The following is a 56,123-nucleotide window of genomic DNA, read 5'->3' as shown; positions in this document are numbered from 1 at the left end:
TCGGCGTCGGCCGGGGCGGCCCCTGGGTCGATCTGGAGGTGTTCGGTTCCGGGCTCGAAGCGTACGACCACGGCTTCCCGGAATCGCTCGATCTGCTGATGCGCTGGCTGCGGGAGCCGCGGGTCGGCGCCCGGGGCGAGCGCTATACGTTCCGCGAAGTAGCGGTCGTACCACGACCGTCCGAGGCGCTGACCGACCCGGACGACCTGGGAGCCGGTCCCCCGGGCCCGCCGGTGGTGGTGGCCTGCACCTCCCCGTCGTCGGTGCGGACGGCCGCCGAGCGCGGGCTGCCGATGCTGCTGGGCATGCACTGCGGCGACGAGGAGAAAGCGGAGATGGTCGCGCTGTGGCGGGCGGCCGCCCGGGAGGCGGGCCGGGACGGCGACGAAGTGGCCGCGGCCGGGCATGTGTCGGCCGGTGTGGTGCAGATCGCCGACGCCCGCGAGGCCGCTGCGGAGACCCTGACGAAGGCGATGCCCGGCTGGCTGCGGCAGGGCCTGGGCGCACATGTGACGGTCGACGGCCGCTATCGCGCGATGCGGGATCCGCTGGCCTATACGGAGCTGCTGTGCGGGCTGCATCCGGTCGGCCCGCCGCAGCTGTGCGCGGACCGCCTGGCGGCGACCTCGGAGCGTACGGGCATCACACGGTTCGCGCTGCTCGTCGAAGGCTCCGGCGATCTCGCGGCGACGGAGGAGAACGTCCGCCGGCTGGGCACGGAAGTCCTGCCGCAGCTGGAGTGACCGGGCCCGGTACGGCGGACGGTGGGCGGGTGCCGCGTGCGGGTGCCGGTGCCTGCGGTGCGGTGGTGCCAGGGCGCTGTACCGGAGACGGCTTCCGGTGAGTGGTGCTGCCGCTGGCGCACCGGCGCGGTGTGTGTGATCACCGTGTGCGCAGCGGCAGCAACTTCGTTCAGCAGTCGCGGAGTTCGGGCGACTGGTTCAGCAGCTGACCCCGGATGGAGGTGAAGCGGGCCAGTCGGTCGTCCACCACCGGGTCGAGCGGGAAAACCGCGACGCGGTGGCAGTTCTGAAAGGCGAGCCGCACACCGAAGTGCCGCTCCAGCGAACCACGGATGGCGTCACTCGCCAGCGCGCGCAGCAGCTGGCCACGCGCCTGCTCGTCCGGCGGCGGCGTCTGGTTGTCGGCGAACTCTCCGCCGTCCACCTTCAGCTGGGCCACCAGAGAGCTGATCATCCCCCATGCGTAAGGCAGGGAGGTCCGGACGCAGTCGACAAATGCGGCTTCGTCGACCTCGCCTCGCTCGGCCTGTTCGAGGAGGGCCGGTGAGACGTCGAGCGACATGAGGATCTCCTCTCGCGGCCCCGCCGGGACGGATGGGGCCTAGGGACGGGACTGGGGGCTTTGCGACGGAGCGTATTCGCCTCACAACCCCCCGCTGCAACGGTATGCCGCACAAGAGGCCCGCACCAGGAGATTGCACATACAACCGGCCATTGGCGAACGCCGGGGGTGCGGGGATTTCCCCCGTAAAGGCCCAGCGATCCGGGGCGAATCGCGCGCCGGGCCTCCGGTCGAGTAGCGTTTCGCCCCATGCGTCTCGTCATCGCCCGCTGCTCCGTGGACTACGCGGGCCGGCTCACCGCCCATCTCCCCTCGGCCCCTCGCCTCATCCTGGTGAAGGCGGACGGCTCCGTCTCCATTCACGCGGACGACCGGGCCTACAAACCCCTCAACTGGATGTCGCCGCCCTGCACCCTCAAGGAGGGCGACGGGGACGTGTGGACGGTGGAGAACAAGGGGGGCGAGAAGCTCATCATCACCCTCGAGGAGGTCATGCACGACTCCTCGCACGAGCTGGGCGTCGACCCGGGGCTCATCAAGGACGGCGTGGAGGCGCACCTCCAGGAGCTGCTCGCGGACCGGATCGAAACCTTGGGCGAGGGATACTCCCTGATTCGGCGTGAATACCCCACTGCCATCGGCCCGGTGGATATCTTGTGCCGGGACGCCGACAACCAGACGGTCGCCGTCGAGATCAAGCGGCGCGGCGAGATCGACGGTGTCGAGCAGCTCACCCGCTATCTCGAACTCCTCAACCGTGACCCGCACTTGGCGCCGGTCAAGGGGATCTTCGCGGCTCAGGAGATCAAGCCGCAGGCACGGGTACTGGCCACCGACCGCGGTATCGGCTGCGTCGTCCTGGACTACAACGCACTGCGCGGCATCGAGGACGACAAACTCCGCCTGTTCTGACCCCGTGCGGCCCCCTGGGGGCTGCCCAGCGCGACGGCCCCGGTACGGGTACCGGGGCCGTCGCGCTGCTCTCTGCGGGGCCGTCAGCCGGCCGGGGCGCTCTGCGTACCGGAGGACGAGGCAGCCGGACCGTCCGACGAGGTGCCGCCGGTGGCCGCTGATCCGCCGGACGGGGTGGTGCCGGAGCCGCCGGAGGAGCCTCCGGAGGGGTTGGCGGCCGACTGCGACGGGCTCTGTGTCGACGGCTTGCCCGTGCCGGGGGTCGTGCTGGGCGTCGGGGTGCCGGGGTGTGTCGACGGGGAACCCGTGGACGGCTCTCCGGACGGCGGACGCGTCGGGGTCGGCCGGCCGGTGGGCGTGGTGGGCCGCCCGGTCGGCCCGGTCGGCCCGGTGGTCGGGTCCGTGGAGCCGGTGCTGGGATCGGTGGGCGAGCCGCTGGTGGCGGGGGCGCTGGCCGACGGGGTCGGGCGCTGCGTGTGGCCGGGGGTGGCGGGCCGGGTGGTACCGGGGCCGGCCGGCGGCAGGCTGGAGCCCGTGGCGGGCTGTTCGGCCGGCAGGTCGGTGCTGTCGCCGCCTTCGGTGGTCTGTTCCGTGCTGACCTTGTCGTCATGGGGCTGCTCGCCACCCGTCGCCCCGAGGGTGACGACGGTGCCGAGGACGGCCGCCAGCAGCGCGCCGGCACCCGCGGCCACGACATTGCGGCGTGCCCCGCCGAACACCCGCAGCGCGCCCTTGCCGGTCTTGGTGCCGCTGCCGGCCGCCGCCGGGACGACCGTGGTGTCGGCGGTCGCCGAGGCGCCCCGGGCGACGATCGTCGCCGCGGTCTCCTCGGCGCGCGCCGCCCGCAGCTTGGCGGTCGAGACGCCCTCGCGGAGGGTGCCCGCCGCTCCCTTCGGCGCGTCCGGCTTCGGCACCGGGGCCGCGGCGGCCGCCTGCGGGAGGGCGGTGGTGGGCGCCGCGGCCGCGTCGGCCCGTGAACGGTCGGTGACCAGTGTCAGGGCACGCCGTCCGGCCACCGCGCCGTTGCGGTCGGAGAGCACGCCGCGCAGCCCGATGGATGCCTCCAGCTCGGCGCGGGCCCGGTCGAGGCTGCCGGTGCACAGCGCCAGCACGCCCAGTTCGTGGTGGAAGTAGGCCTCTTCGGCGACCTCGCCGGACAGCCGCGCGGCCTCCTGGCCGTGCCGCAGGCTGCGCTCCCAGGCGCTCCACTGCAGCGCGGCGGCGAATGCCGGGGCGGCCGTACGGGCGAGCAGCACGGCCGCACTGGCGTGCCCGCTCTCCCGGCTGCCGGTCAGCACGCCCATGGCGGCCAGCGCCACATCGGACTCGGTGGCGACCCGCTCGGGGGTGACCGAGGGGTGACCGGCCCACCAGGCGTAGTGCTGGGCGGCGGTGTGCGCCCGTGCGGCGGCGCCCTCCGTGTAGCCGGCCGCCTCCAGCTGGTCCTGGACGGTGGCGGCGAGCCGGTAATGGCCGGCGACCGGGGTGATCAGGCCGCAGGCCAGCAGCTCGCCGAGGGCGGCGTCGGCGTGGGTGTCCTGGGTGAGGGCCGGCAGATGTGCCTGGTGCGGCAGCTCGCCGCCGAGCGCGACGGCGAAGCGCAGCGTCTCCTGGGCGGCCGCGCCCAGCCGGGCCGCGAGCAGCGGGGCGGGGGCCGCGGCCTCCCCGAGGGACGGCAGCGGCACCTCAAGGTGCTCACCGGGCTCGGCAGCGGTGCCGGCGGCCCCGGCTGCGTCGGCCCCGGCGGCGTCGGCCCCGGCGGCGTCGGCCCCGGCGGCGTCGGCTCCCTCCTCGGGGAAGAGCCCGTAGCCGTCGTCGAGGGCGCCCGGCTCGACCCGCATCCGGTCGCGCTGCCGCAGCAGGGCGGCGGCCTGGACGAACCGCAGCGGCAGCCCCTCGGACTCGAACCAGAGGTCGGCGGCCCAGGCCTCTTCGTCGTCGGTGAGCGGCCGGTCCACGGCGCGCTGCAGCAGCCGGACGCAGGCATCACGGCCGAGGCCGCCGAGGAAGACCTCTTCGAGGTGGGAGCCGGCGCTGGGGGCCGCGACGTCGGGGGTGGCGGCGATCAGGAAGGCGCATTCGGGGGTGGCGTCGAGCAGCTCGTCGAGCGCGGCGCCGCCGAACTCCAGGTCGTCCAGGACGACGATGCCGCCGATCTCGGCGACCCTGCGCAGCAGTTCGGGCCGGTCGGGGCGGTGCTGCGGGGCCCGGTAGACGGCGGCGAACAGCGCGTACAGCAGGTCGGTGGCGGTGCGGTGGTAGCCGGAGAGCCGGATGACGCCGTCGGGGGCGAGGTCGGCGCAGGCGGTGGCGACGGCGTCCAGCAGCCGGGTGCGGCCGGAGCCGGAGGGGCCGGTGACGCGTACGGAGCGGCCGCGGGAGAGCAGCCGGACCAGGCGTTCGGTGTCCTCGGTGCGCTCTTCGAGCGCAGCCTGGTGTCCGGCGAATCCGGAGGGGCCCGGGGGCAGCGGGGGCGCGGCGGCACGCGCGGCCGCGGCACGTTCCTGCGGGTCGAGCCGGCCGGGGGCCTCGGGGCGTTCTCCGGGCGGGCAGGGTTCTATTTCGCTGCCGTCGACGGGGTTGACGGTGACGAGGTAAGGGCCCGAGACGAGCCGGACGACGCGAGCGAGCCCGCCGGAGCCGCCCCGCGCGCCGCCGAACGCGGGGGCCGGCTGCTCGGCAGGGCCGCTCTGCTCGCCGTACTCCTCGGGTCCCCCGTGGGTAATCGGGTCCATGCTGCAAGCTCCCAGATCTGGCGTGCCGACTGCGCTTCCGGCCGTCCGCACTCCCCCGGCTCCGGCAGGTCGTCCTCAGCCGTCGCGTCTGGTCCGGTGCCCGCTGCGGTTGATGACATACGGGCGGGATCCGAACCTTAGACCTGGCGAGCGGCCGGTGCACCGCCGGGGGCCGGTCCTGACCGGAACTTCCCGGATTGGTCGGTATCGCGTGGTTTACGACATTTCTTCCGCTTGGTTCTTCAACTTTCGGCGCGCTTTGCGGTGCAGTAGTGACCGCCCTGGGGACACTCCGGCCCCGTGTGCGGGACCTCGGGCGGCTCACCACGGCTGCCTCACACCCGGGGAAGCGTTTCCGCTTCGATGCCGCCCTCGATGGCGAGGATGCGGTGCAGGCGGGTGGCGACCAGCAGGCGCTGCATCTGGGGCGGCACGCCGCGCAGCACCAGCCTGCGGTTGACGCGGCCGGCGCGGCGGTGCGCGCCCATGATCACGCCGAGGCCGGTGGCGTCCCAGGAATCCAACTCGCTCAGGTCCAGCACGAGATCGCCCCGACCGGAGTCGACGGCGGCGTGCAGGGCCGTACGGGCGTCCGCCGCGCTGCGGACGTCGAGGCGGCCCCCGACAACCAGCTCGGCGTGGTCGCCCCTGATGTGCATATGCGCTCCCCGATGTCATGGGTGGTGACGCCTGGACGTCTACAGATCTGACTGCCTCTCATGCGGCGAAGTTGCCGCCTGTAAGCGAACCGATACCGAATTCACCCGACGGGGTGACCCCATCGGCCGATGGGGCTGACGCGGCATCAGTGCTTGTAGAAGCCCTGCCCACTCTTGCGGCCGATATCGCCCGCATCGACCATTCGCCGCATGATCTCCGGCGGTGCGAACTTTTCGTCCTGGGACTCGGTGTAGATGTTGTCGGTGGCGTGCAGCAGGATGTCGACGCCCGTCAGATCGGCGGTGGCCAGCGGTCCCATCGCATGGCCGAAGCCCAACTTGCAGGCAATGTCGATGTCCTCGGCGCTGGCCACACCGGATTCGCAGAGCTTGGCGGCCTCGACGACCAGCGCGGAGATCAGGCGGGTGGTGACGAAGCCGGCCACATCGCGGTTGACGACCACACAGGTCTTGCCGACCGACTCGGCGAACTGCCGGGCGGTGGCGAGGGCTTCGTCGCTGGTCTTGTAGCCGCGGACCAGTTCGCACAGCTGCATCATCGGCACCGGCGAGAAGAAGTGCGTACCGACGACCCGCTCGGGACGGGAGGTGGCCGCGGCGATCTTGGTGATCGGGATGGCCGAGGTGTTGGAGGCCAGCACCGTCTCGTCCTTGACGATTTTGTCCAGCGTCGCGAAGATCTCCCGCTTGACCTCGATCCGCTCGAAGACGGCCTCGACGACGATATCGGCGTCGGCGGCGGCCGCCATGTCGGTCGTGGTGGTGATGCGGGCGAGCGACTGCTCGGCATCGGCAGCCGGCAGCTTGCCCTTGGCGACGAACTTCTCGAACGAGGCCTCGATATCACTCTTGCCCCGGGCCAGCGCCTCGTCCGTCACATCGCGGAGAACCACGTCCCAGCCCGCCTGGGCGGAGACCTGCGCGATACCGGACCCCATGAGTCCGGCCCCGATGACGGCGAGCTTCTTTGCCACTGCTGTCCCCTCACACCCTGTGCACTTGACGGTCCTCAGTGACGTTAGCGGTCGTGAGCGATCGTTTGGTGGGTAAGAGATACGCGTCACGCCTCGGATGACGGACATCACACCGACGGGGTCGCCGGGCGGGTCGCGATCCGGACAGTCCGCCGTCAGTCGGTCGCCCGTACGGCGTAGTTGAGGACTTTTCCGCCCAGCAGCTCTTCCATCTCGTCGAGGAGGACGAGGGCCTCACGGGAGGCCTCGGCGGGCTTGCGGCCGGCGAGCATCTCCTGCGCGATCCAGCCCATCAGGCTCTGGTGCACCCAGCCGATCTGGCCCGCCATCAGGCCCGGCACCGGGTCGCCGGCCGGCGCGCCGGTCTCCTCCCGGAGCGTTTCCTCCAGGTTGAGGTGGATCTCCTGCTGCAGGTACCAGAGGCGGGCCTTGAGGGTGGGCGCGCCGTGCACCACGCGCATGAACCGGTCGTACCCCTCTATCAGCGGTGAGCCGGCCGGCGCTGCTGCTGGGCCGGGTGCTGCGGGACGCCGCGCTGTTCGTCTTCCAGGCGGTGCTGCTGGTACTGGCCGCGCTGGCCATGGGGCTGCGCGCACCGCTGCCGGGCATCCTCATCGGCTTTGCGTTCGTCGCCGTGCTGACCGTGGCGCTGGCCTCGCTGTCGTACGCGCTGGCGCTGAAGGTGCGGACCCCGCAGGAGTTCGGGCCGGTCATCAACTCCCTGACCATGCCCTCGATGCTGCTGTCCGGGCTGATGCTGCCGATGACACTGGGGCCCGCGTGGCTCGATGTGCTGTCGCACTTCATGCCGCTCCGCTATCTCGTGGACGCGGTGCGGGCGGCCTTCGTCGGGTCCTACGCCTCCCCCGCCATGCTGCACGGCGTGCTGGCGGCGCTCGCGCTCGTCGCGGTGTCCATGACCCTGTGCACCCGGGCCTTCCGCAGGTCCGCGGCGTAGGCTCGCCCCATGGTGAATCTGACGCGCATCTACACCCGCACCGGCGACAAGGGCACCACCGCCCTCGGCGACATGAGCCGCACCGCCAAGACCGATTCACGGATCGCGGCGTACGCGGACGCCAATGAGGCCAATGCGGCGATCGGCGTGGCCCTGGCGCTCGGCTCGCTCCCCGAGGACGTCGCCGCGGTGCTGCTGCGGGTGCAGAACGACCTGTTCGATGTCGGCGCCGACCTGTCGACACCGGTGGTGGAAAAGCCCGCCCCGGAACAGGAAAAGTGGGGCCCGCCGCTGCGCGTCGAGCAGAGCTATATCGACAAGCTGGAGGCCGACTGCGACCGCTTCCTGGCGGAGCTGGAGAAGCTGCGCAGCTTCATCCTGCCCGGAGGTACGGCCGGCGCCGCCCTGCTGCACCAGGCGTGCACGGTCGTCCGCCGCGCGGAGCGCTCGTCCTGGGCCGCGTTCGAGGAGCACGGCGCCACGGGAGAGGACGGCAGCATGAACCCGCTGACCGCCACCTACCTCAACCGCCTCTCCGACCTCCTGTTCATCCTGGCCCGTACGGCCAACAAGGAGGTCGGAGACGTGCTGTGGGTGCCGGGCGGAAAGCGCTGACCGGCGTCCGCCGGTCTAGCGCAGGGTCTTCTGCTGCGGCCGGGCCGCCGCCTCGGGGGCGGCGTTCCGGCCCGGGTCCTTCTTCTGCCAGAGGAGGTAGCTCAGCGCGATCACACCGTGGATGCTGACGATCTTCAGCGAGGTGCCCTGCCACTCGTGCAGCGACGCGGTGTTGCCGCCGTCACCGACGTACCAGATCGCGATCTGCAACAGCCCGCACGCGACCACGGCCATCACCACCGTGCGCAGCCACAGCTTCCCTTCGTGCTTGGCGCGGGCGAGGCCGTAGCCCGGCTTGACCGGTGGCGGACCGCCCGCGAAGCGGTGCGAGAAGTGCCCGTCGACCCACTTGATCGTGTAGTGGCCGTAGGCGACCGTGAAGCCGATGTAGACGGCGGCCAGGCCGTGTTTCCAGTCCGCCGGCGCGCCGTTCTTCAGGTCGATCGCCGTGACGAACAGCAAGACCAGCTCCAGCAGCGGCTCCATCAGGAGCACCGCCGCCCCGGTACGCGGCATCCGGGCCAGGTAGCGCAGCGCCAGACCGGCGGCCAGCAGCACCCAGAAACCGACCTCGCAGGCGATGATCAGCACGACGATCACGGCTGTCTCCTTTCAGGGCTCTCCACCGAACACCTCAAGCCTTCCAGCGGCCGCCGCCCGCCACGTCGTCGCGCACGATGATCCGGGACTGCATCTTTCGATGTAGCGCGCGTCGTGCGGGGATGACCCGGACGTGGAGGCAGCGGGCCCCGGCGCCGTGTTTGATGGAGGGGTGACCGCCAGACCCCTCGCCGCCCTCGGCCGGCCGCACCGCCTCGATGTGCTCATCGCGGGCGGCGGGCTGCTCGGCGGACTGCTGCTCTGGGCGATGAATCTGCACGGCGGTCCCGCGCGCCTGGGGCTGCCCGCGTCCCTCACCCTGGTCTCGCTCACGGCGATGTCGGCGGCGGAGCTGATGCGCCGTACGGCCCCGATGCCGGCACTGGCCGTCGCGGTGCCGGCGCTGGCACTGGACCTCTGCGCCGGCACCCTGGTCGCCACCGTCCTGATGTTCACGGACGTGGTCTATGCGGCGGTGCTGTACGGCCCGGCGAGCGCGGCCCGCCGGATCCCGCTGCACTCCGTCCTGGTAACGGTGCTGGCCGCCATCGCACTGACCGCGGTCTGGCAGAACCCGCAGGTCGTGATGGTCATCATCGGGATCGCGCTGGTCACCATCGCCCCCGCCTGGACCGGCATCATCCTGCGCAATCATCGCGACGCCGCGCAGGCCGCACAGCTGCGGGCCGAACAGATCGCGCTGCTGGCCGAGATCGACCGGACCCAGGCGGTGGCCGGCGAGCGGGCACGGATGGCGCGCGAGCTGCACGACATGGTCGCCAACCATCTGTCCGCCATCGCGATCCACTCCACCGCGGCCCAGTCCATCGACGACCCGGCCGCGACCCGCGAGGCGCTCGGGGTGATCCGTGAGAACAGCGTGCAAGGTCTGGCCGAAATGCGCCGTCTCATCGGCCTGTTGCGGGACCCGAAGACCGCCGAAGGGGACGAGGAGCCCGCCGCGACCCCCACGCTCGACGGACTGGACGCGCTGATCGACCAGGCCCGTACGAGCGGCAGGAGCAGCGGACTGACCTTCGTCCTGGACGACTCCCGGAGCCCGGACGGGCCGGCGGCCGCTCCGAAGCCGGCGGCACCGGTCGAACTCGCCGCCTACCGCATCGTCCAGGAATCGCTGACCAACGCACTCAAGCACGCCGCGCCCGGCGAGGTGCGGGTACGCCTCGCCCATGACCACGGCGGCGCGCTCACCGTCGCCGTCCACAGCCCGTTCGCCGACCGCCCCGGCCCCCGTGCCCCTGGCTCCGGCACCGGTCTGGTCGGGATGCGCGAGCGGATCGCCCTGCTGGGCGGAGCATTCGAGGCCGGCCCGGAAAGCGGGCCGGCCGGCACAGTCTGGCTGGTGCGGGCAGCGTTGCCCGCCGCCGAGGAGGAAGAGCAACGATGACAGGCGCCGACGCGCAGCCGATCCGGGTACTCGTCGCCGAGGACCAGTCCGCCGTACGGGCCGGGCTGGTCCTCATCCTGCGCTCCGCCCCCGACATCGAGGTCGTCGGGGAGGCGCAGGACGGCGAGGAGGCGGTGCGGCTCGCCCGCGAGCTGCGCCCCGACCTGGTCCTCATGGACATCCAGATGCCCCGCCTCGACGGGGTCTCCGCCACCCGGCAGGTGGTCTTGGAGAAGTTGGCGGACGTGCTGGTGCTGACCACCTTCGACCTGGACGAATATGTCTTCGGAGCACTACGGGCGGGGGCGGCGGGCTTCCTCCTCAAGGACAGCGACGCGGCCGCGCTGCTGACCGCGGTGCGTACCGTGGCCTCCGGCGAGGGACTGATCGCTCCGGCCGTGACCCGCCGGCTGATCGCGGAGTTCGCGAGCCCGCGTACGGCCGTGCGACGGCCCGCGCGGCAGGGCGAGGCGCCGGATCCGGCGGTCCTGGACGCGCTGACGCCGCGCGAGCGGGAGGTGCTGGGGTGTCTGGGGTGCGGGCTGTCGAACGCCGATATCGCGCTGCGACTGGCCATGGCGGAGGCCACCGTGAAGACGCATGTCAGCCGGCTGCTGGCGAAGCTGGATCTGCGCAGCAGGGTCCAAGCGGCCGTGCTGGCACAGGAGTTGGGGGTGGACGGGCCGTAGAGCGGCAGGCCGGGGCGGCATTCCGCTCCCCCGGGCTCCCTCCGGGGGCCGTCGAGCGGGCCTTACTCAGGCGACATTGACGCGTTGACCGGGCGGCGCCGCCTCCAGCCAGGCGAGGAAGCCGGTGAGCGCATCCTCGCTCATCGCCAGTTCCAGGCGGGTGCCGCGGTGCCGGCAGGTCAGCACGAGGGAGTCGGAGAGCAGCGCCAGCTCTTCCTCGCCCTGAGGGGTACGGCGTTCCAGGACCTCGATGGCGGAGCGCTCCAGGACACGGCGGGGCCGGGGCGCGTACGAGAACACCCGGAACCATTCGACCCGGTCGCCGTTGTAGCGCGACACTCCGTAGATCCAGCCCTTGCCGCCGGCCTCGTTCTCCGGCACTTGCCAGCGCAGGCTGCAGTCGAAGGTGCCACCGGACCGCTGGATGAGCCGCCGCCTCAGTCCGAAGACGAACAGCCCCACCAGCACCAGTACCACGACCGCGCCGCTCACAAGCAGAGCGAGGACCATCTCGACCGACCTCCTCGCCTCGATGGGGGTGCCCCCGCGCCGTACAGGCGTGGGAGAGTCAAACGCACCTGCATTGCCTCAGCCGCGGGCCGCTCCGGACAACTCCGGGCAGCCCGCGGCTGAGGATCGATCTCGTCGGTGACGGGGCTCAGGAAACGCCCGTCACCGCACGCAGCCGGACATCGGCGCGACGCTCGGCGGCCGCGTCAGCGTCCGACTTCGCTCGCTCCAGGGCCCGCTCCGCGCGCTGGACATCGATCTCGTCCGACAGTTCCGCGATCTCCGCGAGCAGAGACAGCTTGTTGTCGGCGAATGAGATGAAGCCGCCGTGCACCGCGGCGACGACGGTGCCGTCCCCGCTCTCGCCGGTCGTACGAATCGTCACCGGGCCCGACTGCAGCACGCCGAGCAGCGGCTGATGTCCGGGCATGACGCCGATGTCGCCCGACGAGGTGCGCGCGACGACCAGGCTGGCCTCGCCGGACCAGACCTGACGGTCCGCGGCGACCAACTCGACGTGCAGCTCAGCCACGATGGCTCCTCGGGTCTCCACCTGCCTGGCTCGGCAGATGTTGGGTCAAATACTAGTGGTCGTACGGGCCGGGGGCGGCCAGGGCCGCCCCCGGGACCGGTGCCGGGGTCAGGAGACGCCCAGCTCCTTGGCATTGGCCTTCAGGTCCTCGATGCCACCGCACATGAAGAACGCCTGCTCGGGGAAGTGGTCGTAGTCACCGTCGGCGATCGCGTTGAACGCCGCGATGGTCTCGTCCAGCGGGACGTCCGACCCGTCGACACCGGTGAACTGCTTCGCCACGTGGGTGTTCTGCGACAGGAACCGCTCGATACGACGGGCGCGGTGGACGGTGAGCTTGTCCTCCTCGCCGAGCTCGTCGATACCCAGAATCGCGATGATGTCCTGGAGGTCCTTGTACTTCTGCAGGATCGTCTTGACGCGCGAGGCGCAGTCGTAGTGCTCCTGCGTGATGTAGCGGGGGTCCAGGATCCGGGACGTCGAGTCCAGCGGGTCGACCGCCGGGTAGATGCCCTTCTCCGAGATCGGGCGCGACAGCACGGTGGTCGCGTCCAGGTGGGCGAAGGTGGTGGCCGGCGCCGGGTCGGTCAGGTCGTCCGCGGGGACGTAGATCGCCTGCATCGAGGTGATCGAGTGACCACGGGTCGAGGTGATGCGCTCCTGGAGGAGACCCATCTCGTCGGCCAGGTTCGGCTGGTAGCCCACCGCGGAGGGCATTCGGCCGAGCAGGGTCGACACCTCGGAACCCGCCTGGGTGTACCGGAAGATGTTGTCGATGAAGAAGAGCACGTCCTGCTTCTGCACATCGCGGAAGTACTCCGCCATGGTCAGACCGGCCAGGGCGACGCGCAGACGGGTGCCCGGGGGCTCGTCCATCTGACCGAAGACCAGCGCGGTCTTGTCGATGACGCCGGAGTCCGTCATTTCCTCGATGAGGTCGTTGCCCTCACGGGTGCGCTCGCCGACACCGGCGAACACCGACACACCGTCGTGGTTGTTGGCCACGCGGTAGATCATTTCCTGGATCAGAACGGTCTTGCCGACACCGGCGCCACCGAACAGACCGATCTTGCCGCCCTTGACGTACGGGGTCAGCAGGTCGATGACCTTGACGCCGGTCTCGAACATCTCGGTCTTGGACTCGAGCTGGTCGAAGGACGGCGCCTTGCGGTGGATGGCCCAGCGCTCGGTGATCTCGGACGCGGCCTCCGGCTTGTTCAGGATCTCGCCGAGGGTGTTGAACACCTTGCCCTTGGTGACGTCACCGACGGGGACGGTGATCCCGGTGCCGGTGTCGGTCACCGCGGCCTGGCGGACCAGACCGTCGGTGGGCTGCATGGAGATCGCACGGACGACGCCGTCGCCCAGGTGCTGCGCGACCTCGAGGGTCAGCGTCTTGAGCTTGCCCTGCTCGGCCGGGTCGGCGACCTCGACGGTCAGCGCGTTGTAGATCTCCGGCATCGCGTCGACGGGGAACTCCACGTCGACGACCGGGCCGATGACCCGGGCGACGCGGCCCGTTGCCGTGGCCGTTTCAACAGTGGTGGTCATAGTGGTCAGTCACTCCCCGCGGTCGCGTCGGCCAGAGCACTGGCGCCACCGACGATCTCGCTGATTTCCTGGGTGATTTCGGCCTGTCGGGCCGCGTTGGCAAGCCGCGAGAGCGACTTGATGAGCTCTTCCGCGTTGTCGGTCGCCGACTTCATCGCACGACGCGTGGCGGCGTGCTTGGAGGCGGCGGCCTGCAGAAGCGCGTTGTAGATCCGCGACTCGACATACCGCGGAAGCAGGGCGTCGAGGACGTCCTCGGCCGACGGCTCGAAGTCGAACAGCGGGAGGATCTCGCCCTTGGACGACTCCTCCGACTCCGCCGCCGCCTTGTCGAGGCTGAGCGGCAGCAGCCGGTCGTCGAGCGCCGTCTGCGTCATCATCGAGATGAACTCGGTGTAGACGATGTGGAGTTCGTCCACTCCGCCCTCGGCGGTGTCCCGCTGGACGGCCGCGATGAGCGGTGCGGCGATCGCCTTGGCGTCCGCGTACGTCGGGTTGTCGGTGAAACCGGTCCACGACTCCACGACCTTGCGCTCGCGGAAGCTGTAGTACGACACACCCTTGCGCCCGACGATGTAGGCGTCGGCCTCCTTGCCCTCGGCCTTGAGCCGCTCGGTGAGCTGCTCCGCGGCCTTGATGACATTGGAGGAGTAGCCGCCGGCCAGACCGCGGTCGCTCGTGATGAGCAGCAGTGCGGCCCGGGTGGGCCGCTCCACCTCGGTCGTCAGCGGATGCTGGGTGTTCGAGCCCGTGGCAACCGCTGTCACCGCGCGGGTCAGTTCACTCGCGTACGGCGTCGATGCCGCCACCTGGCGCTGCGCCTTGACGACGCGCGAGGCGGCGATCATCTCCATCGCCTTGGTGATCTTCTTGGTCGCGGTGACGGAGCGGATGCGACGCTTGTAGACCCGGAGCTTGGCTCCCATGGATCAGGTCCCTTCCGTCGTCACTTGCCGGTGCCGGCCGGGGTGTCCTCGCCGAGCAGCTTGCCGTCCGAGGTCTCGAACTGCCGCTTGAAGCCGTCGACGGCCTCGGCGATCGCGCCGATGGTGTCCTCGGACATCTTGGCGCCCTCGCGGATGCTGGTCAGCAGCTCCTTCTTCTCGAGGTGCAGGTGGTCGAGAAGCTCCCGCTCGAAGCGGCGGATGTCCAACACCGGTACATCGTCCATCTTGCCGTTGGTGCCGGCCCAGATGGAGACGACCTGGTCCTCGGTGGAGTACGGGGAGTACTGGGGCTGCTTGAGCAGCTCGGTCATCCGCTTACCGCGCTCCAGCTGCGCCTTGGAGGCCGCGTCCAGGTCGGAACCGAAGGCGGCGAACGCCTCCAGCTCGCGGTACTGGGCGAGGTCCACACGCAGTCGGCCGGAAACCTGGCGCATCGCCTTGTGCTGGGCGGAACCACCGACACGGGAGACGGAGATACCGACGTTCAGCGCGGGACGCTGATTGGCGTTGAAGAGGTCCGACTCCAAGAAGCACTGGCCGTCGGTGATGGAGATGACGTTGGTCGGAATGAACGCCGACACGTCGTTCGCCTTGGTCTCGACGATCGGCAGACCGGTCATCGAACCGGCGCCCATCTCGTCGGAGAGCTTGGCGCAGCGCTCCAGCAGACGCGAGTGCAGGTAGAAGACGTCGCCCGGGTAGGCCTCACGGCCCGGCGGACGGCGCAGCAGCAGGGACACGGCGCGGTAGGCGTCGGCCTGCTTCGAGAGGTCGTCAAAGATGATCAGGACGTGCTTGCCCTGGTACATCCAGTGCTGGCCGATGGCCGAGCCGGTGTAGGGCGCCAGGTACTTGAAGCCCGCCGGGTCGGACGCCGGGGCGGCGACGATGGTGGTGTACTCCAGGGCACCGGCCTCCTCCAGCGCGCCGCGCACGGACGCGATGGTGGAGCCCTTCTGGCCGATGGCGACGTAGATGCAGCGGACCTGCTTCTTCGGGTCGCCGGTGCGCCAGTTGTCGCGCTGGTTGATGATCGTGTCGACGGCCAGGGCGGTCTTGCCGGTCTGGCGGTCACCGATGATCAGCTGACGCTGGCCACGGCCGATCGGCACCATCGAGTCGACGGCCTTGTAGCCGGTCTCCATCGGCTCGTGCACCGACTTACGGACCATGACGCCCGGAGCCTGCAGCTCCAGGGCGCGGCGGCCCTCGGACTCGATCTCGCCGAGGCCGTCGATCGGGTTGCCCAGCGGGTCGACGACGCGGCCGAGGTAGCCCTCGCCCACGGCGACCGAGAGCACCTCACCGGTGCGCTGCACCGGCTGGCCCTCCTCGATACCGCTGAACTCGCCGAGGATGACCGCACCGATCTCGCGCTCTTCCAGGTTCAGCGCAAGACCGAGGGTGCCGTCCTCGAACTTCAGCAGTTCGTTCGCCATCGCCGAGGGAAGGCCCTCGACATGCGCGATGCCGTCTCCGGCATCGCTGACCGTGCCGACCTCCTCGCGCGAGGCCGCGTCCGGCTTGTACGCCTGGACGAAGTTCTCCAGCGCGTCCCGGATCTCCTCCGGCCGGATCGTGAGCTCCGCCATCTGGGTTCCCTGCTCTCCTTGTTGGGCCCGAAGTTACTTGCGGGTGTCTGGGGGGCTGTCCCCCAGGGGGTTTCCGCTTACGGCCCAACTCGGGCCGCCGTCATGCTTGTGCTGGTCCCCGGGGCTTCTTCCGGACCGCAGCCGGACCTCTCGGTCCGGCGGGTCCGGCTTCCGGCCGCCGGTTGTGCAGCTCTTGAGTTGGTGGCTGGGTCAGCCGGCCATCCGCCGGGCCGCCTCTTCGAGGCGCTCCGCGACGGTCCCGTTGATGACCTCGTCGCCGATCCGGACCTGGACTCCGCCGAGGACCTCGGGGTCCACGTCGAGGTTCAGATGGACCTGCCGTCCGTACAGCTGCGCCAGGGAAGCGCCCAGGCGCTGCCGCTGTCCCTCGCTGAGGGGCACCGCGGAGGTGACCACCGCGACCATCCGGTCCCGGCGGCTCGCCGCCAGCTTGGAGAGGGCATCGAGCCCCGCTTCCAGGCTACGGCCCCGCGGCTGTGCGACAAGGCGGACCATGACGCGCTCGGTGACCGGGTTGGCCCGGCCGCCCAGCAGTGTGTGCAGCAGCTGCTTCTTGGCCTCGACCGGCGCGGTCCGGTCCGTCAGCGCACGGCGCAGCTCGCCGCTGGAGCTGACGATCCGGCCGAACCGGAACAGCTCGTCCTCGACATCGTCGAGCTGGCCGGCCCGCTGGGCGACGACGAGGTCGCCGCTGTAGGCCAGCTCCTCGGTCGCGTCCGTCAGATCGCGCGAGCGCGACCAGCGGGAGCGGACCATGTCGCGCACCAGGCCGGCGGTGGGACCACCGACCCGGCTGCCCAGCAGGCGTCCGGCCAGTTCGGCCCGCGCCTCACCGGACTGCGCCGGGTCGGTGAGAACCCGACGCAGCGACACCTCGCGGTCGAGCAGAGCGGTGACGGCAGCCAGCTCCTCGGCGAGCTTCGCCGCGTCGACGGAGGTGTCATCCGTCAGCGCGTTGAACCGCTCGCGTGCGGAGGCGAGTGCCTCGCGGCTCGCTCCGTTCATCGGCCGGCCTCAGCCTTCGTCACGTTGCCCTCGACCTCGTCGAGGAACCGGTCGATGGTCCGGCTCTGCCGGGCGTGGTCCTCCAGGGACTCGCCGACGATCTTGCCGGACAGCTCGACGGCGAGCTTGCCCACGTCCCGGCGCAGCGCCTGCGCGGCCTGCTGCCGGTCCGCCTCGATCTGGGCGTGACCGGCAGCGATGATCTCCTCGCGCTGCCGCTGGCCCTCGGCGCGCATCTCAGCAATGAGAGTCGCGCCCTGCTCCTGCGCCTCCTGGCGCAGTCGCGCGGCCTCGTGGCGGGCGTCAGCCAGCTGTGCCCGGTAGTCCGCGAGCACCTGCTGAGCCTCGGCCTGAGTCGCCTCGGCTTCCTCCATCCGGCCCTCGATCTGCGTCCGACGCTCTTCCAGAACCTTGTTGATGTTCGGGAGGAGCTTCTTGGCGAGGAAGCCGAAGACGATGAAGAAAGCGATCAGGCCGATGACCAGCTCTGGAATCGGCGGGATCAGAGGGTTCTCGGGAACCTCCGCCGCCATGTTGAAGCCCAGGGCGTTCACATCAATGCCTTCCGTCTGTCGGTGATTGCAGCAGTCCGTCAGGCCTTGAAGAGGAAGCCCATGACGATGCCGATCAGGGCGAGCGCCTCACAGAAGGCGAAACCCATGATCTGGTTGGTGCGGATCAGGCCGGCAGCCTCGGGCTGACGGGCGAGGGCCTGGGTGCCGTTACCGAAGATGATGCCGACGCCGACGCCGGGGCCGATCGCGGCGAGGCCGTAACCGATCGAGCCGAGGTTGCCGGTGACGCCGGCGGCGAGGTTGACAGTCTCGAGAGCAGCGGACATGCCGTTACTTCCTTCTCTTTCACGGACCGATGGGGGTTGGCCACCGGGCGTCTATAGGGGCTGGGGAGACAGGGGCTCAGTGGTGCTCGGCGAGCGCGCCCTGGAGGTAGTTCGCGGTCAGGAGCACGAAGACGTACGCCTGCACGGCCTGGATGAACAGCTCGAAAGCGGTCAGCAGGATGGTCATGATGAACGAGGCGCCGGCGTAGACCACGCCGAATCCGTTCAGCAGGTACCAGGTGGCGATCGTGAACATCAGCAGCAGGAGGTGGCCGGCGAACATGTTCGCGAAGAGCCGCACCGCGTGGGTGAAGGGCCGGATGATCAGGTTCGAGAGCAGCTCGATGACGATCAGCATCGGCAGGACCGCGCCGAGCGACTTGTCGTAGCCGCTGAAGTTCTTCAGCGCGCCGACGAAGCCGTGCCGCTTGAAGGTCAGGGTGACCCACGTGACGTAGACGATCGCCGCGAGACCCGCGGGGAACGCGATGATCGAGGTCACCGGGAACTGGGCGATCGGAACGATCGACCACAGATTCATGATCCAGACGAAGAAGAACAGCGAGACGATGAAGGGGACGTACTTCTCGCCCTCCTTCTTGCCGAGCGCGTCGTAGACGATCCCGCGGCGCACGAAGTCATAACCCGCTTCGCCGATCATCTGCAGCTTGCCCGGCACCACCTTGGCTTTGCCGAACGCCGCCCAGAAGAACGCCACGACCACGACGGTGCTGAGCAGCGCCAGCAGCATGACCTTGTTGAACTCGAAGCCGTTGATCGTGAACAGCGGCTTGAAGACGAACGAATGAAGCCCGGGAGCTGGGAAGCCGCACCCGGAGAAGATGTGGCAGTCGGTCTCGAAGGCGAGCATCGTTTCAGCACTCACCGCGAGCTCCTTCAGCGTGGCGCATGGGTACGGCAACCTCGTTGTGTCGGCGCGGCGTTGAGCCACGGAGCGGCACTGGACTGGTCTTACGGATTAGGGGGCGGCTGGCGGGCGCTGGGCCCGGCCTCATCACAGGCATCGGCCGCGAGAACTGCCCGTTCCATCGAGTGGATCTGGGGAGCTCAGCCGCCTGCGCCAACTGTGCCGCAGTTGGCACCGGACGATAGCAGGCCCGCAAGAGGGCTTTTATCTCGGCCCTACGTGTCACGTCGGCGACCCCGCCGTCTCCGCCTTCTTCGTCTCGGCGGAGTCGGGATCCACGTACAGAATCTTCGCCTTCATGTGACCGCGGGTCTGCGCCGCGATCCACACGAGAGTGGCGCCGAGCAATGTGAACGCAAATGCCTTGGTGTCGAAGAGGGTTGTGTCCTTGAACGCGATCAGGAAGACCAGCACGAACAGAATCTGCACCGTGTAAAGCAGCAGGCCCATCATCTGGAAAAGCTGCGGCAGACTCCTCGCGGTCTTCTGCAGGACAACCAGCCCGGCCCCCATGACGAGCAGCACCAGCACGGTGCCGACGACAGCGCCGATCGCTCCCGTCGCACCGACGGCCACAGCGCTCACGGCAACGGCGATGACACCGGTGGCGAGCGTGGGCACAGCGGTGTGAAGGAGTAGTCGGGCGTCATTCGACTGCATGGCGGCGCTCCGGCAAAAGGTGGGGGTTGTCGTCAGGGACGAGCGTAGACCCGGCCAGAGGCGGAACCTGAGGCTGAAAGAACGTCGCACTACGTTCTCTCGGCTCTATCGCCGGGTTTCGTGAACGGTATCACAAACTATTTGATGAGGTCTTTACCTGGTTCGTGTGGACCCTGTCACACCTGAGCGTGAACCCGCGCGTTGGTGCACTGACGGCCAGCCTTTTGTCTGGTATGGGGTCAACCGACCCGATTTTTATCGCGCGTTCGGGCGATCACCTGGCGGGATCAGCGGTGACTGCCCGCCCTCCGGTGCTCCACGAAGCGTGAGCGGTCGCCGATCGCGGTGGCCCCGTTGATGCCCGCCGGGACCGGCTCGCGCTCCTCCTCCGGCTCGACGGCGTCCTCGCCGTCGGCCACCGCGGCGGTCGCCGTCGCGTGGGCGGCCCGCCGGTAGCGCGGCGGCACCATCCACTCCGCCCAGCGCGGCGTACGCGGCGTGAAGCGCGGCAGCAGGAGCAGCACCAGGCCCACCGCGCTCAGCAGCACGATGCCCAGCACGATCCACATGCTGGCGTTGTTCACCGAGTAGGCGACCGCGCCGAAGGCGATCAGCGCGGACCAGAAGTACATGATCAGCACGGCCCGGCTGTGCGAGTGGCCGATTTCCAGCAGTCGGTGGTGCAGGTGACCGCGGTCGGCGGCGAACGGCGACTGGCCCTGCCAGGTGCGCCGCACGATCGCCAGGACCAGGTCGGCGACCGGCACCGCGATGACCGTCAGGGGCAGCAGCAGGGGGATGTAGACCGGCACCATCGCGTGGGTCGCCTCGCGCAGACCGCCCGCCTTCACATTGAGCAGGTCCGGGTCGACCTGGCCGGTCACCGAGACCGCGCCCGCGGCCATCACCAGGCCGATCAGCATCGATCCCGAGTCACCCATGAAGATCCGCGCCGGGTGCATGTTGTGCGGCAGGAAGCCCAGGCACATGCCCATCAGCACGACCGAGAACAGCGTTGCGGGCGCGGCCGCCTCGATGCCATAGCCGAACCACATCCGGTACGCGTACATGAAGAACGCCGCGGCCGCGATGCACACCATGCCGGAGGCGAGACCGTCCAGGCCGTCGACGAAGTTGACCGCATTGATGGTGATGACGACGAGCGCGACGGTCAGCAGGGTGCCCTGCATCGGGGTCAGCGAGACCGTGCCGACGCCGGGGATCGGGATCCACAGGATCGTCAGGCCCTGCAGGACCATCACACCCGCGGCGATCATCTGGCCGCCGAGCTTGACCAGCGCGTCCACGCCCCACTTGTCGTCCAGGACGCCGAGGATCCAGATCAGGGCGGCGCCGGAGAGCAGCGCCCGGGGCTCGTTGGAGTTCTCGAAGACGCTCTTGAGGTTGGTCAGGTGCGAGGCGACCAGCAGGCCGGCGCACAGCCCGCCGAACATCGCGATACCGCCGAGCCGCGGTGTCGGCTCGCGGTGCACATCACGCGCGCGGATCTCCGGCATCGCACCGGCCGCGATCGCAAACTTCCGCACCGGCCCGGTCAGCAGGTAGGTCACCGCGGCCGTGACGCACAGCGTCAGCAGGTATTCACGCACGGGCTGCCCCATTGGTATAGCTGGCCATCACAGCCCCACACCCTATGCGTGTCAGCCCCCTGACCGTGAATACAGGGAGAGACGCCTCGCGTCGGCGGATGGTTCCCGCCGTCACCCGTGATCGGGATAAGGCGGAAAGCCATGGACCAAAGCGACGGTGCGGGAGCGGGCCGTGGTGTCCTCCTCCAGCGCCGCCACGACCAGCCCGGCAACCGCCTTCATCTCGGCCTCGCCCATCCCCTGCGTCGTCACCGCGGCGGTGCCCAGCCGCAGGCCGGTCCGGCGGGCCGCGGGGTCGTCGGCGCACGGCAGGGCGCAGGTGTCCAGGACGATCCCGGCGGCCGCCAGCCGACCCCGGGCGGTGCGGGCGTCGAGGCCGAGCGGGGCGGTATCAGCGCTGATCAGATGGGTGTCGGTGCCGCCGGTGGTGATCGTCAGACCGTGTCCGGCCAGCGCCCCGGCGAGCGCGCGGGCATTGGCGGTGACCTGGTGCGCGTACGCGCCGAAGGCGGGCGTGGCGGCCTCCGCGAAGGCGACGGCCTTGGCGGCGACGGCGTTCATCTGGGCACCGCCCTGGGTGAACGGGAACACCGCCCGGTCGATGCGCTCGGCCAGCTTCGCGCCGCACAGGATCAGCCCGCCGCGCGGCCCGCGCAGCACCTTGTGTGTCGTACCGCACACCACATGGGCGTACGGGACGGGGCTGGGCGCCGCGCCCCCGGCGATGAGCCCGAGCGGATGCGCGACATCCGCGATCAGATAGGCGCCGGTCTCGTCGGCGATGTCGCGGAAGGCGGCGTAGTCCATGTGCCGGGGGTAGGAGATCGAGCCGCAGACGATGGCCTTGGGCCGGCGGTCCCGGGCCAGCTCGCGGATCGCGTCGTAGTCCAGCAGCCCGGTCTCCTCGTCGACGCCGTAGCCGGCGAAGTCGAACCAGCGGCCGGAGAAGTTGGCGGGCGATCCGTGGGTGAGGTGCCCGCCGTGCGGGAGGGACATGGCCAGGACGGTGTCACCGGGGCGCAGCAGGGCGGCGTAGGCGGCCAGAACGGCCGAAGACCCGGAGTGGGCCTGGACGTTGGCGTGTTCGGCGCCGAAAAGGGCCTTGGCGCGCTCCACCGCGATCCGCTCGGCGAGGTCGACGATCTCGCAGCCGCCGTGGTGCCGGGCGCCGGGATAGCCCTCGGCGTATTTGTTGCCCAGCGGGGAGCCGAGGGCGGCGAGGACGGCCGGTGAGGTGAAGTTCTCCGCGGCGATCAGCTGCAGACCGTCACTCTGCCGGGCGCTCTCGCCGAGCACCACACCGGCGATCTCGGGGTCCTGGCGCAGCAGGGCGGCGAAGTCCGGGGAGCCGGCCGGCCGGGTGACGGCGTCACGGGCGGCGGCCCGTGCGCGGTCCTCGACGGTCTCGGCCGGCCCGGCGTCCGGCGTGGGCTCGGCGGCCCGGGAAGGGCCGGCCGGGGTCTCGTGACGGGGTGACGCGGTGGTCGCAGGCATCGCTTGCTCCGGGCCTCGTACGGGGACGTAGTCCCAATGTAGGCGCGGCGGGGCGATCGGGCGCGGTGTGCGGGCCGACGGGGTCCAGGCCCGCGCACAGGGGCCCTCACAGGCCTGTCTCCCCGGTTGCCGGGAGACAGGCCTCAGGCGCGCGCCGGGAGCCCGGTGAGGGCGGTGACGACCGGGTCGAGCGCCTGGTTGATCTCGTCGCCGATGGAGCGGAAGAAGGTGATGGGGGCCCCGTAGGGGTCGTAGACCTCGTCGGACTCCGGGTTGGGCGCCAGCAGCCAGCCGCGCAGCGCCGCGGCGGCGCCGACCAGCGCACGGGCGCGCTCGATCAGCCCGCCGTCCGGCCGGGCCGGGTCGGGCTCGGGCAGCGTGGCGGGGTCTATGGCCCGCACCAGCCGGTTGAACTCCTTGAGCGTGAACGTGCGCAGTCCCGCGGAATGCCCCATCGAGATGACCTGGGCACGGTGGTCACGGGTGGCGGTGAGCACCAGGTCGGCGCGGATGACGTGCTCGTCGAGCAGCTCCCGGCCGATGAAGCCGGCCGGGTCGGCGCCGTAGTCGGTGAGCACCGTCGCGGCGTGCGTCTCCATCGGGGCGCCTTCGTGACCCCAGGTACCGGCGCTCTCCACGAGCAGTCCGCCGCTGCGGGCCTCGCCCAGCCGCAGCTCCAGGGCATGGCGGTGCAGCCGCTCGGTGATCGGCGAGCGGCAGACGTTGCCGGTGCTGACGTGGAGAATCCGAAAAGGGGGTGAAGGGGGGACAGGGGGGTGGGTGCCGGCGCCTGGTCCCGCTATGCCACGCCCCAGGGGCGCCATCAATTGGCCACCTCGAGCTCGGGTACCACCTTGCGCAGTTCCTCCGCGGTGATCGCGCCCGCGCGCAGCAGCACCGGGATCTTGCCGGTGACGTCGACGATCGACGAGGGCACGGCGGCGGGCGTGGGGCCGCCGTCGAGGTAGACGGAGACCGAGTCGCCCAGCATTTCCTGTGCGGCGTCGCAGTCCTGCGGGGACGGGTGGCCGGTGAGGTTGGCACTGGAGACGGCCATCGGGCCGAAGTCGGTGAGCAGCTCGATCGCGACGGGGTGCAGCGGCATCCGTACCGCGACCGTGCCACGGGTCTCGCCCAGGTCCCAGGTCAGCGACGGCTGGTGCTTGGCGACGAGGGTGAGCGCACCGGGCCAGAAGGCGTCGACCAGCTCCCAGGCCTGCTCGGAGAAGTCGGTGACCAGGCCGTGCAGGGTGTTGGGGGACCCGACGAGGACCGGGGAGGGCATACCGCGGCCGCGGCCCTTGGCCTCCAGCAGATCGCCGACGGCCTCGGCGCTGAAGGCGTCCGCGCCGATGCCGTAGACGGTGTCGGTCGGCAGCACGACCAGCTCACCGCGGCGGACGGCCGAGGCGGCCTCGCGCAGACCGGTGGTGCGGTCGGTCGCGTCGCTGCAGTCGTATCGCCGTGCCATTACGGGACCTCCTCGTGCGAAACGAATACTTCGGATGCATCGGCTGCATCAGGCGCCGAAGCGGAACGCCTCATGGCGTCGCCCGGCGCGCGGTGGCGAATCGGGGCCTGTTGTTGAGGTCCGGGTGGTCGGCCGCATCGGCCCAGCCCCGCTCCTCGGTGAAGATCCACGGCACCTGCCCGCCCTGGGTGTCGGCATGCTCGATGACGACCACACCTCCGGGGCGCAGCAGGCGGTGTGCGGTCCGCTCGATGCCACGGATGGTGTCCAGGCCGTCCTGGCCCGAGAACAGCGCGAGTTCGGGGTCGTGGTCGCGGGCCTCGGGTGCGACGTACTCCCACTCGGTCAGCGGGATGTACGGCGGGTTGGAGACGACCAGGTCGACCTGCCCGTCCAGTTCGGGAAGCGCGGTCAGCGCGTCGCCGTGATGGAGAACGACGCGGGACCCCTCGACGTTCTTGCGGGCGTAGTCCAGAGCTTCTTCGGACAGCTCCACGGCGTGCACCCGCGAGCGGGGCACCTCCTGCGCGAGGGCGAGGGCGATCGCCCCGGAGCCGGTGCACAGATCGACGATCAGCGGCTCGACGACGTCCATGGCCCGTACGGCGTCTATCGCCCAGCCGACGACCGACTCGGTCTCCGGGCGGGGCACGAACACCCCTGGCCCGACGGCGAGTTCGAGGTAGCGGAAGAATGCCCGGCCGGTGATGTGCTGGAGCGGCTCACGGGCCTCGCGGCGGGCGACGGCCTCCCAGTAGCGGGCGTCGAAGTCCGCGTTCTTGACGTGGTGCAGCTCACCCCGTTTGACGCCGTGCACGAACGCGGCGAGTTCCTCGGCGTCGAAGCGCGGCGAGGGCACACCGGCGTCGGCCAGCCGCTGGGTGGCCTGGGCCACCTCGGCGAGCAGAAGGTTCACGGGGCCTTCCTCCTAGTGCGCTGCGTCTTCATGGTGCGGGTTCGCCGTCGATCGGCCGGGGGTCCGGGGGTGCCCCCGGCGGTGCGGTCCCCGGCCGGTACGTACCGGGTCGTGCGGGATTACTGGGCGGCGGCGAGCTTGGCGGCCGAGTCGGCGTCGACACACGCCTGGATGACCGGGTCGAGCTCGCCGTCGAGCACCTGGTCCAAGTTGTACGCCTTGAAGCCGACCCGGTGGTCCGAGATGCGGTTTTCCGGGAAGTTGTACGTACGGATGCGCTCGGAGCGGTCAACCGTGCGGACCTGGCTGCGCCGGGCGTCCGACGCCTCCCGCTCGGCCTCTTCCTGCGCCGCGGCCAGCAGCCGGGAGCGCAGGATGCGCATCGCCTGCTCCTTGTTCTGGAGCTGGCTCTTCTCGTTCTGGCAGGAGACGACGATGCCGGTGGGCAGGTGGGTGATGCGCACCGCGGAGTCGGTGGTGTTGACCGACTGGCCGCCGGGGCCCGACGAGCGGTAGACGTCGATCCGCAGGTCGTTGGGGCCGATCTCGACCTCGACCTCCTCGGCCTCGGGCGTGACCAGCACACCGGCCGCGGAGGTGTGGATACGGCCCTGCGATTCGGTGGCGGGCACGCGCTGGACGCGGTGCACCCCGCCCTCGTACTTCAGCCGCGCCCAGACACCCTGTCCCGGCTCGGTGGCGCCGTTGCCGCCCTTGGTCTTCACCGCGACCTGGACGTCCTTGTAGCCGCCGAGGTCGGACTCGTTGGCCTCCAGGATCTCGGTCTTCCAGCCGGCCCGCTCGGCGTAGCGCAGATACATCCGCAGCAGGTCGCCGGCGAACAGCGCGGACTCCTCGCCGCCCTCGCCGGCCTTGACCTCGAGGATGACGTCCTTGTCGTCGCTGGGGTCGCGCGGGACGAGCAGCAGCCGCAGCTTTTCGGTCAGCTCGTCGCGCCGGGCGTCGAGTTCCTTGACCTCGTCGGCGAAGTCCGGGTCGTCCGCGACGAATTCGCGCGCGGTCTCCATGTCGTCGCCGGTCTGCTTCCAGTCGCGGTACGTCGCGATGATCGGGGTCAGCTCCGCGTAGCGCTTGTTGAGCCGCATGGCCTCGCGCTGGTCGGCGTGGACCGCGGGGTCGGCCAGCCGCTTCTCGAGACCGGCGTGCTCGCCGATCAGTTCCTCGACCGCCTCGAACATCGTGGGGTTCCTCTACTGGCTGCTGTGGTGACCCGGATACCGGGGCGCTGGCACATCTGCGGCTGCGCCGCGGGGCCCGGGGCTCGCCGTACGGGAGCCGGGGGCCAGGACGACAAAACGCCGGTCCGGTCACCCCTGGGCAGGGGCGACCGGAGACCGGCGCCTTGCGGGTCGCTACTTCTTGGCGGCTGCAGCGCCCTTGCCGAAGCGGGCCTCGAAGCGGGCCACGCGGCCGCCCGTGTCCATGATCTTCTGCTTGCCGGTGTAGAACGGGTGGCACTCGGAGCAGATGTCGGCGCGGACGCTGCCGCCGGCGACCGTGCTGCGGGTGGTGAAGGACGCGCCACAGGTGCAGCTGACCTGGGTCTCGACGTACTCCGGGTGGATGTCGCGCTTCAAGGGATTCTCCTAGGTTCGGGAGTGCACCGGGTCGTGCTGCGGGTTGCGTCACGTGAACCGGGGCCGACGGTCCAGTCTGCCAGGACTAGCCGTATCTCCCAAAACCGGGGTACAGGCGCAACTATTCCCCGGCCGGGTTCCGGGGCCGCCGGGGCCCCGGAACCACACTTTCCGGCTACTTCACGTATTTGTCCGTGCCGCCCTGGTCACCGGCCGAGCCCTTGGTCGCGGACTGGGGGATGTCCTTGTCCTGCCGCAGCGCCTGCCAGACCTGCTCGCTCTTCTTCATCAGCGGCACCACCCGGTCCGGGTTGGTGGGGTCGTACGTCACCGGCATCGTCACCATCTTGATGTGCTCCGACCCGATGCCGCCCAGGCTCTTGGCCAGCCCGGTCAGTTCGGTGACCGAGTTGAGGTCGGTGTCGGTGGTGATGGCCTTGGTGGCCGTATCGGCGATGTCGTAGAGCTTGGTGGGGTTGGTGAGCACCCCGACGTTCTTGACCTGGTTCATCAGGGCCTTGATGAACGTCTGCTGGAGCTGGATGCGGCCCAGGTCGCTGCCGTCGCCGCCGGGCACGCCGTGCCGGGTCCGGACGAGGCCGAGCGACTGCTCGCCGTTCAGGGTGTGCTTGCCGGGCTGCAGGTGCAGATGGCTGTGGTTGTCGTCGATCGCCTTGCTGGTGGTGACGTCCACCCCGCCCAGCGCGTCGATGAGCTTCTTGAAGCCGGTGAAGTCGACCTCGATGAAGTGGTCCATCCGGACCCCGCTGATCGACTCGACGGTCTTGACCGCGCAGGCCGGCCCGCCGACCTCGAACGCCGTGTTGAACATCGCCCGCTGCGCGCCCGGGACGTCCTTGCCGTCCTTGCTGCAGTCGGGGCGCTTGATCATGGTGTCCCGGGGGACGCTGACCACACTGGCCTTCTTACGGCCCTTGTAGACGTGCACGATCATCGCCGTGTCGGACCGCGCGCCGCCCTCGTCCTTGCCGTACTCCCCGTTCTTGCCGGCGCGGGAGTCGGATCCCATCACGAGGATGTCCATCGAGCCGTCGTCCACGTTCTTCGGCCGGTCGTGTCCGAGGGCGGCGTTGATGTCGACGCCCTTCAGATTGCCGTTGAGCTTGAAGTAGACGTAGCCGAGTCCGGCACCACCGAGCAGTACGACGCTGGTCAGCGTGCATGCGGTAATGGTCAGTGCCCGGCGGCGTCGGGTCGGGCCCCTTCGCCGGCGGCCCGTGGCACGTATGCCGCGGGCACGGCTTTCGGCCGTCTTCGCGGTCCCGTTGCTGTCCGCCATCTGCTCCTCAGTCCTCGTTCGCTCGGCTGCCCCTCGCCGCCGCCGTGCCGTGTGCCGACACGGCCCGTTGCTCCTTGTCAGACGGGAGGTCGACGGGAAGGGTTGCACAGCGGGTCATGAGCGATTTCTTAGAAGTGCGCGGCGGCCCGCCCGGCGGGCTCAGGACCTTCGTCCTTCCCACCTGGGCTTTCGGCCTTTTTCCCGGCATGGCTGGAACCATGCGGGTTGCGCGGATCTGTGCGGAAGGTCTCAAGCGCGGCGTGTGTACGGCCCGCGGGGCGCGGTCCGGGTCACACCGCGCCCTCCCGTCCGCCCGCGCCGTCCGTGGCCACTCAGCACACAGCCCCCCTCACCCACAGGGGGCGAGGGGGGCTGTGCGTACGGCGCGAGGACGCGCCCGGGGGCGTCAGTCGTTGCCGTTGCCGCCCATACCCGGCGTCGTCTTCTGGATCTGCAGCAGGAACTCCGCGTTGGACTTCGTCTGCTTCATCTTGTCCAGCAGCAGCTCGATGGCCTGCTGCTGGTCCAGGGCGTGCAGCACCCGGCGCAGCTTCCAGACGACGGAGAGCTCGTCGCTGCCCATCAGGATCTCTTCCTTACGGGTGCTGGACGCGTCCACGTCCACCGCCGGGAAGATGCGCTTGTCCGAGAGCTTGCGGTCGAGCTTGAGCTCCAGGTTGCCGGTGCCCTTGAACTCCTCGAAGATCACCTCGTCCATCCGCGAGCCGGTCTCGACCAGCGCGGTGGCCAGGATGGTCAGCGAACCGCCGTCCTCGATGTTGCGCGCGGCACCGAAGAAGCGCTTCGGCGGGTAGAGCGCGGTCGAGTCGACACCACCGGACAGGATGCGGCCGGAGGCCGGGGCTGCGAGGTTGTACGCACGTCCCAGACGGGTGATCGAGTCCAGCAGGACGACCACGTCGTGGCCCAGCTCGACGAGGCGCTTGGCACGCTCGATGGCCAGCTCGGCGACGGTGGTGTGGTCCTCGGCCGGGCGGTCGAAGGTCGAGGAGATGACCTCGCCCTTCACCGACCGCTGCATGTCGGTGACCTCTTCCGGACGCTCGTCGACCAGGACGACCATCAGGTGGCACTCGGGGTTGTTGCGGGTGATCGAGTTGGCGACCGCCTGCATGATCATGGTCTTACCGGTCTTCGGCGGGGCCACGATCAGACCACGCTGGCCCTTGCCGATCGGCGTGACCAGGTCGATGATCCGGGTCGTCAGACCGCCCGACTCCCCCTCAAGACGCAGTCGCTCCTGCGGGTAAAGGGGCGTCAGCTTTCCGAACTCCGGCCGTCCGCGGCCCTGTTCGGGCGCCACGCTGTTGACCGTGTCGAGCCGGACCAGCGCGTTGAACTTCTCGCGGCGCTCGCCGTCCTTGGGCTGGCGGACCGCGCCGGTGACGTGGTCGCCCTTGCGCAGACCGTTCTTACGGACCTGGGCGAGGGAGACGTACACGTCGTTCGGGCCGGGCAGGTAGCCGGAGGTCCGGATGAACGCGTAGTTGTCGAGGATGTCGAGGATGCCCGCGACCGGGATCAGGACGTCGTCCTCGGACACCTGCGGCTCGTTGCCGAAGTCCTCACGGCCCCCGCGACGGCCACGGCGGTCGCGGTAGCGGCCGCGACGGCCACGGCGGCCGCCCTCGAAGTCGTCGTCGTCATCGGTACGGCGGTCGCGCTGGCGCTGGCCGCCCTGGCCGCCCTGACCGCCCTGGCCGCCGTCGCCGGCATCGCCCTTGCGGCGGTCGCCGCGGTCGCGGTCGCGCTGGCGCTGGCCGCGCTCACCACGGTCCTGACGGTCCCCGCGGTCGCCCTTCTGCCCGCGGTCCTGACGGTCGCCGCGGTCCTGGCGCTCGCCGCTCTTGCCGGGCCGGCCCTCGCCGGTCTCCTGCGGGGAGGCCGCGGTGTCGGTCTTGGCATCCGCCTTGACCTCGGTCTTCGTCTCGACCCTGGTCTCGGTCTTGACGTCGCCCGAGGCGCCCTCGGGGCTGCCCGCGGCGGCGGTGGCGCGGCGCCGGCGGCGCTCGCCGGCCGGCTGCTCGGCGATGGGGGAACCTCCCTGGTCGAGCGAAGCCGAGACCTCGGGGGACGGCTGGCCGGGGATGTCGATCTGCTGCTGGGCCCCGGACTTGTCCGCGGCCTTGTTGCCCTTGTCGGACTTGGCGGCCTTGCCGGCCGCCTGCTCCGCACTGTCGTCGCCGGTACGGGCCTTGGAGGTCGTACGGCGCTTGGGCTTGGTGTCGGCGGACGCGTCGGCCTTGGCGGCGGAGCCCGAGCCCCCGGCCTGCTTCTCCTTGATGACCTCGATCAGCTGGCCCTTGCGCATCCGCGCGGTGCCCTTGATACCGAGGCCGGAGGCGACCTGCTGCAGCTCTGCCAGGACCATGCCGTCAAGGCCGGTGCCGGAACGGCGGCGCCGCGTGGTAGCAGGCGCGGCGGGAGCGTCCGTGGCGGGCGCGGTGGCACTGCCATCGGTGCGCGCGCCCATCAGATCGGTGGTGTCGCTCACGAAGGGTCCTTCCCTGGAGCGGGCGTCGGCCTGTCTGGCTCGGCGACCGGTTGTGCTGTCCGGCTGGGTCCTTGGTCTCGTGGACCGGGCCGGGGCGGTGGTCCCGCCGGAAATGGCGGAGAGAATCAGTTCATGGCTCCGGCGTGAAGAGATGCAGACTGGCCATGCCGTCACGCCGATTCCGGAGCGTGCTCACTACTGCTCAGGCCATTGCTCCAAGCAGTTTGGGAGGCTCCCGGAAGAAGGTGGTCCCTATGGGGGACACGAAGCACCGCGCCGCTCAGGCGTCGAGTACTGACTTGAGGTTAACACTACCGGGTCCAACAAACATTCCCCCTCTCCAAGACCGGCAATCGTCGATCACCCGCGTGCTCACCCGGCGAGCGGCAGTACGCAGGTGCCTGCCGCGTCGAGGGCCAGCCGGTTGGCCGCCCACCCTTCTCCCGCCAGGGCCGCGACCTTCTCGGCCGCCGCGTCCTCGACCAGCGCGAGCACCGTCGGGCCCGCACCGGACACGACTGCGGGGACGCCGTCCGCGCGCAGCCGGTTCACCAGGGCCACGCTCTCCGGCATCGCGGGAGCGCGGTATTCCTGGTGGAGTCGGTCCTCGGTCGCGGCGAGCAGCAGCTCGGGGCGCCTGGTCAGGGCCTCGACGAGCAGTGCGGCGCGGCCGGCGTTGGCCGCGGCGTCCACATGCGGGACGGTGCGCGGCAGCAGTCCACGGGCGGTCTCGGTCAGCACCGGCTTCCCGGGCACGAAGACCACCGGAACGATGGAACCGGCGGGATCCATCCGGATCGCGCGGGCGGTTCCGGTGTCCATCCAGGCGAGCGTGAAACCGCCCAGCAGACAGGCGGCGACATTGTCGGGGTGGCCCTCGATCTCGGTGGCCAGCTCCAGCAGCGCGGTGTCGTCGAGTTTTTGCTCACCGCCTATCGTCACCGCGCGGGCGGCGACGATGCCGGCGCAGATGGCGGCGGAGGAAGACCCCAGGCCGCGGCCGTGCGGAATGCGGTTGGCGCAGACGATTTCCAGGCCGCGCGGCTGTCCGCCGAGCAGCTCGAAGGCGGTGCGCATCGACCGTACGAGCAGATGGCTCTCGTCGCGTGGCAGGGACTCGGCGCCCTCACCTGCGATGTCGATGTGCAGCCCGGCGTCGGCGACCCGCACCACGACATCGTCGTACAGGCCCAGGGAAAGACCCAGGGCATCGAAGCCGGGACCGAGATTGGCGCTGGTAGCGGGGGTGCGCACCCGGACGGCGGCGGCGCGGAACGCGGGACCGGCCATCGCTCGATGACTCTCCTTGATTGATGCTGCGGTACTGCCCCACAGAGCGCCGCGGCACCGAGGTGCCCGGCCGGCTCGTGGGGTCTGTTCTGACCTGCCCTGAACGCCACTGCGCTATGCCGTGGGGAGGGGAGTTGGTGCCAGCCTATCGAAGGAAGGTTCTGTCGCGACATAGGGCGCACAGGAGGCGCACGATGCGTGTCGCGCGCCTTCCCGTGCCCCGACGCCGTCTTCCCCGGGCTTTGCAGCCTTTGCACAGTTTGCTGTGCGCGGGGTGACGGGACGTTCACCGCCCCGTCACCGGTGCCGTACGGGCGGATCCGCCCGTACCGCTGCGCCCCGCGCGGGGCGCCGGACGTCCTAGGCGAGGCCGAGGCGCTCGGCCGCGGCGTCCGCGTCGATCGGGACCGTGACCGGCTGCGGCGCTCCGGCCACCGCCCAGTCCGGGTCCTTGAGGCCGTTGCCGGTCACCGTGCAGACGATGCGCTGGCCGGGGTCGACCTTGCCCTCCTCGGCCGCCTTGAGCAGACCGGCCACGGACGCGGCCGAGGCGGGCTCCACGAAGACCCCCTCCTGCGCGGCCAACAGGCGGTAGGCAGCCAGGATTTGACGGTCGGTCACGGAGTCGATGAGGCCGCCGGACTCGTCCCGCGCCTGCTCCGCGTACGACCACGAGGCGGGGTTGCCGATGCGGATGGCGGTGGCGATGGTGTGCGGGTCCTTGACGACCTCACCGCGCACGATCGGCGCGCTGCCGGAGGCCTGGAAGCCCCACATGCGCGGGGTGTGCGAGGCGATGCCGTCGGCCGCGTACTCCCGGTAGCCCCGCCAGTACGCCGTGATGTTGCCGGCGTTGCCGACGGGCAGCACATGGATGTCGGGCGCGTCGTCGAGCATGTCGACGATTTCGAAGGCGGCGGTCTTCTGGCCCTCGATGCGCACCGGGTTCACGGAGTTCACAAGTGCGACCGGGTAATTGTCGGAAAGACGCCGGGCCAGCGTCAGACAGTCGTCGAAATTTCCGTCGACCTGGAGAATCTTCGCGCCGTGGACGAGGGCCTGGCCCATCTTGCCGAGGGCGATCTTGCCCTGCGGGACGAGCACGGCGCAGACCATGCCGGCGCGGACCGCGTAGGCGGCGGCCGAGGCGGAGGTGTTGCCGGTGGAGGCGCAGATGACCGCCTTGGCGCCCTCCTCCTTGGCGCGGGTGATCGCCATCGTCATGCCACGGTCCTTGAAGGAGCCGGTGGGGTTGGCACCCTCGACCTTGAGGTGTACCTCGCAGCCGGTGCGCTCGGAGAGCACCTGGGCCGGCACGAGAGGAGTGCCGCCCTCCCGGAGGGTGACGACCTCGGTCGTGTCGCTGACCGGAAGCCGGTCGCGGTATTCCTCGATGATTCCGCGCCACTGGCGGCTCGCCGTGGTCACAGTGGAATTGGCAGACATGGGTTCCTTTACTCCCCTTCGACCCGCATGATGCTGGCGACACCACGGACGGTGTCGAGCTCGCGCAGTGCCCCGACGGTCGACGACAGGGCCGCGTCCGCCGCTCGGTGGGTGACGATGACGAGGGATGCCTCGCCGTCCTTGCCCGACTGACGGACCGTATCGATCGATACGCCGTGTTCCGCGAAGATCGTGGCGACCTGAGCGAGAACGCCGGGCTTGTCGGCCACATCGAGGCTGATGTGGTACCGCGTGACGACCGCGCCCATGGGGCTGACGGGCAGCCGTGTGTAGGCGGACTCCCCCGGACCGGTGGCACCGGCGAGCTTGTTGCGGCAGACCGCAACGAGGTCACCGAGGACCGCGGAGGCGGTCGGCGCGCCGCCCGCGCCCGGACCGTAGAACATCAGCCGGCCGGCCGCCTCGGCCTCGACGAAGACCGCGTTGTACGCCTCGCGGACGGAGGCGAGCGGATGCGTCAGCGGAATCATCGCGGGGTGCACCCGCGCGGTCACGGACGCCCCGTCCGCGGCCCGCTCACAGATCGCCAGCAGCTTGACCGTGCACCCCATCCGCTTGGCGGAGGCGATATCGGCCGCGGTGACCTCGGTGAGGCCCTCGCGGTGCACATCGTCGATGGTCACCCGGGTGTGGAAGGCGATACCGGCCACGATCGCGGCCTTGGCTGCGGCGTCGAAGCCCTCGACATCGGCGGTCGGGTCGGCCTCGGCGTATCCGAGGGCGGTCGCCTCGTCCAGCGCCTCGCTGTAGCCCGCCCCGGTCGAGTCCATCTTGTCGAGGATGAAGTTGGTGGTGCCGTTGACGATGCCGAGCACCCGGTTGACCTTGTCGCCGGCCAGGGACTCGCGCAGCGGCCGTACCAGCGGGATCGCGCCCGCGACGGCGGCCTCGTAATACAGGTCGGCGCCCTTGGCCTCGGCCGCCGCGTGCAGCGCCGCGCCGTCCGCCGCGACCAGCGCCTTGTTGGCGGAGACCACACTCGCGCCGTGCTCGAAAGCGGTGGTGATGAGCGTGCGGGCCGGCTCGATACCGCCGATGACCTCGATCACGACATCAATGTCGCCCCGTTTGACGAGCGCGGTCGCATCGGTGGTGACCAGCTCGGCCGGGACGCCCTCGCGCACCTTGTCGGGGCGGCGGACGGCGATTCCGGCGAGCTCCACGGGCGCACCGATGCGGGCGGCGAGGTCGGCGGCGTGCGTCGTCATGATGCGCGTCACCTCTGAGCCGACAACACCACAGCCCAGGAGCGCCACCTTCAGCGGACGCGTACGCATCATTCGACCTCTGCTTCTCATCGATCAGCGAATTCCAGCTTGCTCATGCACAAGTCTCACGCACCGGACGGCGGTTTCCGTCCGTCGTCCAGATGCCGAGACATTTATTTCATCCGGGGCCGGGGCCCGGTGATCCGGCCCTAGCCGACATCCAGCCGCAGGAGATCTTCCTCCGTCTCCCGGCGGACGATCACCCTGGCTTCGCCGTTCTTCACCGCTACGACCGGCGGCCGCAGCGAGTGGTTGTAGTTGCTCGCCATGGAACGGCAGTACGCACCCGTGGCCGGCACCGCGAGCAGATCGCCCGGCGCGACATCGGCCGGCAGAAAGGCGTCGCGGACGATGATGTCCCCGCTCTCGCAGTGCTTGCCGACCACGCGCGAGAGCATCGGCTCGGCACCGGAGGTGCGCGACACCAGCGCCACGCTGTACTCCGCGTCGTAGAGCGCGGTGCGGATGTTGTCCGACATCCCGCCGTCCACGGACACATATGTCCGCAGGCCTTCCAGCTCCTTGACCGTGCCGACCTCGTACAGCGTGAAGGCCGTGGGGCCCACGATCGCCCGTCCCGGCTCGACCGACAGCCGCGGCACGCTCAGCCCCGCCGCGGCGCACTCCCGGCGCACGATGTCGCCCAGCGCCGTCGCGATCTCGTGCGGCTCGCGCGGATCGTCGTCCGAGGTGTACGCGATGCCGAGCCCGCCGCCGAGGTCGATCTCGGGCAGCTCGATGCCGTGCTCGTCCCGCACCTCGGTCAGCAGCTGCACCACTCGGCGGGCCGACACCTCGAATCCCGCCATATCGAAAATCTGCGAGCCGATATGGCTGTGAATGCCGATGAGTTCCAGTCCGTCGAGCTTCAGCGCACGACGCACGGCCTCCGCGGCCTGCCCGTCCGCCAGCGCAATTCCGAACTTCTGGTCCTCGTGCGCGGTGGCGATGAACTCATGCGTATGCGCCTCGACACCGACCGTGACCCGGATCTGCACGCGCTGCCGCTTGCCCAGCCGCTCCGCGATGTGGGCGACCCGCACGATTTCCTGGAAGGAGTCGAGCACGATCCGCCCGACTCCCACCTCCACAGCGCGGGTGATTTCCTCGGTGCTCTTGTTGTTCCCGTGCAGGGCGATCCGCTCGGCCGGCATTCCCGCCGCCAGCGCCGTGGCCAGCTCGCCCCCGGAACACACGTCGAGATTCAGCCCCTCTTCGTTCAGCCACCGCACGATGGCCCGGGACAAGAACGCCTTCCCGGCGTAGAAGACATCGGCGCCCGGACCGAAGGCGTCCTTCCAGTCCCGGCAGCGGGCCCGGAAATCGTCCTCGTCCAGGAAGTACGCCGGAGTGCCGAACTCCGCGGCGAGCGCGGTGACGTCCAGCCCGCCGACGGTGACCACACCGTCGGCATTGCGCGAGACCGTGCGGGACCAGACCCGCGGGTCGAGGGTGTTCAGATCTGCGGGCGGCCCGGCGTAGTGCCCCTCGGGCAGTACGTCAGCGTGCCGGGGCCCTGCAGGGTGGGCGGAGCGACTCATGACTGTGGAGATCCCCTCAAAATCGTTCAGAGGTGTTCGGGAGCGGAGATGCCGAGCAGACGAAGGCCGTTGGCGAGCACCGTCCCGCCGGCCTCGGCAAGGGCCAGCCGGGCGCGATGCACGGCCAAGGGTTTCTGCTCTCCGACGGGCAACGGCGGACAGACGTCATGCCACCGGAAGAACGCATCCGCCGTCGCCTCCAGATGCCGCACCAGCCGGTCCGGCGCCCGCAGCCGCGCGGCGGCTTCGATGACGGACGGGTAGGTGGCGAGCAGGGAGTGCAGCGCCCGGAGGTCTCCCCCGGCGGCGGAAGGGGCCGCGGCCGGCGCCCGCACTTCCCCGGGCTCCCCCTCGAACCCCAGGTCGCGTGCGTTCCGCACCAGCGCCCGGGTCCGGGCGTACGCGTACTGCACCCGGAACCGCGGATTGCTCTCCCGTTGCACCGGCCGCTCGGGTATCCGCACCGGATCGTGTGAGGCGGGACGCAGCAGAACCCAGCGTGCCTCATCGGCGCCCAGGCGGGCGGTGAGGGTGGCGAGGTCGAAGGGGGCGGGGGCTAGACGGGGGGGACCGCCGGCCGCACTGCCGGTGAGGCCGGCCGCCGCCTCGACCCGGGCCAGCACCTCGGCGACCACGCGGGCACGGGCGTCGGAGCCGGCGGCGGAACCGGTGACCGGGCCGGAGGGGACGGCCCCACCCTCCGCGCTCCGGTCCCCGTAGCGCTCCCCCTGCGCCAGCACCTCCCGTACGAGCGCGACCTGTGCACCGTCGCCCAGCGTGAAATTCAAGAACCCCGGCCCGGCGATCTCGACCCGGGCGATCCCCGCGCTCCCGGCCAGCCGCTTCCGCAGAATCTCGGCAACCTCCCGGGCCGGCCGCCCCGCCGGCTTGGCCAGCTGCAGCGCGACATTGGAGGCGTAGTCCCCACACCCGGGCCGCGGCGGCGGCTGCACCACGATCCGCGCCGGCACGGGCACGGAGAGCTCCTGCTCCTCCACTGCACCACGCACGGAGCGCAGAACGGTGCGGGAGAGCTCAGCGGGGGTCACGGGACAAGCGTATGGGAGACCCGGGGCATCCATGCGACCCGGTTTCGCCCTGTGGACACTCCGCCCGGAGATCCGGGGCGGGGCACGGGGCTCAGGGACGGGGCACGGCACTCAGGTTCGGGGCATTCAACCGGTGCACAGCATCAGGGGCACCGGCTCCCAGCTTGGCCCGGCACGCGGCGCAAGAAAGCCCGCTACTCCCCGCCGGCCTCCACCCTGCCGACCCCACCGGACGTCGCGACCCCGCCCGACGAAGCACCGCGCTCCGCCGCACCCCCGCCCCCGTCGCTCTCCCCGTCCTCTTCCTCAGCCCCACCCTCGGGCGCACGCTGCCGCTGCCGTCCCTCGCGCACCAGCATCCCCACGGTCCGTACCAGCTCCGTCGGCTCGAACGGCTTCGCCAGAAACGCGTCCACCCCTACCGACTCACCGTTGTCCACCTCGCCCTGCGTACACGCACTGACGATGGCGATCGGGATGTCCCACGTCCGCGGATCGGACCGCAACCGCGCCGCGGTGTGCAGACCGTTGAGCCGCGGCATCACGACATCAAGGGTCACGACATCAGGTCTCACGTGGTGCACAACGTCCAGACATTCGGCACCATCAGCCGCGGTCACGACCTCGAAGCCCTCCAGCTCGAGGTTGACCCTGATCAACTGCCGGATCACCTTGTTGTCGTCGACGACAAGGATCCGACCGGACAAGCCAGGCACACCATGAGACTAGGACTCCACCTGCGACTGCGTCCCGGTTTTCCCCACTTCCGCCCCCGTGCGAGGGACCTTTCCCCGACCCTCGGCACCACGCCCCGCACATGCGCTAGAACCCCGGTCACCCCCGACGCGACGCCTCCCCCACCGCCCACGAAACCTGTTCATGAACACCCCATCAGAGCTGGTAGTGTTCTACCCGTCGCCACAAGAACACAGGCGGCAACGCCCCCGTAGCTCAGGGGATAGAGCAACGGCCTCCGGAGCCGTGTGCGCAGGTTCGAATCCTGCCGGGGGCACTTCGCAGCAACCAGCACGTACAAGCCGCTGACCTGCGTGAGTGTCATAGACGAAGAGCCGGACCCAGTCTCACTGGGTCCGGCTCTTCGTCATTTCCTGTCACTGATCCCGAGTGAGTGGCGAGTAAGACCGACCGGCAGGGGCGGGGGCCGGCGGGCGAGCTCTCCTGCCCCTCCTCCTCGCGCTCCTCCGCTTCGGGTCCTCGGTCAATGGCTCATTGGACCCCGGAGACGGTGTACACGTCGGTGCCGCCCCGAACTTCGATAATCGTGACTATTCGACCGCTAGTTGGACTGCTGACCGTTCGGATTGACAGGGACGGGTCCATGAGCACATCCAGCAACTCGCCTCGCTACGTCGGGGCTTCGTTCACCTCGACGTTTCCCAGGCGCATGCTCAGCTGCGGGTGACCTGCACGCGAGCGACCCCGAGCAGGCCGGCGAGGGGGACCTCGGCGGTGGTCTGCTGCGGGCCGGCCACCAGGCCGTCGTCGCGCAGCATGCCGAGAAGCATCTCGGCCAGGGGCATCACCATGTGCCGTCCCCAGCAGCGTTCGGACGCATGGCCGAAGGGGAGGTACCCGGGCTGGTTTTCGGGGTCGAGGCCGTCCCAGCGTTCGGGGCGGAACTCGTCGGGGTCGTCCCAGATCGCGGGGTCGCGATGGCTGAGCAGCGGCAGCACCAGGACATCGTCGGCCGCGGCGATCCGGGGGTCGAGGGCGGGGTACTCGGGGGACGCGTTCCGCAGGATGTTCCAGGACGGCGGCAACAGCCGCATGGCCTCGTACAGGATGTTCTGGTTCGGTGTGTCGTCGTCGAAGGGTGAGCCGAGCCAGAGCGCGTTGGCGACGAGTGTGGAGACGGTGAAGCAGACGGGCGCGGCCGCCCGCCGGTAGAGGCCCATCGCGTAGCGGCGGTCGCTGTAGGTCGTGGCGTTGGCGGTCAGGCTCGCGATGGCCGAAACGGGCGCTCCCGGGCGGAGCCTGCCGGGGAGCGCCGCTCCGGTGGCGATGACGGCCCAGGTCAGTTTGGGGGTCAGCTCCAGCACACGGTCCATGAGGATGCGCAACCGGTACGGGTCTGCGCCGAGAATCAGATCGCGCAGATAGACGTGACCGACGTGCGGCCATTCGCCGGAGAGCTCTGCCGATTTCGGCGCGGGCTTTTTCAGTGCTGCTCGCACATCGCGACCGATGGCCTGCATGACCGTTGATGCCTCGACACGGGGAATGGAACGGCCATGGAGAGGTTTGAATGTTGGACGTTCATTTTCGGTGGCCGGTCGGACACCGAGGATCCGGTCCGCCACATCAGGCCCGGCGACACCGACGGTGCCGGAATCCAGGCGGAAAACGTCCTCGCCGCGATGGTCACGCAGAAGGGCGTGGAGCCGCGGCGCAAAAACAGTGGTCCGGGCGTGCCGACCGGTAGCGGATGCGTGCATCGATGGCCTCCAAGAGTGGGAGGCCCGTGTCCGGCGGGCCGATGGGGCTTCGCCGGGCACGGGCCTGGAAGGCGAAATACTTCCCTATTCAGGCAACCGATTCACCGTTTAGTACCAGAGGTACCAGGCGTACGCCTTCAGGCTCTTCTCAGGCGTCATCTTGTTCTTGAGAGAGAAAAGGAACTTCACGACGGGACCTTCCTTTACTGTGAACTGGCATCTTCGGGCATGAATTCACATTGCCCACGACAGTGATTCCGGCTTCGCGCAGAACAAATTTCCGCTGCCCGACACCGAAATGAGTGAAGCCCAGAGAGAAATTCACTGTCAATAGCTCCGTTTCCCGCCATGGACGAATTATGACGAAATGCCGAAAATGACTGCACCAAGGGGCATGCCCCGCCGGTGCGGAGGGCGGCTGCCGAGGGGCAGCAGCCACCACACTTGACGCTCCTGCGGCGTCACCGAGGCATCCGTCTGTAGACCACGACTCTGACGCCTTCACCGACCCGCTGCCCCAGCACGGCCTACGACACGCTCGGCGATCCGGCCGTCCGCAGCCACACCTGGGCCACCTTCGGGGAGCAGCAGACCACGGACCGATGACGTAGACGCGAAGCCGCCGTTTGGACTCCAGTGGGGCCCAAACGGCGGCTGACTGACTCTGCCCGCGTCAGACGTCACGCCCGGCGGCGAACTCCACGAAGGAGGTCCACGCGGCGGGGGTGGCGGCCAGAGCGGGCCGCGTTATGTCCTTCGAATCACGAATGTGCACGGTGCCGGGGCAGGTAGCGACCTCGACGCACTGGCCGCCGTCACCGGCGCTGTAACTGCTCTTGAACCAAAAGAGCTTTTCAGCGCCCTGCTCAGCCAAATCTCCGCTCATCTCTCTCCCAGCAACTTCTCAATAAGGGCCAGCGCCTCCGTCGGCGTGAGAGCCTGCGCGCGGATGATCCCATATGCGGCTTCCAGCTCCCTGACTTTGGCGCGGTCCGTGTGCACGCGACTGTCGCCTTGCACTTCTGTGTAGGCGATCCTGCGCCCTTCCTTCGTCTCCATCAAGGTGAAGGGGCCAGCCAGTCCTGCGTGCTCCTGGCGCGCCAAAGGCATCACCTGGATCTCCACGTTTCGCTTCTGTCCGAGGAGCAGGATCTGCTCCAACTGGCCTCGCCACACCGCCCAGCCACCGAGGGGCCTGTGCAACACGGCCTCCTCAATCACAAAGCTCAGGTGTGGAGTCGTCCGCCGAGCGAAAATTTCCTGCCTGGCGAGACGCGCCGCCACCCGTTGCTCGATGGTCTCCTCCTCCAGCAGGGGACGCCACATCGCGAACACCGCCCGTGCGTACTCCTCCGTCTGCAAGAGACCGTTGACCACCTGACTGTCGTAGACATGCAGCTCAACCGCCTTCGCCTCCAACCGCGCCGCATCCCGGAAGAACGCCGGGTACTGCGCCCGAGCCACCTCTTCCTTCATCTCGGCCAAGACGCCGTGCGCGCCCAGCACCTCGTCCGCCCTGTCGATGAACTCCGGCGGCGGGATACGCCTGCCCTGCTCGAACGAGGCGATGGTGGCCGACGAATAGCCCGTGCGCGAGCCGAACTCGGCCCGGTCCAGGCCCGCCCACTCCCGTAACCGCTTCATCTGGCGCCCGAACACGCACAGGATGCCTGATCCGGGCTCGTACTCCGCCCGCTGAACATCGTCGTCCATGACCCCGGTACCTCCCCGATCCGGGCCAACGCACCGCTTCCCGCCCCGGTCACGCAGCCGCAACGTACAAGCGCCCCTCAGGTGCGTACAACGCCCCGCAGTCGGCGCGTCACTCCTCGTCAACGGTACGTCCCCGGCGGAACGGTAGGCCCCATGAACAGCACAACTCCCCCTTCCGAGGCAACGCCCCAACACGCCACCACGGCACACGAATTCAGCATGCGGTTCACTTCCACCCCACGCGGCGCACGCCTTGCCCGACGCCTCGTCTCGCACCGGCTCGACGAGTGGGGACACCCCTACACCGCGCCCGCCAACGAGACCGTCACCCTCATCGCGGCCGAACTCACCGCGAACGCCGTCCGCCACGGCCATGTCCCCGGACGGGACTTCCAAGTTCGCCTGACCGCTACCCGGGGCCCCGCAACGACCACAGCCGTCGTACTCCGCGTCGAGGTGTCGGACACCCGTACCGAACGGCAGCCCTCCCTCGGCACTCCGTCCGCCGATGCCGAGTCCGGCCGCGGGCTGCTCCTGGTGGCCGCGCTCGCCACCCGCTGGGCGGTCGCCCCACGCCCCTTCGCCCCCGGCAAGACCATCTGGGCCGAGCTTGACGTCGTCGCCTCGGCCGCGGGAGCCGGTACGCCGTCATCGGCGCCGACCCGGCTGGTGACGTAATCGGCGCCGGGCCGGCTGGTGACGGCCCCGCAGGTCACAGTCCGCGCTGGTCCAAGATGCGGATCAGGTTGCGCTTGCGCTTCTGCCCGGTGCGGAGACCGGCCAGGTACGCGGTGAAGTCGTCCGGTGTGCCCAGCCTTTCGTGGCAGGCGCGGGCCTTGCCCAGCAGGTTCGCGATCTCCGCGTAATTGCCGTCACCGGTGCACCGGCACCGCTCCTCGACCGCCCGCAGGTAGACGGCGAGCGCGTCGGCGGGACGGGAGGCGGCCGAGCTGTCCGCGAGCCGCAGCCACTGTGCGGGGTGGGCCCGGTCCTGTGCGGCAGTCCATGCCGCGTCGAGATCGCCGTCGTCGGTCAGCGCGTCGATCAGGACGGCGCCGCCGCCCCAGCGGGCCTTGCGGCCCTCTTCGGCGTCGATGCGCAGCAGTTCCAGTGCGGGCGGGCGCTCGGTGTCCCACGAGCCGTCCGCGCGGGCGGCGGTGCGCAGTGCGCGGTAGGCGTGCAGGGAGTGGTCGGTTTGGAAGTGGTCGCGGCGGACGGTGACGGCGTCGGCGGTGCGTTCGTCTCGCGCGTAGCGTTCGGCCACGTAGTCGACGAGACCGCGGTGGGGGGATTCGTCCTCGGCCGCGGTGTGCCGCAGGCCGCGTTCCGCCCACTCCAGGGCTTCGCCCGAGCGGCCCGCCGCGTCCAGCTCTCCGGCGACCACCAGGTGGGTGTATCCGTCGGGATGGAGGTCGGCGGCGTGCAGGCCGATCAGTTCGTCGAGGTCGCCGGCGGCACGTGCCAGGGACTCCATGAGGTACTTCTCGGCCCAGCCGGAGGGGTTGCGGTTCAGGGCTTCTTTGCCCAGCGCCCGCAGCGTGGCCACGCCCTGGACGCCCAGGACGTCGCGATAGTCGGCCGGCTGGATCTCCAGGTATTCGGCGCCGTCACCGAGGCAGTGGTCGATCAGCCACTGGGCGGTCTCATCGGGGTCGGGCGGTGCGGCGACGCACGCGTCGAGATGGGCTCGTTCAAGGTCCGCTGCGGCGTCACCGAGGCATCCGTCGGAGTCGTCCGCCGTCTCGTACACGCCGGTCAACCGGTGGATCGCGGCGCGGGCCGCCAAGACCGCGGCGGCGCCCCGGCCTGCCGTCGCCAGGTCCCGGATCGCGTCGGCCGCGCGGGTCACCTGGGACGCGTAGCCAGGGACTTCCGCATAGGTGAGGTATCCGTACTGGCTGAACTCCGCGGGGTCGAGCAGGGCGGTGATGCCGGCTTGGACGGCTGTCGTGTCGCCGTCGGACATCGCGGCGCGCAGCGCCAGCAATTCCTTGAAGTCGGCGTCCTCGGCGAGCCGTTCGCGCAGCACAGCGAGCAGTTCGTCGCGGCCGAGCCCGTTGAGCCATCCGTGCAGGGTGGTGTCGCAGGCCGCCGCTTCCTTGCACAGCGCGGTGAGACGGTCGGGCTCGCGCAGCGCGGTGAGGGCGACCGCGACGCAGTGCTTGCAGAAGTGGCCGTCTTCGCCGTAGGGGCAGTCGCAGGTGGCCCGGAGGCGGGCACCGCCGTCGAGTACGACGCGGTAGCGCTCGATGCCCTGCACGGTGGCGGTGATGCGGCCGGCCGCGGCGCGCAATCCGCTCACGGCGTCCAGGTAGTCGAGGCCCCGCTCGTACGACCGCGGGCCGGCGAGTTCACGGATGTGCGTATCGGTGTAGCTGGCGTGGTACATAAGCCGATTCAAGCGCGGCCGGCCCCAGACTGTCAGGCCGAAGCCGGAGGCGTCCCGTTCGCCTCATGTGACCGCAGACGGGGATTCACCATTGTCCTTGTCGTCAAAGGGAAGGGAACCTGGAGACAGAGCCGTCCGTCGACGACATCGCCGGGTGAGATGCCGTCCCCTGGCGGGGGCGAGGAGCCAGCCGTCGTGCCGCCGGCTCGCGCGCTGCCGCCACCCGTGGTCCGCGGGTTCCGCGCGGCACGGTCCCTGCGGACACGCTCGATGACCCGGCTGACCCTTCGCACGACGCGGGATCCGTGAACCGCATCATCAGCTCCGTCGGGCCCGCGTTCGCCGGCAGATTGAGCGAACCGTGCCAGAGCACCGCACCGTCGAGGATGATTCCGCGCGAACCGCTGTGAGTAGCTCCGGCACCGGATACGGCTGCTCGGTCTGCGTCATACGCGCACTCCCCGGTGTCTCCTCCATCGGTCTCCGCGACCCTATGTGCGATACAAACATCTCTCAGTCGCCCACCGGAAGTGCACCGGTGGCCTGTCCGGGAATGGTGCGCAATGTGTGCACTACATATGTCATGTGCTGAATGTGGCCTGCCCAGGTCCACTTGGCAGGGTTACCCGAGCCGGTACTTCCCGCTCCGTGAGCGCAATCGTGAAGCCATCGCTCCCCGGCACTGAACGCCGGTCCGCGGAAGTCATGCGCTTCGACGAGCTGCCGGCCGAGCGAACGAACGGCAGCGGACCGGCCCTCACCCATGGCCGGTGTCCTGACGAGGAGAAAGGTGCGCTCCGCCGTGTAGCGCAGGACGCACCACGGCGAGGCGCCCTCGCGGTGCGAAGGCTGATCCGCACCACCGGTGTGATGTGCCCCGTAGTCTCCGTACGTCACAGGGAGCGGGTGCCCGGACCGCGCATGCCGGACCATGTGCCAGATGTCCCAGTCGAAACGGTGCGCTTCCGCCGCCGGCGCGTAGGACCACTCGGGCAGGCTGCTCGGGCAGGATCCCGCCATCACCACCACGGTGCGCCATCGGTACAGCGGCCCGAGCAAGTCCAGGGCACTGAGTGCCCACTTGTCCGCCGAGTGGTGTTCATCGGTCACGGCACCCAGGTCGAGCAGCAGATCGACGGCGACAGACGGGCTTCCTAAGTGGTCGAGCAGGCCCTGAACGGCGTCGGTCCGTCGCTCGTCGACGAAACCGTTCAGGAGGACCCTTATCCCCAGACCGTTGCCGCTCGCCCGCGCCAGCTCCGCGCACGCAGTCATCTGCCACTCGGCCCGCTCGACGCCTGTCACCGGTCGCAACGGACTGTCCGCCAACATCTCCCGGACGCCCGCGGTGACGGGACCGGGCTCGTCCTCCACATGAAAGGCGTCCAGCCATGCGGGGGTTGCCTGCTGGGCCTTCTTGACCTTGCCGACCCTGCAACGCAGCCACTCGGCAAGAGCGGCCGGGTCGGGATCGAGCTGCTCCGCAGGCCGGTGTCCCAGTGTGCGCCGAGGGCCCGTTCTGGGTGCGAGGGTCCACAGCGGCATCGTCCTCGCCCGCACCGAGGGCGCCAGGGATTCGTAGGCGCGGAGCGCGTTGTCTTTCGTCGGCAGCACGGGTACGTAGAGCGGCTCGACCATCACGGCTCCCCCATCGACTCCGCCGTATCGCCCTTGTGTGAAGGGTGAACGGGGACGCCTGGTGACGAAAGAGCGCAATTCCGGCCAGTGGTCGCCTTCCGTCCTCACGATGAGGCGCCGGCAGGTCCGAGGTGCCTTGACACGGTTGGCCCAGGTCGGTGATCAACTCTCGGTGATCAGCTCTCGGCGATCAGCTCTCGGCGAACCGGCTGCGAACCGGCTGCGAGGCAGCGATTTTTGCGGCGCGTTCATGCGGCGCACGTGACGTATTCCTGACGAAGATCTCCCAACAAAGACCGGGCACCCGGCCCATCGGCCACATGCCCGGTCAGAGGGGGTAGGAAAAGGCGGCTGCGGTCAGCCGTCCAGTCGCACCGGCAGCGATTCGATTCCGTAGACGATCGAGAGTTTGCGGAATTCCAGATCCTCCGGCTTGGCGGCGAGGCGCATGTTGGGAAAGCGATGAGCCAACGCGGGGTAGGCGGCGCGGAGTTCCATACGGGCGAGTTCCGCGCCTACGCAGCGGTGGATTCCGTAGCCGAAAGCGAGATGGGAGGGGACGTTGCGGGTGGGGTCGAACTGTTCCATTTCCGGGCCCAGTTTGCCGTCCCGGTCCGCACCGCTCAGGGAGCACAGCACCACATCCCCGGCGGCGATCTGGACGCCACCGATTTCCAGGTCCTCGCGGGCGAAGCGCGGGAAAGCGACCTGTACGACGGTCAGGTATCGCAGGAGTTCTTCGACATACCCGTCGACGACGTCGTCACCGTCCTGAAGGGCCGCGAAGTGCTTGGGGTCCTGGAGGAGGACCAGGGCGCCGAGGGCCAGCATGCTGGCGGTGGTTTCGAAGCCGCCGGTGAGGACGCCGTCGGCAAGGCCTGCCAGCTCTTCATCGCTGACCGAGTCGCCGTGTTCCTTCACAATCATGCCGAGCAGGCCGTCGCCCGGATTCTCACGCTGCTTCTTGACGATATCCCGGAAATAGGAAAGGGATTCGGATATGGCGCCGAAGGAAGCGTTTGCGCCACTGAAAAGGTCGAAGCGGGCGGCGCTGAGCCGCTCGAAGTCGGCGCGGTCCTCGTAGGGAACGCCGAGCAGTTCGCAAATGACGAGGGAGGGGATGGGGAGGGCAAAGGACTGGACGATGTCGACCGGCTCGCCATTTTTCCCCGCCTTTTCCATTACATCGAGGCGTTCCTCGACGATCTCATGGATACGGGGGGTGAGCCGGCCGAGGCGGCGCATGGTGAATTCGGGCGTCAGAAGACGGCGGAGACGGGTGTGCACGGGCGGGTCGGCGAATCCGAGTCCACCGGGGTTCTGTTCGGCACCGGCGCCGGCCTTCCCGACGAGGTTGGTGAAGTCCGAGCTGAAGGCATTGGCCTTGCCCAGCACCGCCTTGACCTCGTCGTAGCCGGTGACCAGCCAGACGTTGGCGGCTATCGGTACGGGAAGCTTGCTGATGGGCTCCCGCTCCCGCACGGCCCCCAAATCGCCCACAGGATCGAGCCCCTCGCGCCGCAGTGGCATCAGGACGGACTCGGGCAAGAAAGACATTCGAGACAGGTCGAAGCCCTTCTTCTGTGTTCTCGCCAGATACATACGGCCGGCCCAGGCGATGATCCGGGAACGGAGAGTCGTCATGACGCTAATACTGCCTTTCGTCGAGGGGGACGGTCACCCGCGCTCCGCGGCCCAAGTCGGCCGGGGACGCACGGAACCTCCACTCGGCGTGCACGGGTGTGACGTACGCCATAGCCCCTCGCTTACGGTGGTCATGGCACAGGTCCATGCCATCGACCGATGTCTTCGGTCGTCCGCATCAGCGTGACGAGCTCGGCCTCGGCCTTCTTCTCTTCGGTCTGGACGAGTTTACAAAGTGCCATTGGGCGCGTTCGCGGAACAACCCGGTACGACCCCGAGCGACCCCTGGGACGCCCCTGATTCTCCCCTTAGTCCAGTGGGCCGGCACGCCTTCCCTGCTGTGGAGTCGGTTCCGTTCGCGCCAACGCAGTTTCATCGAGGGCGAGTTGGCAGGGGCCGAGGATGTGCGGGGCGACTGAGGGCGAGGTGGCTCCGGTGCGCCGTCAGGACCTCGGGCCGGACGGCCGGGCGCCGCCCCCTCCCCCCTTCGTCACGGATGGTGATGAGTTGCGGACTCTCCGGGGCCTCTCTAGCGTGAGTAGGGAGCGAGGCAGGCGGCATGGCGCGGCGCCGGAGGACGGCGCGCGGCGGAGGGAAGCCGCACTCGCCGCCGGGGAAGGGTGCGACAGGCACCGCACCGGCGGGGCGCAGGCCCCGGCCCGTCCGTCACGTGGCGCCCGGCAACTCCACTCGATTCACCCCGCAGGGACTCCCCCGGGCCCCCGGGACTCCCCCGGGACTCCCCCCTTCGCAGGAGGAAGCGCATGTTTCCGCAGTCGAAGTCCGGCACGTTCGGTTCGTTCGCCCTTTGGCTTCTGCCCGGTGTGCTCTCCGGCGCTCTGGCCGGCGCTCTGGCCGGGACCGTCGCGGCCGGCCCCGCCCTGGCGGCCGACGACGGCGAGGGCAAGGGCGACAGCTTCGCCGCGTACGAGGGCCGCGTGGTCGCCAAGGAAGGGCTGGTGCTGCGTACGGGGCCCAGCACCCATTACCGCCCGGTCGGCTCGAAGGAGTACGGGACCGTGGTGGGGATCGTCTGCCGGGTCAACGGGCAGCGCATCGAGGGCAACCCGGTCTGGTACAAGCTCGGTGAGGCCTCGTACGCCTGGTCCTCCGCGCGCGACATCGTGAACGACGGGGAGGACCCGCGCTGGTGCTGAGACAGAGCCGGGCTCGCCCTCAGGTCATCGCGAACTTGGCGACGTACTCGTCGAAGGGCTCGATGCCCGCCTCCGCCCGCATGTCGTCCATGCGCTCGGGGTCTTCGCAGGGCCACGGGACGGGGGAGCCGTCCTTGACGCCGGCGATCTGGGTGCCGTAGATCTGCTTGCGGCCCTCGTTCACCCGCGTCCGGTCACGCAGGAAGGCCAGCTCGCGGCGGCTCGCCGAGCCCGCCTCCACCGCCTGCCCCAGGAGCCGGAGGGCGCGCCGCTGCACATCGAGCTGCCGGTCGGCGTGCTGGGCGATCAGCCATGCGGCGCGGGCGGCATCCGCACCGACCAGCTCCGCCGTCGGCCAGCCGCACTCGTCCATGATCTGGTGGAGCCGGTCACCGTGCTGCGCGGTGAGGCGGCGCCAGGCCAGTTGTTCCGCGGGGTTCTCGCTGTTCCCGCCCGGTGCGGCCTGCTGGTCCGCCTGGGACATGCGGACCAGCTCCGCCGCCAATGCCGTCATGCCGCTGTCGTTCGTCACGCTCGCTCCATGGGTGTGGGCCAGTTCCGGTCCACCACGCTAGAGGCCCCTGCCGCCTTGAAGATCGTCCCGGAGAACGGTGACAAGCCGGGCCGTCCGCGGCGATACTGGATCTACGCCGAAAACGTTCAGTCACGGGATGCGCCGCGCCGGACCGGATGCCGGGGGCCTGCGGACGCCCCGAACGTCGTATCCGACATAACGGAAATAGCGCCCGCTGCTTGCTACGTTGCCAGGCATGACGGCAATGGCAAGGGCGACGGCCGCCGCGCGCCCGGCGGACACTCCCCCACCCCTGCCGTCACTGCCCGAACGGCGGGGCGTCGAACTGGCCCTCCTCGTAGGCGCCGTACTCATCAGCGTCTGCGGGTATGTCGTGGTGGGGCTGGCCCGATGGCATGCCCTGCCGGGTGGTGCGGTCCGCTACGGTGCCGGGCTCGGTGGGCTCGCGCTCCTCGCGCATCTGGCCGTGCGCTTTCGCGCCCCGTACGCCGATCCGCTGCTGCTGCCCACCGCCGTGCTGCTCAACGGGCTCGGGCTGGTGCTGATCTTCCGGCTCGACCAGGAGACCCCGGCCGACCATGCCGCCCCCACTCAGCTGATGTGGTCGGCCGTCGGCGTCGCGCTGTTCACGGCGGTGGTGGTGCTGCTGCGCGACCACCGCGTACTGCAGCGGTACGGCTATGTCTGTGCGGCGCTCGCGCTCGTGCTGATGGCGGCGCCGATTCTCTTTCCCGCCGTCAACGGGGCGAAGATCTGGATCCGTTTCGCGGGGTTTTCCCTTCAGCCGGGCGAGTTCGCCAAGGTGCTGCTCACCGTCTTCTTCGCGGGCTATCTCGCCGTCAACCGCGACGCGCTGGCGCACACCGGGCGCCGGATGTGGCGGCTGCGGCTCCCGACCGGCCGGGTGCTGGGACCGATCGTCGCGATCTGGCTGGTCAGCGTCGCCGTGCTGGTGCTCGAACGCGATCTGGGCACCTCCCTGCTCTTCTTCGGGATCTTCGTCGTCCTGTTGTACGTGGCGACCGGGCGGACCGGCTGGATCGCGATCGGACTGATCCTGGCGGGCATCGGGGCGGCTGCCGTCGGCACGCTGGAGCCGCATGTGCACAGCCGGGTCGAGGACTGGCAACAGCCGTTCGCCGGGATCGCGGCGGGCAAGGGGGCCGGTCAGCTCGCCCAGTCGCTGTTCGCGTTCGCCGCCGGGGGGATGTTCGGCACCGGCCTCGGCCAGGGCCACTCGTATCTGATCGGCTTCGCCATGAAGTCCGACTTCATCCTGGCGACGTACGGCGAGGAACTGGGTCTGGCCGGGCTGACCGCGCTGTTTCTGCTGTATGCGCTGCTGGTGGCCTGTGGCTATCGCGCCGCGGTCGCGCTGCGGGACCCGTTCGGCAGTCTGCTGGCCGTGGGACTCGCGGCGCTGCCCGCCATCCAGGTCTTCGTGATCGCGGGCGGGGTGATGGGGCTGATTCCGCTCACGGGGATGGCGATGCCGTTCCTCGCGCAGGGCGGTTCGTCCGTCATCACGAACTGGATCATCGTCGCGCTGCTGCTGCGGATCAGCAACCGGGCGCGGATGCCACGGCCGGAGGGAAGCGGTACGGCGAGGAACCCTGCGGGGAGCCGGGCCGGGCGCCAGGCGGTGAGCGCGGCGGCGGACGTGGCCAGGAGCCCTACGGCGCAAGGTGCCAGGAGTGCTGCCGCACACAGCGGGAGGAGCAGTGCGGCCGATCTTCCCGCCGGCGGCACCGGGCTCGGGGCGGGGAGCTGGGTGACCGGCTTCATGAAGCCGGCCAAGCTACGGCAGCCTGAGGCGCAGAGCGGTTCCCGGTCACCGAGCGGGCCCGGGTCGCCGAACGGGTCCGGGTCACCGAGCGGGCCCGGGTCTCCGAACGGTTCCCGGTCACCGAGCGCGCCCCGGGCGCCGCATCCGCCGCCGCCGGCCTCCCTCGATGACGCCCCCTCCCCGGAGGCCGGCCGTTGATCCGCTGCATCCGCCTCACCGCCGCCTTCTCCTTCCTCCTCCTCGTGGCACTGCTGGTCAACGCCGCCCGGGTGCAGATCTTCGAGGCGGAGGGCTATGGCGCCAGTCCGGCCAACCGCCGGGGCCCGATCGTCCGATACGCACAGCCGCGCGGTGCCGTGCTCGTCGCGGGGCGGCCGGTCACCGGGTCCCGGGACAGCGGCGGGCGGCTGCGCTACGAGCGCACCTACACCGCGGGGCCGCTGTACGCGCCGGTCACCGGCTACTCCTCGCAGACCTACGGGACCTCCCTGCTGGAGAGCGCCGAGGACGGCATCCTCTCCGGCGCCGACGACCGGCTCGCCACCTTCCCCTGGTGGGATCAGCTGACCCGTGCCCACCGGCGGGGCGGCAGCGTGCACACCACCATCAACCCCCGGATGCAGCGTGCCGCGTTCGACGGGCTGGGCGGCAAGAAGGGCGCGGTGGCCGCGATCGAGCCGCGTACGGGACGGATCCTGGCGCTGGTCAGCACGCCCTCGTACGACCCGGGTGAGCTGTCCGGCAACGGCCCTGCGGTCAATGCGGCCTGGCGCCGGCTGAACGGTGCCGAGCAGCAGCCGATGCTGAACCGGGCTCTGCGGCAGACCTATCCGCCCGGTTCCACCTTCAAGGTCGTCACCGCGGCGGCCGCACTGGAGAGCGGCAAGGTCACCGATATCGAGGCCCCTACGGACTCCCCCGACCCCTACCCGCTGCCCGGCACCGACACCCGGCTCGGCAATGCCGCCAAGGACTGCGAGGACGCCCCCCTCAAGGACGCCTTCCGGGCCTCGTGCAACACCGTCTTCGCGCGGCTGGGCGCCGAGATCGGGCTGCGCCGCATGGCGGAGACGGCCCGGAGGTTCGGCTTCAACGACCCCCGGCTGCGTATCCCCTCGCCGGTTGCGCCGAGCAACTTCGATACGCGGATGGACGCCTCGCAGGTCGCGCTGTCCGCCATCGGGCAGTACGACACCGCCGCCACACCGCTCCAGATGGCGATGGTCGCGGCGGCGGTCGCCAACGGGGGCCAGCTGACGTCGCCGTCGCTCGTCGACAAGGTGACCGATGCCCGGGGTGTCATGGTCACGGGCGGTCCGCCGCGGCCCACCCGCGAGGTGACCGGCCCGGCCACGGCTCAGCGGCTCCAGGAGATGATGATCGACGTCGTCGAGCACGGCAGCGGGCGGCGAGCCGCGATCAAGGGCGTCACGGTGGGCGGCAAGACCGGCACCGCGCAGCACGGGGTGCACAACGAGGGCACGCCGTATGCCTGGTTCATCTCCTGGGCGAGGGCGAAGGACAGCTATGAGCCGGCCGTTGCCGTGGCCGTGGTGGTCGAGGACGCGGCCGCGGACCGTGCGGACATCAGCGGCGGAGGGAGCGCGGCGCCGATCGCGCGGGCGGTGATGGCGGCGGCGCTGGGCTGAGGCCCTTCGCGCGGTGCCCGGCCCTGGCGTCACAATGGCCGTATGGCTGATGCGATCCCGTCCATGGAACCTGCTCCGCCCCCGCTGTTGTCCCTGGCCGAGGTGGAGGCGCTGGCCCGGCGTACGCACTCGGGGCAGACCGACAAGGCGGGCCGCCCGTATGCCGGGCATCTGGCCGCGGTCGCGGCGGGGGTCCGCGAGCGGGGCGGCAGCGACGAGCAGATCGCCGCGGCGTGGCTGCACGACGCGGTCGAGGACGGGGCGCTGAGCCGGGAGTGGCTGGCCGGGGCGGCGCTGAGCGAGACGACCAGGGCGATGATCCTGGCCGTCACCAAGCGGGCGGACGAACCGGTTGAGGAGTACACCGCACGCATTCTGGCCACGCCCGGGGCGCTGCTGGTCAAGGAGTCCGACCTCGCGCACAACGCCGATCCGGAGCGGCTGGCCGTGCTGGACGCGCCGACGCGGGAGCGGCTGACGGCGAAGTACGCGCGGGTGCGGGCGCTGTTGGGGCTGTCCGAGCCGTAGGCCGCGGTAGCCCCCGGGGCCGGCCCCTCGGCGGCGAAGGCGCCGGGGGGGATCCGGCGGACGCCGCTCCCCCTCCCCGGCCGTTGCGGGGGCCCTGGCGCTCAGTCCCCGGCCGCGCCCTCCGCGATGGCCGCCGCGACCTCCGCCGTACGGGCCTCCTCCTCGGCCGCGAAGCGCTCCGCGTCGAGCTTTTCGGCGAATTCCTCGTCCTCGGCCATGAGCAGATCGAGAGGGGAGTCGCCCATCTCGAAGACGCCCATGTCCACATAGGCGCGCTGGAGACGTTCGCCCCACAGGCCGATGTCCTTCACGCAGGGCACGATGCGGCTGAAGAGCAGTTTGCGGAAGAGGTGCAGGAATTCGGAGTTCTCGGTGAATTCGGCGGCTTCCTCGTGCGGTATGCCGAAGTTCTCCAGGACTTCCAGGCCACGCAGCCGGTCGCGCATCAAAAAGCAGCCCTCGATGACGAACTCCTCGCGTTCGCGCAGTTCGGCGTCGGTGAGCTGCTTGTAGTAGTCGCGCAGCGCCATCCGGCCGAAGGCGACGTGCCGCGCCTCGTCCTGCATGACGTACGTCAGGATCTGCTGGGGCAGCGGCTTGGTGGTGGTGTCGCGGATCATGCCGAAGGCGGCCAGCGCCAGGCCCTCGATCAGCACCTGCATGCCGAGGTACGGCATGTCCCAGCGGGAATCCTTGAGGGTGTCGGAGAGCAGCGCCTGCAGGTTGTCGTTGACCGGGTAGAGCATCCCGATCTTTTCCTGGAGAAAGCGGCTGTATATCTCGGCGTGCCGTGCCTCGTCCATGGTCTGGGTGGCGGAGTAGAACTTCGCGTCGAGGTCCGGGACGGATTCGACGATCCGGGCGGCGCAGACCATGGCGCCCTGTTCGCCGTGCAGAAACTGGCTGAACTGCCACGAGGTGTAGTGCTGACGCAGTTCACCGCGGTCCTTCTCGGTCATTTTGTCCCAGTACCTGGTGCCGTACAGGGACATGGACTCGTCCGGGGTGCCGAGCGGATCGTACGGGTCGACCTCCAGGCCCCAGTCGATCCGCAAGGTGGCGTCCCACTGCTTGTCCTTGCCCTTCTGGTAGAGGGCCAGCAGCCGGTCGCGTCCGTCGTCGTAGTCCCAGCTGAAGCGGGCCGCGCCGGACGCGGGCACCTTCCACACGCGGTCGCCTGGGTCCTGTACGTAGAGATCTCGGGTCGACACGGACGCCTCCTCGGCTCGCCAAATGCCTTGTCATGGGCGGTCGTTGGCAGGCTCACACGCTTCTTACCGACGGGTCAATAAGTCGTGCGCGGGGGATTGACGCCCTTGCTGACACGCAGTCTCATAAGAGGTGACCGCGGGCTGGGCCGGTCCGGCTCCGCTCCGCCGGGCAGCCCCTGACCCACGAGCGAGGTAGCCACAGCCATGACGAGCGCGCCCAGCGAGATGACCGTGACGGACACCGAAGGCCTGCGGGACGCCCTCGGTCCGCTCAAGGACCGGGAACAGGTCGCCGAGCGGTTGCTCGACTCCTCCGCCAGGCACTCCTTCGACCCCGACGCCGAACTCGACTGGGACGCCCCCCTCGAAGAGGGCAAGTGGTTCTGGCCGCCCGAGCTGGTCTCGCTCTACGACACCCCGCTGTGGAAGAAGATGTCGACGGAGCAGCAACAGGACCTCTCCCGGCACGAGGCCGCCTCGCTCGCCTCGCTGGGCATCTGGTTCGAGATCATCCTGATGCAACTGCTCGTGCGGCACATCTACGACAAGCCGGTGACCAGCGCACACGTCCGTTACGCCCTCACCGAGATAGCCGACGAGTGCCGGCACTCCAAGATGTTCGCGCGGATGATCCAGAAGGGCGGGGCGCCGGCGTACCCGGTCTCCCGGCTCAACCACCACCTCGCCCGGGTCCTGAAGACCTTCTCCACCACCCCGGGTTCGTTCGCCTGCACCCTGCTCGGCGAGGAGATCCTCGACTGGATGCAGCGGCTGACGTTCCCGGACGAGCGGGTGCAGTCCATCGTGCGCGGAGTGACCCGTATCCATGTCGCCGAGGAGGCCCGGCATGTGCGCTACGCCCGCGAGGAGCTGCGCCGCCAAATGGTCACCGCGCCGCGCTGGGAGCAGGAGCTGACCCGCATCAGCTCCGGCGAGGCGGCCCGGGTCTTCTCCGTCGCCTTCGTCAATCCGGATGTCTACCGCAATGTCGGGCTGGACCGGCGCGAGGCCGTCGCCCAGGTCAAGGCCAGCGGCCACCGCCGCGAGGTGATGCAGTCCGGCGCCCGGCGGCTGACCGGCTTCCTGGACGAGATCGGCGTACTGCGCGGTACGGGCCGCAGGTTGTGGCGCAGCTCGGGCCTGCTGGCCTGAGGCGGGGCGGCATGGACCCCGTGGGCCCCGAGCACCTGTACGAGGCGGAACCCGGGGCGGTTACGCTGCTGTTCATGAACGGCAGCGGCACCGCCCCAGCAGTACCCCGACCCGCCTACCGCAGGCTGAGCGTCGAGCAGCGCCGCAGCCAGCTCCTCACCGCCGCGCTGGACCTGTTCGCACAACGCGCGCCGGAGGATGTCTCGCTGGACGATGTCGCCACCGCCGCCGAGGTCTCGCGCCCGCTGGTCTACCGCTACTTCCCCGGCGGCAAGCAGCAGTTGTACGAGGCCGCGCTGCGCAGCGCGGCCGATGTCCTGGAGCGCTGTTTCGCCGAGCCGGAGACCGGGCCGCTCACCCGGCGGCTGTCCCGCGCGCTGGACCGCTATCTGGCCTTCGTCGACGAGCACGACGCGGGGTTCAGCGCGCTGCTCCAGGGCGGCAGCGTCGTGGAGACCGCCCGCACGTCCGCGATCGTGGACGAGGTGCGGCGCGCCGCGGCGGACCAGATCCTGCGGCATCTGGGCGAACCGGAGCCGGGCCTGCGGCTGCGGCTGACCGTCCGGATGTGGATCACCGCCGTGGAGGCCGCCTCGCTGATCTGGCTCGACGAGGACAAGCAGCCGACCCTCGACGAGCTGCGGAACTGGCTGGTCGACCACTTCATCGGGCTGCTGACCGCCACCGCGGCCACCGACCCGCAGACCGCGCGGGTGACCCGGGCGGCGCTGAAGCTGGAGACCGCCGACGGCCCGGCCGGCGATCTGGCCCGCCGCATCCTGCCCGTCGTGAGCGACGCCACGCATCTGCTGTGATCAGCGGTTGCGCCGTGGCGGTGTGACACTGAGGGCGGGTGTGACACTGGGGGCGTGAGAAGCGAGAACACCCTCTTCGTCGGCGGCCCGCTGGACGGCCGGGTACTGCCCGTACTGGCCGGCATGACCGGCCGGCCGCCGAAGACGTACGAGGTCCCGGTGCCGCAGGACGACGACCGCCCGCCGACGGTGCATGTCTACCGGCGCGTCCCGGGGCGGGTGGGCCGTCTGGGGCTGCCGGGCGGGTGGAAGTACGCGTACGACCCCGCGGGGAAGACAGCCGACGAAGGCCCCAAGTGGCCCTGGCGCAAGCCTCGTTGACCAGCCCGCGCGCGGCACCCCGGAAGCCCGCAGACACCCCGCGCACGCCCTCCAGGGACAGCCGCGGCACCCACGGAAGGTGACGGGCCGGAGGTGACGGGCCGGAGGTGGTGGGGTGCGGGACGTAAAGCGCAGCAGTCCCGCACC

At 70.0% G+C, this 56,123-nt stretch carries 52 protein-coding genes, 1 tRNA gene and 2 pseudogenes (1 of these 55 running past the window's edge); 15 read left to right on the top strand and 40 right to left on the bottom strand.

All coding sequences use genetic code 11. The annotated features are described in order from the left end of the window. Positions 1-743, top strand: partial view of an LLM class flavin-dependent oxidoreductase gene (locus ACWGJY_RS22080; protein ID WP_453262528.1) — the 3' portion only. Its footprint begins 307 nt before the window's first position; only the last 743 of its 1,050 coding nucleotides appear in the window; its start codon lies off the left edge, out of view; the stop codon is at positions 741-743. 169 nt (positions 744-912) lie between these two features. Here ACWGJY_RS22080 and ACWGJY_RS22075 read toward each other — a convergent pair whose 3' ends face one another. After that, positions 913-1,305, bottom strand: coding sequence for an SCO5389 family protein (locus tag ACWGJY_RS22075; RefSeq protein ID WP_030080104.1), 393 nt, complete (start codon positions 1,303-1,305; stop codon positions 913-915). 249 nt (positions 1,306-1,554) lie between these two features. On the opposite strand from ACWGJY_RS22075, the gene nucS reads away from it, so the two are divergent. Next, positions 1,555-2,217 carry an endonuclease NucS gene (nucS, locus tag ACWGJY_RS22070; RefSeq protein ID WP_453262527.1) on the top strand — a complete coding sequence of 221 codons (663 nt, stop codon included), beginning with the start codon at positions 1,555-1,557 and terminating at the stop codon, positions 2,215-2,217. Between the two features lie 83 nt (positions 2,218-2,300). On the opposite strand, the gene ACWGJY_RS22065 is transcribed toward nucS, so the two are convergent. From ACWGJY_RS22065 to ACWGJY_RS22050, 4 genes and pseudogenes are all read right to left on the bottom strand, one after another. Then, entirely contained in the window at positions 2,301-4,952 is a 2,652-nt protein-coding gene (locus tag ACWGJY_RS22065; protein WP_453262526.1) for an ATP-binding protein, read from the bottom strand. A gap of 335 nt (positions 4,953-5,287) precedes the next feature. Further along, entirely contained in the window at positions 5,288-5,611 is a 324-nt protein-coding gene (locus tag ACWGJY_RS22060) for an STAS domain-containing protein (protein WP_453262525.1), read from the bottom strand. A gap of 146 nt (positions 5,612-5,757) precedes the next feature. Continuing rightward, a complete protein-coding gene (locus tag ACWGJY_RS22055) occupies positions 5,758-6,606 on the bottom strand; it encodes a 3-hydroxyacyl-CoA dehydrogenase family protein (RefSeq protein WP_453262524.1) in 849 nt (282 codons plus the stop codon). Between the two features lie 155 nt (positions 6,607-6,761). Beyond that, positions 6,762-7,091 (bottom strand): annotated as a pseudogene (locus ACWGJY_RS22050) (TetR/AcrR family transcriptional regulator); the annotation flags it as partial. Here ACWGJY_RS22050 and ACWGJY_RS22045 point away from each other — a divergent pair. After that, positions 7,091-7,564: pseudogene (locus tag ACWGJY_RS22045) on the top strand (ABC transporter permease); the annotation flags it as partial. The pseudogenes ACWGJY_RS22050 and ACWGJY_RS22045 overlap by 1 nt on opposite strands. Positions 7,565-7,573: 9 nt before the next feature. Further along, positions 7,574-8,179 carry a cob(I)yrinic acid a,c-diamide adenosyltransferase gene (locus ACWGJY_RS22040; protein ID WP_453262523.1) on the top strand — a complete coding sequence of 202 codons (606 nt, stop codon included), beginning with the start codon at positions 7,574-7,576 and terminating at the stop codon, positions 8,177-8,179. 15 nt (positions 8,180-8,194) lie between these two features. On the opposite strand, the gene ACWGJY_RS22035 is transcribed toward ACWGJY_RS22040, so the two are convergent. After that, the gene (locus tag ACWGJY_RS22035) at positions 8,195-8,779 is read right to left on the bottom strand and encodes a hypothetical protein (protein ID WP_453262522.1); all 585 of its coding nucleotides are present in this window, start codon (positions 8,777-8,779) and stop codon (positions 8,195-8,197) included. 172 nt (positions 8,780-8,951) lie between these two features. Between ACWGJY_RS22035 and ACWGJY_RS22030 the strand changes: the two genes are divergently transcribed. Together ACWGJY_RS22030 and ACWGJY_RS22025 are read left to right on the top strand one after the other, a co-directional pair. After that, positions 8,952-10,187, top strand: a complete 1,236-nt coding sequence (locus ACWGJY_RS22030; protein ID WP_453262521.1) for a sensor histidine kinase — start codon at positions 8,952-8,954, stop codon at positions 10,185-10,187. Continuing rightward, on the top strand, positions 10,184-10,876 hold the full coding sequence (locus ACWGJY_RS22025) for a response regulator (RefSeq protein WP_453262520.1): 693 nt from the start codon (positions 10,184-10,186) through the stop codon (positions 10,874-10,876). Before ACWGJY_RS22030 ends, ACWGJY_RS22025 begins: the two co-directional genes overlap by 4 nt. Positions 10,877-10,942: 66 nt before the next feature. On the opposite strand, the gene ACWGJY_RS22020 is transcribed toward ACWGJY_RS22025, so the two are convergent. The 25 genes from ACWGJY_RS22020 to ACWGJY_RS21900 all read right to left on the bottom strand — a co-directional run bounded on the left by ACWGJY_RS22020 (position 10,943) and on the right by ACWGJY_RS21900 (position 37,698). Then, positions 10,943-11,386 (bottom strand): DUF2550 domain-containing protein, encoded by a 444-nt coding sequence (locus ACWGJY_RS22020; protein ID WP_453262519.1) that lies wholly within the window; start codon positions 11,384-11,386, stop codon positions 10,943-10,945. Between the two features lie 148 nt (positions 11,387-11,534). After that, positions 11,535-11,918 carry a F0F1 ATP synthase subunit epsilon gene (locus ACWGJY_RS22015; RefSeq protein ID WP_327224556.1) on the bottom strand — a complete coding sequence of 128 codons (384 nt, stop codon included), beginning with the start codon at positions 11,916-11,918 and terminating at the stop codon, positions 11,535-11,537. Between the two features lie 108 nt (positions 11,919-12,026). Continuing rightward, on the bottom strand, positions 12,027-13,469 hold the full coding sequence (gene atpD, locus ACWGJY_RS22010) for a F0F1 ATP synthase subunit beta (protein WP_453262518.1): 1,443 nt from the start codon (positions 13,467-13,469) through the stop codon (positions 12,027-12,029). A gap of 5 nt (positions 13,470-13,474) precedes the next feature. Next, the gene (locus ACWGJY_RS22005; protein ID WP_453262517.1) at positions 13,475-14,395 is read right to left on the bottom strand and encodes a F0F1 ATP synthase subunit gamma; all 921 of its coding nucleotides are present in this window, start codon (positions 14,393-14,395) and stop codon (positions 13,475-13,477) included. Positions 14,396-14,415: 20 nt separating this feature from the next. Continuing rightward, positions 14,416-16,008, bottom strand: a complete 1,593-nt coding sequence (gene atpA, locus ACWGJY_RS22000; protein WP_453262516.1) for a F0F1 ATP synthase subunit alpha — start codon at positions 16,006-16,008, stop codon at positions 14,416-14,418. 210 nt (positions 16,009-16,218) lie between these two features. Continuing rightward, positions 16,219-17,034, bottom strand: coding sequence for a F0F1 ATP synthase subunit delta (locus ACWGJY_RS21995; RefSeq protein ID WP_453262515.1), 816 nt, complete (start codon positions 17,032-17,034; stop codon positions 16,219-16,221). Next, on the bottom strand, positions 17,031-17,588 hold the full coding sequence (locus ACWGJY_RS21990; RefSeq protein ID WP_453262514.1) for a F0F1 ATP synthase subunit B: 558 nt from the start codon (positions 17,586-17,588) through the stop codon (positions 17,031-17,033). The genes ACWGJY_RS21995 and ACWGJY_RS21990 overlap by 4 nt, the downstream gene beginning before the upstream one ends. A 38-nt stretch (positions 17,589-17,626) precedes the next feature. Then, positions 17,627-17,875 (bottom strand): ATP synthase F0 subunit C, encoded by a 249-nt coding sequence (gene atpE / locus ACWGJY_RS21985; RefSeq protein ID WP_018087389.1) that lies wholly within the window; start codon positions 17,873-17,875, stop codon positions 17,627-17,629. Between the two features lie 76 nt (positions 17,876-17,951). Continuing rightward, positions 17,952-18,746, bottom strand: a complete 795-nt coding sequence (gene atpB / locus ACWGJY_RS21980) for a F0F1 ATP synthase subunit A (RefSeq protein ID WP_453262562.1) — start codon at positions 18,744-18,746, stop codon at positions 17,952-17,954. 279 nt (positions 18,747-19,025) lie between these two features. Continuing rightward, entirely contained in the window at positions 19,026-19,463 is a 438-nt protein-coding gene (locus ACWGJY_RS21975; protein ID WP_453262513.1) for a hypothetical protein, read from the bottom strand. 287 nt (positions 19,464-19,750) lie between these two features. Continuing rightward, positions 19,751-21,085 carry an MraY family glycosyltransferase gene (locus ACWGJY_RS21970; protein ID WP_453262512.1) on the bottom strand — a complete coding sequence of 445 codons (1,335 nt, stop codon included), beginning with the start codon at positions 21,083-21,085 and terminating at the stop codon, positions 19,751-19,753. Positions 21,086-21,184: 99 nt separating this feature from the next. After that, a complete protein-coding gene (locus tag ACWGJY_RS21965) occupies positions 21,185-22,567 on the bottom strand; it encodes a serine hydroxymethyltransferase (protein WP_453262511.1) in 1,383 nt (460 codons plus the stop codon). Positions 22,568-22,710: 143 nt separating this feature from the next. Further along, positions 22,711-23,391, bottom strand: coding sequence for an arsenate reductase/protein-tyrosine-phosphatase family protein (locus tag ACWGJY_RS21960; protein ID WP_453262510.1), 681 nt, complete (start codon positions 23,389-23,391; stop codon positions 22,711-22,713). Next, the gene (locus ACWGJY_RS21955) at positions 23,391-24,038 is read right to left on the bottom strand and encodes an L-threonylcarbamoyladenylate synthase (RefSeq protein WP_453262509.1); all 648 of its coding nucleotides are present in this window, start codon (positions 24,036-24,038) and stop codon (positions 23,391-23,393) included. Before ACWGJY_RS21955 ends, ACWGJY_RS21960 begins: the two co-directional genes overlap by 1 nt. A gap of 70 nt (positions 24,039-24,108) precedes the next feature. Then, a complete protein-coding gene (gene prmC / locus ACWGJY_RS21950) occupies positions 24,109-24,954 on the bottom strand; it encodes a peptide chain release factor N(5)-glutamine methyltransferase (RefSeq protein ID WP_453262508.1) in 846 nt (281 codons plus the stop codon). 119 nt (positions 24,955-25,073) lie between these two features. Beyond that, entirely contained in the window at positions 25,074-26,153 is a 1,080-nt protein-coding gene (prfA, locus tag ACWGJY_RS21945) for a peptide chain release factor 1 (RefSeq protein WP_453262507.1), read from the bottom strand. A 174-nt stretch (positions 26,154-26,327) separates the two neighbouring features. Continuing rightward, on the bottom strand, positions 26,328-26,552 hold the full coding sequence (rpmE, locus tag ACWGJY_RS21940; protein ID WP_453262506.1) for a 50S ribosomal protein L31: 225 nt from the start codon (positions 26,550-26,552) through the stop codon (positions 26,328-26,330). A 175-nt stretch (positions 26,553-26,727) separates the two neighbouring features. Continuing rightward, positions 26,728-27,852 carry an LCP family protein gene (locus ACWGJY_RS21935; protein WP_453262505.1) on the bottom strand — a complete coding sequence of 375 codons (1,125 nt, stop codon included), beginning with the start codon at positions 27,850-27,852 and terminating at the stop codon, positions 26,728-26,730. Positions 27,853-28,258: 406 nt separating this feature from the next. Next, positions 28,259-30,367, bottom strand: coding sequence for a transcription termination factor Rho (rho, locus tag ACWGJY_RS21930; RefSeq protein WP_453262504.1), 2,109 nt, complete (start codon positions 30,365-30,367; stop codon positions 28,259-28,261). A 372-nt stretch (positions 30,368-30,739) separates the two neighbouring features. Then, a complete protein-coding gene (gene thrB, locus ACWGJY_RS21925; protein ID WP_453262503.1) occupies positions 30,740-31,657 on the bottom strand; it encodes a homoserine kinase in 918 nt (305 codons plus the stop codon). Positions 31,658-32,017: 360 nt separating this feature from the next. Beyond that, positions 32,018-33,103 (bottom strand): threonine synthase, encoded by a 1,086-nt coding sequence (gene thrC, locus ACWGJY_RS21920; RefSeq protein WP_453262502.1) that lies wholly within the window; start codon positions 33,101-33,103, stop codon positions 32,018-32,020. 8 nt (positions 33,104-33,111) lie between these two features. After that, complete coding sequence (locus ACWGJY_RS21915; RefSeq protein WP_453262501.1) at positions 33,112-34,404, bottom strand: homoserine dehydrogenase; 1,293 nt, start codon at positions 34,402-34,404, stop codon at positions 33,112-33,114. A 137-nt stretch (positions 34,405-34,541) separates the two neighbouring features. After that, the gene (gene lysA / locus ACWGJY_RS21910) at positions 34,542-35,933 is read right to left on the bottom strand and encodes a diaminopimelate decarboxylase (RefSeq protein ID WP_453262500.1); all 1,392 of its coding nucleotides are present in this window, start codon (positions 35,931-35,933) and stop codon (positions 34,542-34,544) included. A gap of 26 nt (positions 35,934-35,959) precedes the next feature. Continuing rightward, positions 35,960-36,982: an ArgS-related anticodon-binding protein NrtL gene (nrtL, locus tag ACWGJY_RS21905; protein ID WP_453262499.1), complete on the bottom strand. Its 1,023-nt coding sequence runs from the start codon at positions 36,980-36,982 to the stop codon at positions 35,960-35,962. A 194-nt stretch (positions 36,983-37,176) separates the two neighbouring features. Continuing rightward, positions 37,177-37,698: a response regulator gene (locus tag ACWGJY_RS21900; RefSeq protein ID WP_453262498.1), complete on the bottom strand. Its 522-nt coding sequence runs from the start codon at positions 37,696-37,698 to the stop codon at positions 37,177-37,179. 224 nt (positions 37,699-37,922) lie between these two features. On the opposite strand from ACWGJY_RS21900, the gene ACWGJY_RS21895 reads away from it, so the two are divergent. After that, positions 37,923-37,994 (top strand) — tRNA-Arg (locus ACWGJY_RS21895). 397 nt (positions 37,995-38,391) lie between these two features. On the opposite strand, the gene ACWGJY_RS21890 is transcribed toward ACWGJY_RS21895, so the two are convergent. The 4 genes from ACWGJY_RS21890 to ACWGJY_RS21875 all read right to left on the bottom strand — a co-directional run bounded on the left by ACWGJY_RS21890 (position 38,392) and on the right by ACWGJY_RS21875 (position 41,151). Further along, entirely contained in the window at positions 38,392-39,438 is a 1,047-nt protein-coding gene (locus tag ACWGJY_RS21890; protein WP_453262497.1) for a cytochrome P450, read from the bottom strand. 108 nt (positions 39,439-39,546) lie between these two features. Further along, complete coding sequence (locus ACWGJY_RS21885) at positions 39,547-39,627, bottom strand: tryptorubin family RiPP precursor (RefSeq protein ID WP_453262561.1); 81 nt, start codon at positions 39,625-39,627, stop codon at positions 39,547-39,549. Positions 39,628-40,111: 484 nt separating this feature from the next. Beyond that, positions 40,112-40,324, bottom strand: a complete 213-nt coding sequence (locus tag ACWGJY_RS21880; RefSeq protein WP_453262496.1) for a DUF397 domain-containing protein — start codon at positions 40,322-40,324, stop codon at positions 40,112-40,114. Then, positions 40,321-41,151 carry a helix-turn-helix domain-containing protein gene (locus ACWGJY_RS21875; RefSeq protein ID WP_453262495.1) on the bottom strand — a complete coding sequence of 277 codons (831 nt, stop codon included), beginning with the start codon at positions 41,149-41,151 and terminating at the stop codon, positions 40,321-40,323. The genes ACWGJY_RS21880 and ACWGJY_RS21875 overlap by 4 nt, the downstream gene beginning before the upstream one ends. A 219-nt stretch (positions 41,152-41,370) precedes the next feature. Between ACWGJY_RS21875 and ACWGJY_RS21870 the strand changes: the two genes are divergently transcribed. After that, positions 41,371-41,829, top strand: a complete 459-nt coding sequence (locus ACWGJY_RS21870) for an ATP-binding protein (RefSeq protein WP_453262494.1) — start codon at positions 41,371-41,373, stop codon at positions 41,827-41,829. A 34-nt stretch (positions 41,830-41,863) separates the two neighbouring features. Here the strand turns inward: ACWGJY_RS21870 and ACWGJY_RS21865 are convergent, their stop codons facing one another. The 3 genes from ACWGJY_RS21865 to ACWGJY_RS21855 all read right to left on the bottom strand — a co-directional run bounded on the left by ACWGJY_RS21865 (position 41,864) and on the right by ACWGJY_RS21855 (position 46,822). After that, complete coding sequence (locus ACWGJY_RS21865) at positions 41,864-43,540, bottom strand: SWIM zinc finger family protein (protein ID WP_453262493.1); 1,677 nt, start codon at positions 43,538-43,540, stop codon at positions 41,864-41,866. A 513-nt stretch (positions 43,541-44,053) separates the two neighbouring features. After that, the gene (locus tag ACWGJY_RS21860; protein WP_453262492.1) at positions 44,054-45,178 is read right to left on the bottom strand and encodes a beta family protein; all 1,125 of its coding nucleotides are present in this window, start codon (positions 45,176-45,178) and stop codon (positions 44,054-44,056) included. A gap of 357 nt (positions 45,179-45,535) precedes the next feature. Beyond that, entirely contained in the window at positions 45,536-46,822 is a 1,287-nt protein-coding gene (locus ACWGJY_RS21855; protein ID WP_453262491.1) for a cytochrome P450, read from the bottom strand. Between the two features lie 764 nt (positions 46,823-47,586). Between ACWGJY_RS21855 and ACWGJY_RS21850 the strand changes: the two genes are divergently transcribed. Further along, a complete protein-coding gene (locus ACWGJY_RS21850) occupies positions 47,587-47,979 on the top strand; it encodes a hypothetical protein (RefSeq protein ID WP_453262490.1) in 393 nt (130 codons plus the stop codon). Positions 47,980-47,998: 19 nt separating this feature from the next. Here ACWGJY_RS21850 and ACWGJY_RS21845 read toward each other — a convergent pair whose 3' ends face one another. After that, a complete protein-coding gene (locus ACWGJY_RS21845) occupies positions 47,999-48,493 on the bottom strand; it encodes a DUF6624 domain-containing protein (protein WP_453262560.1) in 495 nt (164 codons plus the stop codon). Positions 48,494-48,749: 256 nt separating this feature from the next. Here ACWGJY_RS21845 and ACWGJY_RS21840 point away from each other — a divergent pair, with 256 nt between their 5' ends. From ACWGJY_RS21840 to ACWGJY_RS21830, 3 genes are read left to right on the top strand one after another with little or no spacing between them, the layout of a single operon-like run. Further along, positions 48,750-50,498, top strand: coding sequence for an FtsW/RodA/SpoVE family cell cycle protein (locus tag ACWGJY_RS21840; RefSeq protein ID WP_453262489.1), 1,749 nt, complete (start codon positions 48,750-48,752; stop codon positions 50,496-50,498). Continuing rightward, positions 50,495-51,949: a penicillin-binding transpeptidase domain-containing protein gene (locus ACWGJY_RS21835; RefSeq protein ID WP_453262488.1), complete on the top strand. Its 1,455-nt coding sequence runs from the start codon at positions 50,495-50,497 to the stop codon at positions 51,947-51,949. Before ACWGJY_RS21840 ends, ACWGJY_RS21835 begins: the two co-directional genes overlap by 4 nt. 42 nt (positions 51,950-51,991) lie before the next feature. Further along, positions 51,992-52,477: an HD domain-containing protein gene (locus ACWGJY_RS21830; RefSeq protein WP_453262487.1), complete on the top strand. Its 486-nt coding sequence runs from the start codon at positions 51,992-51,994 to the stop codon at positions 52,475-52,477. 101 nt (positions 52,478-52,578) lie between these two features. On the opposite strand, the gene ACWGJY_RS21825 is transcribed toward ACWGJY_RS21830, so the two are convergent. Further along, positions 52,579-53,688, bottom strand: a complete 1,110-nt coding sequence (locus ACWGJY_RS21825; RefSeq protein WP_453262486.1) for a ferritin-like domain-containing protein — start codon at positions 53,686-53,688, stop codon at positions 52,579-52,581. 225 nt (positions 53,689-53,913) lie between these two features. Here ACWGJY_RS21825 and ACWGJY_RS21820 point away from each other — a divergent pair, with 225 nt between their 5' ends. The 3 genes from ACWGJY_RS21820 (at position 53,914) to ACWGJY_RS21810 (ending at position 55,976) form a co-directional block, all read left to right on the top strand. Further along, a complete protein-coding gene (locus ACWGJY_RS21820) occupies positions 53,914-54,840 on the top strand; it encodes an AurF N-oxygenase family protein (RefSeq protein WP_453262559.1) in 927 nt (308 codons plus the stop codon). A gap of 74 nt (positions 54,841-54,914) precedes the next feature. Then, positions 54,915-55,655 (top strand): TetR/AcrR family transcriptional regulator, encoded by a 741-nt coding sequence (locus ACWGJY_RS21815; protein WP_453262558.1) that lies wholly within the window; start codon positions 54,915-54,917, stop codon positions 55,653-55,655. A gap of 54 nt (positions 55,656-55,709) precedes the next feature. Then, the gene (locus ACWGJY_RS21810) at positions 55,710-55,976 is read left to right on the top strand and encodes a hypothetical protein (protein ID WP_453262485.1); all 267 of its coding nucleotides are present in this window, start codon (positions 55,710-55,712) and stop codon (positions 55,974-55,976) included. Positions 55,977-56,123: the final 147 nt, after the last annotated feature.

This window comes from Streptomyces sp. NPDC054765 (genome assembly GCF_053612065.1).
Note: the sequence above shows the minus strand (reverse complement) of the source record. Positions and strands in the feature narration are given on the sequence as shown.

Coding starts and splice junctions, on each gene's coding strand:
- ACWGJY_RS22075 (WP_030080104.1), bottom strand. CDS start 1,305: ATGTCGCTCGACGTCTCACCGGCCCTCCTCGAACAGGCCGAGCGAGGC.
- nucS (WP_453262527.1), top strand. CDS start 1,555: ATGCGTCTCGTCATCGCCCGCTGCTCCGTGGACTACGCGGGCCGGCTC.
- ACWGJY_RS22065 (WP_453262526.1), bottom strand. CDS start 4,952: ATGGACCCGATTACCCACGGGGGACCCGAGGAGTACGGCGAGCAGAGC.
- ACWGJY_RS22060 (WP_453262525.1), bottom strand. CDS start 5,611: ATGCACATCAGGGGCGACCACGCCGAGCTGGTTGTCGGGGGCCGCCTC.
- ACWGJY_RS22040 (WP_453262523.1), top strand. CDS start 7,574: ATGGTGAATCTGACGCGCATCTACACCCGCACCGGCGACAAGGGCACC.
- ACWGJY_RS22025 (WP_453262520.1), top strand. CDS start 10,184: ATGACAGGCGCCGACGCGCAGCCGATCCGGGTACTCGTCGCCGAGGAC.
- ACWGJY_RS22020 (WP_453262519.1), bottom strand. CDS start 11,386: ATGGTCCTCGCTCTGCTTGTGAGCGGCGCGGTCGTGGTACTGGTGCTG.
- atpD (WP_453262518.1), bottom strand. CDS start 13,469: ATGACCACCACTGTTGAAACGGCCACGGCAACGGGCCGCGTCGCCCGG.
- ACWGJY_RS22005 (WP_453262517.1), bottom strand. CDS start 14,395: ATGGGAGCCAAGCTCCGGGTCTACAAGCGTCGCATCCGCTCCGTCACC.
- atpA (WP_453262516.1), bottom strand. CDS start 16,008: ATGGCGGAGCTCACGATCCGGCCGGAGGAGATCCGGGACGCGCTGGAG.
- ACWGJY_RS21995 (WP_453262515.1), bottom strand. CDS start 17,034: ATGAACGGAGCGAGCCGCGAGGCACTCGCCTCCGCACGCGAGCGGTTC.
- atpE (WP_018087389.1), bottom strand. CDS start 17,875: ATGTCCGCTGCTCTCGAGACTGTCAACCTCGCCGCCGGCGTCACCGGC.
- atpB (WP_453262562.1), bottom strand. CDS start 18,746: ATGCTCGCCTTCGAGACCGACTGCCACATCTTCTCCGGGTGCGGCTTC.
- ACWGJY_RS21975 (WP_453262513.1), bottom strand. CDS start 19,463: ATGCAGTCGAATGACGCCCGACTACTCCTTCACACCGCTGTGCCCACG.
- ACWGJY_RS21970 (WP_453262512.1), bottom strand. CDS start 21,085: ATGGGGCAGCCCGTGCGTGAATACCTGCTGACGCTGTGCGTCACGGCC.
- ACWGJY_RS21965 (WP_453262511.1), bottom strand. CDS start 22,567: ATGCCTGCGACCACCGCGTCACCCCGTCACGAGACCCCGGCCGGCCCT.
- ACWGJY_RS21960 (WP_453262510.1), bottom strand. CDS start 23,391: ATGGCGCCCCTGGGGCGTGGCATAGCGGGACCAGGCGCCGGCACCCAC.
- ACWGJY_RS21955 (WP_453262509.1), bottom strand. CDS start 24,038: ATGGCACGGCGATACGACTGCAGCGACGCGACCGACCGCACCACCGGT.
- prfA (WP_453262507.1), bottom strand. CDS start 26,153: ATGTTCGAGGCGGTCGAGGAACTGATCGGCGAGCACGCCGGTCTCGAG.
- ACWGJY_RS21935 (WP_453262505.1), bottom strand. CDS start 27,852: ATGGCGGACAGCAACGGGACCGCGAAGACGGCCGAAAGCCGTGCCCGC.
- thrB (WP_453262503.1), bottom strand. CDS start 31,657: ATGGCCGGTCCCGCGTTCCGCGCCGCCGCCGTCCGGGTGCGCACCCCC.
- thrC (WP_453262502.1), bottom strand. CDS start 33,103: ATGTCTGCCAATTCCACTGTGACCACGGCGAGCCGCCAGTGGCGCGGA.
- ACWGJY_RS21915 (WP_453262501.1), bottom strand. CDS start 34,404: ATGATGCGTACGCGTCCGCTGAAGGTGGCGCTCCTGGGCTGTGGTGTT.
- lysA (WP_453262500.1), bottom strand. CDS start 35,933: ATGAGTCGCTCCGCCCACCCTGCAGGGCCCCGGCACGCTGACGTACTG.
- ACWGJY_RS21890 (WP_453262497.1), bottom strand. CDS start 39,438: ATGCACGCATCCGCTACCGGTCGGCACGCCCGGACCACTGTTTTTGCG.
- ACWGJY_RS21880 (WP_453262496.1), bottom strand. CDS start 40,324: ATGAGCGGAGATTTGGCTGAGCAGGGCGCTGAAAAGCTCTTTTGGTTC.
- ACWGJY_RS21875 (WP_453262495.1), bottom strand. CDS start 41,151: ATGGACGACGATGTTCAGCGGGCGGAGTACGAGCCCGGATCAGGCATC.
- ACWGJY_RS21870 (WP_453262494.1), top strand. CDS start 41,371: ATGCGGTTCACTTCCACCCCACGCGGCGCACGCCTTGCCCGACGCCTC.
- ACWGJY_RS21865 (WP_453262493.1), bottom strand. CDS start 43,540: ATGTACCACGCCAGCTACACCGATACGCACATCCGTGAACTCGCCGGC.
- ACWGJY_RS21860 (WP_453262492.1), bottom strand. CDS start 45,178: ATGGTCGAGCCGCTCTACGTACCCGTGCTGCCGACGAAAGACAACGCG.
- ACWGJY_RS21855 (WP_453262491.1), bottom strand. CDS start 46,822: ATGACGACTCTCCGTTCCCGGATCATCGCCTGGGCCGGCCGTATGTAT.
- ACWGJY_RS21850 (WP_453262490.1), top strand. CDS start 47,587: ATGTTTCCGCAGTCGAAGTCCGGCACGTTCGGTTCGTTCGCCCTTTGG.
- ACWGJY_RS21845 (WP_453262560.1), bottom strand. CDS start 48,493: ATGACGGCATTGGCGGCGGAGCTGGTCCGCATGTCCCAGGCGGACCAG.
- ACWGJY_RS21840 (WP_453262489.1), top strand. CDS start 48,750: ATGACGGCAATGGCAAGGGCGACGGCCGCCGCGCGCCCGGCGGACACT.
- ACWGJY_RS21830 (WP_453262487.1), top strand. CDS start 51,992: ATGGCTGATGCGATCCCGTCCATGGAACCTGCTCCGCCCCCGCTGTTG.
- ACWGJY_RS21820 (WP_453262559.1), top strand. CDS start 53,914: ATGACCGTGACGGACACCGAAGGCCTGCGGGACGCCCTCGGTCCGCTC.
- ACWGJY_RS21815 (WP_453262558.1), top strand. CDS start 54,915: ATGAACGGCAGCGGCACCGCCCCAGCAGTACCCCGACCCGCCTACCGC.